This window comes from Micromonospora sp. WMMD812 (assembly GCF_027497215.1).
Classification (GTDB): domain Bacteria; phylum Actinomycetota; class Actinomycetes; order Mycobacteriales; family Micromonosporaceae; genus Micromonospora.
The window spans coordinates 2,009,314-2,066,984 of the sequence record NZ_CP114904.1 but is presented as its reverse complement, the minus strand read 5'-3'; the positions used below and the strand labels follow the sequence as shown (position 1 = coordinate 2,066,984).

The 57,671-nt window shown below is 74.2% G+C and carries 38 protein-coding genes (2 of these 38 only partly in view); 24 read left to right on the top strand and 14 right to left on the bottom strand.

Translation table 11 applies throughout. From position 1 onward, the window contains the following. Window positions 1–1,450, top strand: partial view of an FtsX-like permease family protein gene (locus tag O7603_RS09350; RefSeq protein ID WP_281575300.1) — the 3' portion only. Its footprint begins 329 nt before the window's first position; 1,450 of the gene's 1,779 nt are visible here — the last part of the coding sequence; the start codon falls outside the window, past its left edge; the stop codon is at window positions 1,448–1,450. A gap of 200 nt (window positions 1,451–1,650) precedes the next feature. Here O7603_RS09350 and O7603_RS09345 read toward each other — a convergent pair whose 3' ends face one another. The 5 genes from O7603_RS09345 to O7603_RS09325 all read right to left on the bottom strand — a co-directional run bounded on the left by O7603_RS09345 (window position 1,651) and on the right by O7603_RS09325 (window position 6,257). Further along, window positions 1,651–2,082 (bottom strand): RidA family protein, encoded by a 432-nt coding sequence (locus O7603_RS09345; protein WP_281575299.1) that lies wholly within the window; start codon window positions 2,080–2,082, stop codon window positions 1,651–1,653. Between the two features lie 266 nt (window positions 2,083–2,348). After that, window positions 2,349–3,191, bottom strand: coding sequence for a DUF4253 domain-containing protein (locus O7603_RS09340; RefSeq protein WP_281575298.1), 843 nt, complete (start codon window positions 3,189–3,191; stop codon window positions 2,349–2,351). 151 nt (window positions 3,192–3,342) lie between these two features. Continuing rightward, window positions 3,343–4,026, bottom strand: a complete 684-nt coding sequence (locus O7603_RS09335; RefSeq protein WP_281575297.1) for a GNAT family N-acetyltransferase — start codon at window positions 4,024–4,026, stop codon at window positions 3,343–3,345. A gap of 223 nt (window positions 4,027–4,249) precedes the next feature. Then, window positions 4,250–4,918, bottom strand: coding sequence for a GNAT family N-acetyltransferase (locus tag O7603_RS09330; protein ID WP_281575296.1), 669 nt, complete (start codon window positions 4,916–4,918; stop codon window positions 4,250–4,252). Between the two features lie 301 nt (window positions 4,919–5,219). Beyond that, window positions 5,220–6,257, bottom strand: coding sequence for a hypothetical protein (locus O7603_RS09325; protein ID WP_281575295.1), 1,038 nt, complete (start codon window positions 6,255–6,257; stop codon window positions 5,220–5,222). A gap of 544 nt (window positions 6,258–6,801) precedes the next feature. Here O7603_RS09325 and O7603_RS09320 point away from each other — a divergent pair. Together O7603_RS09320 and O7603_RS09315 are read left to right on the top strand one after the other, a co-directional pair. Further along, window positions 6,802–7,311: a hypothetical protein gene (locus O7603_RS09320; protein ID WP_281575294.1), complete on the top strand. Its 510-nt coding sequence runs from the start codon at window positions 6,802–6,804 to the stop codon at window positions 7,309–7,311. A gap of 121 nt (window positions 7,312–7,432) precedes the next feature. Next, window positions 7,433–7,891: a GNAT family N-acetyltransferase gene (locus O7603_RS09315; protein ID WP_281575293.1), complete on the top strand. Its 459-nt coding sequence runs from the start codon at window positions 7,433–7,435 to the stop codon at window positions 7,889–7,891. 10 nt (window positions 7,892–7,901) lie between these two features. On the opposite strand, the gene O7603_RS09310 is transcribed toward O7603_RS09315, so the two are convergent. Further along, on the bottom strand, window positions 7,902–8,582 hold the full coding sequence (locus tag O7603_RS09310) for a VOC family protein (protein WP_281575292.1): 681 nt from the start codon (window positions 8,580–8,582) through the stop codon (window positions 7,902–7,904). Between the two features lie 277 nt (window positions 8,583–8,859). On the opposite strand from O7603_RS09310, the gene O7603_RS09305 reads away from it, so the two are divergent. The 5 genes from O7603_RS09305 to O7603_RS09285 all read left to right on the top strand — a co-directional run bounded on the left by O7603_RS09305 (window position 8,860) and on the right by O7603_RS09285 (window position 14,958). Beyond that, on the top strand, window positions 8,860–12,234 hold the full coding sequence (locus tag O7603_RS09305; protein WP_281575291.1) for an ALF repeat-containing protein: 3,375 nt from the start codon (window positions 8,860–8,862) through the stop codon (window positions 12,232–12,234). A gap of 7 nt (window positions 12,235–12,241) precedes the next feature. Further along, entirely contained in the window at window positions 12,242–12,730 is a 489-nt protein-coding gene (locus tag O7603_RS09300; protein WP_281575290.1) for a hypothetical protein, read from the top strand. Between the two features lie 100 nt (window positions 12,731–12,830). Then, window positions 12,831–13,523: a helix-turn-helix domain-containing protein gene (locus tag O7603_RS09295; protein ID WP_281575289.1), complete on the top strand. Its 693-nt coding sequence runs from the start codon at window positions 12,831–12,833 to the stop codon at window positions 13,521–13,523. Window positions 13,524–13,569: 46 nt separating this feature from the next. Next, window positions 13,570–14,100, top strand: a complete 531-nt coding sequence (locus tag O7603_RS09290) for a GNAT family N-acetyltransferase (RefSeq protein WP_281575288.1) — start codon at window positions 13,570–13,572, stop codon at window positions 14,098–14,100. Window positions 14,101–14,205: 105 nt separating this feature from the next. Next, the gene (locus tag O7603_RS09285; protein WP_281575287.1) at window positions 14,206–14,958 is read left to right on the top strand and encodes a dienelactone hydrolase family protein; all 753 of its coding nucleotides are present in this window, start codon (window positions 14,206–14,208) and stop codon (window positions 14,956–14,958) included. A 68-nt stretch (window positions 14,959–15,026) separates the two neighbouring features. Here the strand turns inward: O7603_RS09285 and O7603_RS09280 are convergent, their stop codons facing one another. After that, window positions 15,027–15,428: a hypothetical protein gene (locus O7603_RS09280; protein WP_281575286.1), complete on the bottom strand. Its 402-nt coding sequence runs from the start codon at window positions 15,426–15,428 to the stop codon at window positions 15,027–15,029. A 125-nt stretch (window positions 15,429–15,553) separates the two neighbouring features. On the opposite strand from O7603_RS09280, the gene O7603_RS09275 reads away from it, so the two are divergent. Both O7603_RS09275 and O7603_RS09270 read left to right on the top strand, forming a co-directional pair. After that, window positions 15,554–17,083, top strand: coding sequence for an ATP-binding protein (locus tag O7603_RS09275; RefSeq protein ID WP_281575285.1), 1,530 nt, complete (start codon window positions 15,554–15,556; stop codon window positions 17,081–17,083). A gap of 50 nt (window positions 17,084–17,133) precedes the next feature. After that, window positions 17,134–18,954 carry an acyl-CoA dehydrogenase gene (locus O7603_RS09270; protein ID WP_281575284.1) on the top strand — a complete coding sequence of 607 codons (1,821 nt, stop codon included), beginning with the start codon at window positions 17,134–17,136 and terminating at the stop codon, window positions 18,952–18,954. A gap of 79 nt (window positions 18,955–19,033) precedes the next feature. Here O7603_RS09270 and O7603_RS09265 read toward each other — a convergent pair whose 3' ends face one another. From O7603_RS09265 to O7603_RS09240, 6 genes are all read right to left on the bottom strand, one after another. Then, window positions 19,034–19,750: a spermidine synthase gene (locus tag O7603_RS09265; RefSeq protein WP_281575283.1), complete on the bottom strand. Its 717-nt coding sequence runs from the start codon at window positions 19,748–19,750 to the stop codon at window positions 19,034–19,036. Window positions 19,751–19,951: 201 nt separating this feature from the next. Beyond that, window positions 19,952–20,599, bottom strand: a complete 648-nt coding sequence (locus O7603_RS09260) for a class I SAM-dependent methyltransferase (protein WP_281575282.1) — start codon at window positions 20,597–20,599, stop codon at window positions 19,952–19,954. A gap of 30 nt (window positions 20,600–20,629) precedes the next feature. Continuing rightward, window positions 20,630–21,244 (bottom strand): methyltransferase domain-containing protein, encoded by a 615-nt coding sequence (locus tag O7603_RS09255; RefSeq protein ID WP_281575281.1) that lies wholly within the window; start codon window positions 21,242–21,244, stop codon window positions 20,630–20,632. Between the two features lie 199 nt (window positions 21,245–21,443). After that, window positions 21,444–22,310, bottom strand: coding sequence for a carbohydrate ABC transporter permease (locus O7603_RS09250; protein WP_281575280.1), 867 nt, complete (start codon window positions 22,308–22,310; stop codon window positions 21,444–21,446). After that, complete coding sequence (locus O7603_RS09245) at window positions 22,310–23,269, bottom strand: sugar ABC transporter permease (protein WP_281575279.1); 960 nt, start codon at window positions 23,267–23,269, stop codon at window positions 22,310–22,312. The genes O7603_RS09250 and O7603_RS09245 overlap by 1 nt, the downstream gene beginning before the upstream one ends. Continuing rightward, window positions 23,266–24,660, bottom strand: coding sequence for an extracellular solute-binding protein (locus tag O7603_RS09240; protein ID WP_281575278.1), 1,395 nt, complete (start codon window positions 24,658–24,660; stop codon window positions 23,266–23,268). The genes O7603_RS09245 and O7603_RS09240 overlap by 4 nt, the downstream gene beginning before the upstream one ends. Window positions 24,661–24,777: 117 nt before the next feature. On the opposite strand from O7603_RS09240, the gene O7603_RS09235 reads away from it, so the two are divergent. Genes O7603_RS09235 through O7603_RS09225 form a run of 3 tightly spaced genes read left to right on the top strand, consistent with a single transcriptional unit; the run spans window position 24,778 to window position 27,994 of the window. Next, window positions 24,778–25,818: a zinc-binding dehydrogenase gene (locus O7603_RS09235; protein ID WP_281575277.1), complete on the top strand. Its 1,041-nt coding sequence runs from the start codon at window positions 24,778–24,780 to the stop codon at window positions 25,816–25,818. After that, window positions 25,815–26,633, top strand: a complete 819-nt coding sequence (locus O7603_RS09230) for a sugar phosphate isomerase/epimerase family protein (protein ID WP_281575276.1) — start codon at window positions 25,815–25,817, stop codon at window positions 26,631–26,633. The genes O7603_RS09235 and O7603_RS09230 overlap by 4 nt, the downstream gene beginning before the upstream one ends. Beyond that, a complete protein-coding gene (locus tag O7603_RS09225) occupies window positions 26,630–27,994 on the top strand; it encodes a hypothetical protein (RefSeq protein WP_281575275.1) in 1,365 nt (454 codons plus the stop codon). Before O7603_RS09230 ends, O7603_RS09225 begins: the two co-directional genes overlap by 4 nt. 229 nt (window positions 27,995–28,223) lie before the next feature. Here the strand turns inward: O7603_RS09225 and O7603_RS09220 are convergent, their stop codons facing one another. Then, window positions 28,224–28,613: a hypothetical protein gene (locus tag O7603_RS09220; RefSeq protein WP_281575274.1), complete on the bottom strand. Its 390-nt coding sequence runs from the start codon at window positions 28,611–28,613 to the stop codon at window positions 28,224–28,226. A 110-nt stretch (window positions 28,614–28,723) separates the two neighbouring features. Between O7603_RS09220 and O7603_RS09215 the strand changes: the two genes are divergently transcribed. The 11 genes from O7603_RS09215 to O7603_RS09165 all read left to right on the top strand — a co-directional run. Further along, window positions 28,724–29,122 (top strand): NUDIX domain-containing protein, encoded by a 399-nt coding sequence (locus O7603_RS09215; RefSeq protein ID WP_281575273.1) that lies wholly within the window; start codon window positions 28,724–28,726, stop codon window positions 29,120–29,122. Window positions 29,123–29,237: 115 nt separating this feature from the next. Further along, window positions 29,238–29,636 (top strand): DUF2267 domain-containing protein, encoded by a 399-nt coding sequence (locus O7603_RS09210; RefSeq protein ID WP_281575272.1) that lies wholly within the window; start codon window positions 29,238–29,240, stop codon window positions 29,634–29,636. Window positions 29,637–29,961: 325 nt separating this feature from the next. After that, window positions 29,962–33,438 carry an AMP-binding protein gene (locus O7603_RS09205; protein WP_281575271.1) on the top strand — a complete coding sequence of 1,159 codons (3,477 nt, stop codon included), beginning with the start codon at window positions 29,962–29,964 and terminating at the stop codon, window positions 33,436–33,438. Continuing rightward, complete coding sequence (locus O7603_RS09200) at window positions 33,435–36,632, top strand: thioesterase domain-containing protein (RefSeq protein ID WP_281575270.1); 3,198 nt, start codon at window positions 33,435–33,437, stop codon at window positions 36,630–36,632. Before O7603_RS09205 ends, O7603_RS09200 begins: the two co-directional genes overlap by 4 nt. After that, window positions 36,629–38,938, top strand: a complete 2,310-nt coding sequence (locus O7603_RS09195; protein WP_281575269.1) for a lantibiotic dehydratase — start codon at window positions 36,629–36,631, stop codon at window positions 38,936–38,938. The genes O7603_RS09200 and O7603_RS09195 overlap by 4 nt, the downstream gene beginning before the upstream one ends. Continuing rightward, on the top strand, window positions 38,935–42,450 hold the full coding sequence (locus tag O7603_RS09190; RefSeq protein WP_281575268.1) for an amino acid adenylation domain-containing protein: 3,516 nt from the start codon (window positions 38,935–38,937) through the stop codon (window positions 42,448–42,450). The genes O7603_RS09195 and O7603_RS09190 overlap by 4 nt, the downstream gene beginning before the upstream one ends. An 11-nt stretch (window positions 42,451–42,461) precedes the next feature. Then, the gene (locus O7603_RS09185; protein ID WP_281575267.1) at window positions 42,462–47,948 is read left to right on the top strand and encodes a type I polyketide synthase; all 5,487 of its coding nucleotides are present in this window, start codon (window positions 42,462–42,464) and stop codon (window positions 47,946–47,948) included. A 25-nt stretch (window positions 47,949–47,973) separates the two neighbouring features. Continuing rightward, a complete protein-coding gene (locus O7603_RS09180) occupies window positions 47,974–48,927 on the top strand; it encodes a TauD/TfdA family dioxygenase (RefSeq protein ID WP_281575266.1) in 954 nt (317 codons plus the stop codon). Further along, window positions 48,927–49,115, top strand: a complete 189-nt coding sequence (locus tag O7603_RS09175) for an MbtH family NRPS accessory protein (RefSeq protein ID WP_281575265.1) — start codon at window positions 48,927–48,929, stop codon at window positions 49,113–49,115. The genes O7603_RS09180 and O7603_RS09175 overlap by 1 nt, the downstream gene beginning before the upstream one ends. After that, window positions 49,112–52,231, top strand: a complete 3,120-nt coding sequence (locus O7603_RS09170; RefSeq protein WP_281575264.1) for an amino acid adenylation domain-containing protein — start codon at window positions 49,112–49,114, stop codon at window positions 52,229–52,231. The genes O7603_RS09175 and O7603_RS09170 overlap by 4 nt, the downstream gene beginning before the upstream one ends. After that, a protein-coding gene (locus O7603_RS09165) for a non-ribosomal peptide synthetase/MFS transporter (RefSeq protein ID WP_281575263.1) crosses the window boundary here: on the top strand, window positions 52,231–57,671 show its 5' portion. 160 nt of this gene lie beyond the right edge of the window; 5,441 of the gene's 5,601 nt are visible here — the first part of the coding sequence; it begins with the start codon at window positions 52,231–52,233; the stop codon falls past the right edge of the window. Before O7603_RS09170 ends, O7603_RS09165 begins: the two co-directional genes overlap by 1 nt.

Genomic DNA, 57,671 nt, shown 5'->3' with positions numbered 1-57,671 from the left:
GGTCGTCCAAGGCCGGGACAACTCGCCGGCGGCGCTCGACCGGCCCGCGGTGACCACCGGCACCTGGGTACGCCCCGGCGGCGTGGTCATCGAACCCACCTTCGCCAACGCCCTCGGCGTGCACACCGGCGACACCGTCGACATCAACGGCCATCCGCTGCGGGTGGTCGGCACTGCGGTCACCGCCGCCAGGGCCGTCTACCCGAACGCCGACTGGCGATACGACTCGGGCAGCCCGCTGGTCCAGTACGCCGGCCTGGTCTGGGTCCACAGTAGCCAGATCCCCGCGCTGGCCGGCGCGCGGCCGCTGTCCTACACCCTGAACCTGAGATTCGCCGACCCGCAGGTCGGCACCTCCTTCCGCCACATGGGCAGGGACGGGATCGAATACACCAGCTGGATAGAGATCGCCGACACGGACGGCAAGCTCGTCAAACAGGCGCGACGGGTCCTGATGGTCGGCAGCTGGCTGCTCACCGCTCTCGCGGTGGCCAGCGTCGCCAACATCGTCGCCGGCCGCGTTGTCGACCAGCGTCGCAGGGTGGGGCTCCTCAAGGCCGTCGGCGCTGGACCAGCCATGATCGCCGCCGTGCACCTCGCCGAATACCTCGTCATCGGGCTCGCCGGCGCCGGCGCCGGCCTGACCGCCGGCTGGCTCGCCGCGCCCGCGCTCACCAACCCCGGCGCCGGACTCCTCGGCTCCACCGGCACGCACCCGCCCGCGCTGCGCACCGTGGTCGCCGCCCTTGCCCTGGCGCTCGCCATCGCCGTCGCGGCGGCGCTGGCGCCCGTGGTGCGCGCCGCCACCACCGACACCGTCCACGCGCTGGCCGATGCGGCCACACCACCGCGCCGCCGGCGGTGGCGCGTCTGGCTGTCCCGCCGGCTACCCACCGCGCTGCTGCTCGGGGTACGCGTCAACGCCCGTCGGCCACGCCGCGCCCGACTGGTCATGGTGAACACCCTGATCACCACGATCGCGCTCGCCGCCTTGCTGATGGGCCTCGCGCAGGACCGGCAGGTCAAGCTCGGCGAATCGGAGCTGGCCAACCCCCGCAACACGCGAACCCTCCAGGCCATGCTCCTCGTCATCGTCGTGCTGTGCGTCCTCGCATTGATCAATGCCGTTGTGAGCACCTGGACCACGGTCCTCGACGCCCGGCACCCCCTCGCCGTCGCCCGCACACTCGGCGCCACACCCGCACAGGTCACCGTGGGCATGGCGGTAGCGCAGCTCCTTCCCGCGGCACCCGGCGTCGCCCTCGGGGTCCCGGCCGGAATCGCGCTGTGCCTGGTCGTCACTCCGGGCGACCCCCAGTACGCGCCCGGCTCCTGGATGCTGGCCATGGCACTCGGGGTCCTGCTCGCCGTCGCCGCACTCACCGCCATCCCCGCCCTGGCCGCCACCCGGCGGCCGGTCGCGGACGCCCTCCAGTCCACACCGACCTGACCGATAGCCAACGGCGTACCGCCGCCGCACGCCGCCCACGATCGGCAGGAACCGCCGACAAGGCCTGTCCTACCCGATCGAGTAAGGCCTGGCATCGGCTGGCCCGGGCCGATCCACGCGAGGTCCAACACCAGGGCGTCGATGATGACGCGGGCGTGGGCGGCGGTGCAGGGGCACTGATTGCCGGAGTGCCTACCGTCTCACTGCGGCACCACAGCGATAACGTCGATCTCGATCAGCATTCCGTCCAGCGCAAGGGCGGGCACCGGAATCAGAGTCCACGCCGGCTTGCGGTCACCCCATACGCGATCGAACTCCTGTCTCACCAACCCGAACTTCTCCTCGTTGTGGTCAACGACGAGGAGGTTGAACTTGGCCACGTCCGACATCGTGGCGCCGGCGGCCGCAAGCACAGTCTCCGTGTTTGCCAGCGCCTGCCTGAGTTGCGTCCCGAAGTCCTCCGCCAGAGCGCCGTCTTCGGTCTCGCCGCCTTGTCCTGCCGGGAGGATCATGCGCCAACCGGCCGGGAATATCGCAAGATGTGAGTAGGCATTCGGCCGAGGATCGTAGAGACCCGTCGGGTTGATGAACGTCAGGTCATCAATGTGTTCCCCGTGAACGTTGTGTGGCACGTCGTTCTTCCCCTCTGTGTCCCCTGTGAGGACGTCCGCCCCTTCGGATTATCACCGAAAGCGCTCAGAGTGTTACTCGCCGTTGTCGCGAGTCTAGTGCTCCAGCCATGTCTGGCGGGTCGGACTCTTCGCTGGTAATGGGATTCCTGGCCCAGTCTCGGCGACGGGCGTCGCTATCGTGGCCGTCCACGGAGAAGACCGACGGCTCGGAAACAAGATCATGTGTCCGTGGTGACCCTCCCGTCCGGCGCCGGCGATGGGGCGAATCAGTCCCACCAGAACGACCACCACGCCCGCTCGACGAGGCTCTCGGCGTAACGGGTGAGGGTGTTCGTGCTGGACTGCCACACGTTGTCGGGGCAGAACGCAAAGTGTTCTGCGGCGACGCGCAGCGCGTGGTCTGTATCGGTGGGCGGAGCGGCGACGCTGAGGTAGAGCACGGCTGGTCCGAGGCCGACGACTCTTCCACCGAAGCGTTCTTCCCAGCTGCGCAGCACCGCGCTGAACTGCGCGGTGTCGTTCTCGTAGTTCAGTGGCCCGCCCCACCCCAGATCGGCCAGGGCATCCGCACCGCGAACACTGGCGCTCAGCCCGAGGTGTGGTGCGGTCAGCCAGGCGGCGGCGACCAGGTGTTCCGCGAACTCGGCAGCCCGAGCAGCGGAGTCTTCCCGCAGCGTTCCGGCAGGCGCGAGCCCGGGCCACCGCTGGCCAAACGGCGCCGTCACGGCCATCCGCTCCGGCGCGCTGAGCATGTCGTCATCCTCATCAAGGGCCGTGTAGGCGGACCACCACCCTGCCAGCAGCTCATCGGCGTCATGATCGCCCGGCCGGGACTTGATGAGACCCGGGTCGAGCTCGCCGGTCGTCCATGGGCTGCCCGCCTCGTACCTACTCTCTCCGAGCAGCAGTGGCCACAGACCCGTCCGGGCGTGGCACGCCTGAAGCGATCCCCACAGACCGGGGTCTGGACGGGTATCGCTGATCCACAGGATTGGCTCATCGAGAACCCCAGCCGCAGTTTCGAGCACGGTTCGCCCTGGCGGAAGGGCGGGGCTGAGGAGGCCGCTGCCCGAGTCGTGTCGAAGGTGCGTCAGCGGATTGCGTGTCATGGCGCGCAGGGTACTGACCGGCCGGGACAATCGAAGACACCCAGCTCGTTCACCGGGGCTGCTGAGGCCGGCACGCCTTCGTCGGACGGTGGATCGCGCGCTCGATGGACGAGGACGAGAAGCGTGTGTCGGCCGAGGCTGTCTGCGCCGTTCAGGACGGGTACGTGTTGCCAGGCGTCGTTGCGATCAGTACATCGGCTACCGGCTGCCAGCCGAGCGTCCTGTACAGACGTTGACCGTCCTCGCTGGCGATGAGGATGCCGTGTTCGGCGCCTTCGTCGATCGCGGAGCGGGCTAGTGCACTCATAACCGCGCTGGCCAGGCCTCTGCGGCGATGAGCCGGCATGGTTTCGATCCGGTCGGCGACCGCATCCGTACCGGCCAGTCCCATCGTCCCGCGCGCACCGATGTCTCCTGACTCGTGCCGTACCGTGGCCGTGACCACGCTGTCGCCACGGTAGGAATCGACCTGGGTCAGCAGCCGGTACGGTGCCGCGGGCAGGTTCTGCTGATGCCCGCGAAGATCGGCTGTCATCAGCAGTTCCGAGTGCTTCAGCACGATCAGGCCGGCGGCCGTCAGCGCCGTGGCCGCCCCCACCGGATCGGTGGTGGGCACGGTCAGCCATGTGACGGCGTCCTCGCCAGCCACCAGCTCGGCCAGCCTGGCAAGCGACGCGGGGTCCTCGTCGGCATCGAACGCGACATATTCGATGTCGCGGCCGGGCTGCATGGACCGGACCCGCAACGCGCCGCCTACGTCGTCGGCGACGGGCAGCTCGCGAGCCACGCCCCAGCCGCGCTGCCAGCGGACGATGAGATCTCGCAGGTTGCTCACTCATTGAGTAGATCACTTGCAGGTGAGCGGCCTGCCACGCCCTGGGACGCGGTGAGCCCGAGATCGTGTGCGCGGAACTGCGGCCGACACGGCACAACGCGCGTGACAGGCGTCGCGTGGGTCGAACGCTCGGCCGCGGCCGATGAGCGGGTGTTCCGTGGCGAACCGCAGAGGTGGCCCGGGCCGTGGTCGGTGGACCTCGGCCCGGGTTCTGGGTCGGACCTCAGGTCAGGGCGATGTAGAGCCGTTGACCGGCGGGTCGGTAGCCGACCCGCTCGTACACCCGCCACGATTCCTCGCCGGAGGCCTCCAGCCAGGCGATCTCCGTGCCGGTGGTGAACAGCCGCCGGGTGATGTCGGCGGTGATCACGCTCGCCAGTCCCTGGCGGCGGTAGGGCGTGCGAACGGCGATGCCGGCGACCTCGCTTACCGCGCCGGTGGGCGGGACCGCCCCGCCACCTCCCACACAGGTGCCGTCGCCAGCGACGGCCATGACGGCCACGCCGCCGTCGCCCTGCAGGTTCCGAAGCCGAGCTACGTCAGCCTCGGAGGCCACCGGGTCGCCGCCGAACGCTTCGTTCTGCGCGCTGATCAGCGCGGCGCGCTGAAGATCGGTGCCCGGTTCCTGCAGATCGAGGTGGTCGAGCGTGGGTGGTGTCGTCAATGTGCTGGGCGTGCAGAGCAGGTAGGTGTGCCGGGCTTCCGCGAGAAAGCCGGCGGCGGTCAGGAGTGCCTCCAGGCCGGGGGCGCAACTGATGACGTACTCCAGGCGGGGTTTGCGATCAGCCGCGCGGAAGGCTGCGACCAGGGCGGCGACGTCGGCGGCGGTGATGGCAGCACCGGGACGCGGCGTCGCGTAGTTGATGTTGGGACTGGTCGTGGTGGGGTCCATCCCGAACACGAACGGCCCCACCGCTACGGGTGCGGGTCGGTTGGAGAGGTTGGCGACGACGGACTGCTGGATGCGGACATCCATGATCAACGTAGACCTCGATGCAGGAGAGAAGCTGCGGTGGGCGGAAGAAGCGTTGGACCGCTCAACCGTGATGGAGCAGCGCGACGATCCTCCGTCGCGTGCTCGACACTCAGGCGGCCGCTCGGCCTACCCGGATCACAGGCGTCATTCCCTCATGCAGAGTGCCCACGCCGATCGCGTGGTCGGCTGCAAGGTTGCCGCAGCCGTCTCGAGCTTGTCAACCCTTGATCACTGCCGCGTCCGCGTCGGCCGTCACGGCCGACGCTTCATCGCGCTGCTGTCCGGCGGTGGGTGGCGCGGACGGGCGACGGGCAGCGACGACCACTGCGGCGGCCGTCACCAGGGTGAGCACCGATACCCCGGTGAAGGCGATCAGGGTCTGCCGATCGAGACGGGTGACCGGCATGCCTCGCTTCGCCTGCCAGGTGAGCACGGCGAACACACCGGTGTAGCCGAGGCCGGCGACGCCGACGAGCCGGGCCCGGACTCGTTCGGCGCGGAGCCAGTCATGACGGGTCGCGAGCGCACCCAGGATCGCGGTGATGAGCAGCAGCACCTGGATGGCGTGCAGGCCGACGAAGTGCGGCACACGGAGGTCGCCGCCGGTCGTGCTCCAGTTGGTGAGGAACATTCCGTTGCCGTCGGGGTCGCCGATGCCGTGGCCGCCGTTCATGGACACCGGGTTGCCGTTGGCGTCGGTCAGCGTCCGCGGTGTGGCGCCCGCGGAGTTGCTGAGCCAGAGCGCCACGACCATGCTGGCGATGGCAAGCCCGAGTCCGGCGCGCAGGGCGCGGGTCATGGCACGGTCGCCGGTACGTTGGATCAGGACCAGGACCGCGATGATCAGAGTGATCAGCAGGAGCGGTGCGACGCCGATGGAGAACACCGTCCGCACGGTTTCGGCGACCGGCTCGGCGTCGTTGTTGAAATGGCTGAACGTGCCGTGCGCGGCAGCGTAGACGACGGCGCCGACGTCGAGCAGACCGGCGACGGCGAAGACGGTGCCGAGCCACCACCCGAGACGTCTGCCCTTGCTCAGCTTGCTGAGCAGCCACGCCAGCGTCAGGCCGTACACCCCCATGGCGAAGCCGAACTTCATCGGTTTCACCCAGACCGATTCACCCAGCAGCAGGCGATCGTCGACGATCAGACCGACGGCGGAGACCAACGTCAGGGTGAACATGAGCGTCGCGTTCGCCACCAGCGGACGGTGCCAGCCGCGCATCGCGCGCAAACCTGTGGCAAGAATGGTCATCGGGCACTCCATACGAGGATCAGCCGGTCGTAACCACCTGAGACGAGCCGGCCGTGGACGAAGCTGATGCGTTCACAAGCCTCGGCAACTGCGCGCCGCGTAACCATCCGATGTGCCCCCGGACGCGTTCGCCGGCTAGCCCCCGGTCGGGCCGGGGGTTAGCCCCCGGCCCGGGTGGGCGTGCCCATGTCGGCGATCACCCGAGTTCGCAGATCGTGAGCGAGCGGTGTCGGGTCGCCGCACCAGCGGCAGCCTCCCCACCGCTGCGTGGACCGGACTTCCTGGGCGGCGCCTCCGGCCGCGTCGAGGATTCGACGGCTGGCGGCGACGGCGAGGGGCGCCTGGTCGGAGCCCTGGCCGCCGTCGACGACAAGCAGGGCCCCGGGCCTTCGCCACTCGCGTGCTGGTGCAGCGTGCGGTCGCCCCGCATCATGTCGCCATGACTCTCGCTCCGGTCCTCACCCCGGTGGCACCGCGGCCGCGCCGCCTCTGGTTCTTCGTCGCGGCACTGGTCGCCGTTGGCGGCGGGTTGGCGGCGGCCGGCGTGCTGCTGTTCGTCCTCCGCTCTGGGGGTCACCTGGGACAGCGCTTCACACCGGGTCAGGTGGTCACGGTGCGCCTGTCGCCGGCGGACGAGAAGATGGTGTGGGTCAAGGAGACCGGCCAGAGCGTCCCGGACGTCAGATGTGACGCGTCACCGGTGGACGGCCAGGAGATTCTCGAGTCCAACGAGACCCGCCTGCTTTCCGAGGATGTCGAACTCGACGTCGGCGAGGAACGGTGGCGCGGTCTTCTCACCCTGTCCGCCGGGCCGGCCGGTAGCTACACCGTGACCTGCGGGACGGCCGAGAGCGGTCCGACACCGACCCTCTCGATCGGCGATCCGCCGCGGTTCTACGATGCGCGCGACACGGCTCTCGGCAGCCTGGCGGCGTTCGGTCTGGCCAGCATCGGTGTGATCACCGGCGGGGTGCTGGCGGTTGTGGTGGCTGTCCGACGTCGCTCGCACCGGGCCCGCCTACGTCGGCGGGGCGCCGATGCCGATCACGGCTGACATCCGAAGGAGCAGCCTCAACCGAGCGATGAGGGGCCGGGTCGGCTGAGAACTGCCGACGACGGGCCGGACGGCCGGCGGTGTTGTCGCGATCCGGCGGCGTGGAACGGGAGGTTCGGGGATGCGGGTGGCCGTACGGGAAGCGGCGGCGGTCGACGCGGCGGCGCTGGCGGGGCTGAGGTGGCGGCGGCTGACCGAGGAGGGCGGCTACCGAGGGACGGACCGGGCGGCCTTCGTGGAACTGTTCTCCACCTGGGTCGCGGACCACCGCCCGACCCATCTGCCCTTCCTCGCCGAGGTCGATGGTGAGGCCGTCGGCATGGCGTGGCTGATGGTCGCGGAGCGGGTGCCCACTCCCGTACGGCGAGGCCGTCTGTGCGGCGATGTCCAGTCGGTGTACGTGGTTCCGGAACTGCGGGACGGCGGAATCGGTGCGAGATTGCTGGAGGCCGTGCTGGCCGAGGCGCGCCGGCGGGAGTTGGAACACGTGACGGTCCACTCCAGTGAGCGGGCGGTGGCCTTCTACCAACGGGTCGGTTTTCGGCACGACGAGCGCTGGCTGCGCTGGGCACCCGACTGACGGCGGGTGGTCAGGGGTAACCGCGGCCGTCGGTGCCGATCCAGGTGGCGACGCAGGCCTCGTTGCCCTCGGGGTCGGCCAGCACCCACCACGACGGGGCCATCTCGTCGCTGACGACGCGGCCGCCGGCCGCGACGGCGGCGGCGACGCGCGCTTCGGCCTGGTCGTGTGGCAGCCAGACGTCGAGGTGGACCCGGTTGCGTTGCGGGCGGGGGGCGTCCATCTGCTGGAAGCAGACGACCGGCTTGCGGCGGTGCGGGTCGTTCAGCTCGTCGACGGGCCCGCCGTCGCGGTCGCCGTAGCCGAGCACCGCGCGCCAGAACGGGAGCACCCGGGCGACGTCGAGTGCGTCGATGGTGACGACGACGTTCTGCACCCGGTGTGGTTCGGCGGTCAGGTGGAGTCGCCGCGCGGCGGCGGAGATGAGCCGGGCCAGCTCGACGTCGCGGCTGCTGAGCCCGTCCGGTGCGGGGGCGGTGGTGAAGAGGCGGACGAAGACGCCGTCGGGCCGCAGGTCGACGTCGGGAGCGTGGTCGTCCAGGCCGGGAAGGTCGGCGATGGCCTGCGCGAATCGAGCGCCGGTGGCGAACGACCCGGTGCGGAAGTAGGCGCCGGCCCCGCCGTCGGCGACCCGCCAGTCCGCCACTCCCTCGCTGTGGTGGAACTGCCGTGCCGTGATCGGTTCTGTCATGGTCGCCTCCCGAGCGGATGGTGCCCGTTTGCGTGTCCCCGGCCCGGGTCGGCCGTCGCCAGCCGCCAGTATGCGTGGTCGGGCCACCGAACCGCACAACATTCAATCCGGTCTATGCGGTTTCGGCTGATCGGCCATCTATGCCTGACAATGTCCATCGGGGACATCGCGTTCGGTTCCGCGCGCCTAGCCTGACCGCACCGATCCGTTGACGGTCGGTGACGGCAGTGGGCGAACGGGGGAAGACGTGGGCAGGTCTCGACGAAGGCTGCGCGGGATGGCGGTACGGGCCGCCCTCGCCGCCACCACCAGTGTGATCGTCACCTCGACGATGTTGGGGATTCCGGCCAGCGCGGTGGAACCCCCGACGGCGGCCGACCGGGCCCGCTGCGTCGAGCTGATCCGCACCGGCGGCCCCGCGGTCGCCCGAGCGGCGGAGGTGGCTCTGACCGGCTCGGACGCGGACCTGCGGGAGTTCCTCGACACCGGCTACGCGGAGGCGTTGGCGCACGACAACCGGGTCCGGGTGGAGTACTACCAGGAGATCGGCGGCAGCAGCGTCCGCGCGGCGGCCGAGGCGGCGCTGGCCGGTTCCCCCGCCGACGTCGAGGAGTTCCTGGAGACCGGCTACCAGGCGCCGCTGGCGGTCGACCTGCGGGTGCGGGCGGCCCAGGTGATGAACGTGGGCGGCCCGCAGGTGAAGTCGGCGACGCAGAAGGCGCTGACCGGGACCCCGCAGGACCTGGAGCGCTTCTTCTTCATGGAGCTGGGCACCGCCCGGACGCTCGACGACCGGATCCGGATCGCGCAGATCATGACCGCCGGCGGCCCGGCCGTCCGTGCGGCGGCCCAGCAGGCGCTGAACGGGACCGACCGGGACCTGCGCGAGTTCCTGGTCAACGGGCAGCACGTGGCGCGGGCCCGGGACCAGGAGGTGAGCACGCTCTCCCAACTGGTCAGCCGGGCCAAGGAGGCCGGCGAGATGGCGGCCGAGGAGACCGAGGCCGCGAAGAACGCCTCCGCGCAGGCGGTGGAGGCGGCACGGCTGGCCAAGGCGGCCGCCGAGCGGGCCAAGGCGGAGACCGAGGCGGCCCGGGACTCGGCCAAGCGGGCGTCCAGCGCCGCGGCGCGGGCGGCGGACGCGGCGGCCCGGGCGGCGGACGCGGCGCGTACCGCGGTCGGCGCGGCGAAGGCGGCCAACAACGCGGCGCGGCTGGCGTCGAACGCGGCCGCGCGGGCCGCGTCGGCGGCGACGCTCGCCGGGCAGGCCGCCTCGCGGGCGTTCGGGGCGGCGGCCAACGCGGCCACCGACGCGAACCAGGCCGCGGCGGCGCGGTCAGCGGCGGCGGCGGCTCGCAAGGTGGCGGTCGACGCCCGCAAGGCGGCCGAGGCGTCGCTGGCCGCGGGCAACGCGGCGCAGGCGGCGAGCGGCGCGGCCGCAGCGGCGGCGAGCGCCGGTGTCAACGCGGCCGCCGCGGCCTCGGCGGCCGCCGACGCGGGCAACTACTCGAACGTGGCGGCGGCGGAGGCGGCGCGGGCCCGGGCGGCGGCCGCGGCGGCGCAGCGCAACGCGGCGGCGGCGACGCGCGCCGCGAGCGCGGCCGAGCGGTTCGCCGCACAGTCGGCGCAGGCCGCGCGGCAGGCGTACCAGGCGGCACTCGACTCGGCGGCACACGCGGAGGCGGCGGCCGCGGCGGCCGACGACGCCGCGGCCCACGCGGGCGAGGCGGCCCAGGCGGCGGCCCGCGCGACGGCCGCCGCGAACGGGGCGACGACGGCGGCGAACGCGGCGACCGCCGCCGCCGACCAGGCCGCGCAGGTCGAGGCGGCCGCCCGTGAGGCGGACGCCGAGCGCCTGGCCGCGCAGACCGCGCAGGGCGTGGCGGACGCGGAGGAGGCGCGCCTCGCCGAGGAGGCGAAGCTGGCGCAGGCCGCGGCGGACGCGGCCGAGGAAGCGCGGCTGGACGAGCAGACCCGGCAGTGGCTGGCCGAGGCGAGCGCCCCCGGTGCTCCCTCGACCGTCGTGCTCTCCAGCGGCCGCCGGGCGGCGGCGCGGCTGATGAAGACCGGTGGCGAGTGGACCCAGGCGGCGGCGGCCACCGCGCTCGCGGGTTCCGAGGCCGACCTGCGCAGCTTCCTCGCCACCGGGCTGGCGACGGCCGCGGAGGAGGACGACCGGGCCAAGGTGCGCAACATCGCGGCCACCACCGGCGTCGCGGCCCAGAAGACGGCGGCGGACGCGGCCCTGACCGGGTCCCACGAGGCCGTCACGGCCTTCCTGGAGACCCGGGCCTACCCGGGCAAGGCGACCGACGACCGGATCCGGATCGGCCAGATCATGAGCAGCGGCGGGCCGCAGGTGCGGGCCGCGGGGCAGGCGGCGCTGGACGGCACCGACGCCGATCGGCACGCGTTCCTGATGACCGGCCAGTACGCCGCGGCGGAGCAGGACGACCGGATCCGGGTCGCCCAGATCATGAACGCGGGCGGGCCCGAGGTGAAGTCCGCCGCCCAGGTCGCACTTACCGGCCCGCGGGCGTACCTGAAGGACTTCCTCACCGACGGGCAGTTCCGCGCGCAGAAGCGGGACGCGGAGGCGGCCACCCACGTCGCCCGGGTCCGCGGCCTGGTCGCCGAGGCGTCGCGGTACGCGGCCGACGCCCGCAAGGACGCCGCGGAGGCGCAACGGGTGGCGGCGATCGCCCGCCAGGCGGCCGCGGACGCGGCCCGCTACGCCGAGCAGGCGGCTGCCGCGGCCAGCCAGGCCGCCGCGTACGCCAACGAGGCCCGCACGTCGGCGGAGCAGGCGGCGGTGTCGGCGCAGCAGGCGGCACAGTCGGCGCAGGTGGCCCGCAACGCCGCGGCCGCCGCCCAGCGCGACGCGGAGGCCGCGGCGAAGTCCGCGGCCACGGCGACCGCCGCGGCGGCCCGGGCCAGCTCGTACGCGAGCGCCGCCCAGCGGGCCGCCGACCAGGCCCGTGCCTCGGCGCTGGCCGCGGGCAAGAGCGCCCAGGAAGCGGCGGCGGACGCGAAGATCGCCCTCGACGCCGCGATCCAGTTGCAGCGGCAGGAGCAGGCGCAGGGTGGTCCCGACGGGCCCCAGTGGCACGTGCCGGTGCCGGGGCAGGACCCGCCGCTGGATCCGCCGTTCCGGCTCGGCAACCAGCTGCTCGGCAACAACCTGCTCGCCCAGGCGGCCATGAAGCTGTGGGGCGGGACGTGCTACGCGGGCGACAAGCAGATGATCTGCTACAACGTGCGGACCCCGAACGGTCGGCCGATGACCATCGGTGACTACCTGCTCTACCCGCAGGGGCCGGACGATCTGATCGACGAGTTGGAGGACGAGGCGGCGGTCCGGGACGCTCTGCGCGCGAACGGCGTCGACGCCGGGACGTACGGCCCGGACCTGCTCGAGCACGAGGCACGCCACTCGGACCAGTGGCAGCACTTCAGCCCGCCGCACTTCCTGGCCCTCTACTTCTCCGGCACGGGCCTGTCGTACCTGCTCACCGGCACCGACGGTGACGCCAACCCGTGGGAGATCGGGGCCAACCCGTGGAAGGGCGGATACTGGGACTATGGCAACGAGCCGACCCAGCCGAGCTGGCTTGAACCGGTGGCCAAGTGCATGCTCGGCCTCTGCTGGTGAGCCGACGATGACGGCGCCCCGGCTCGTCCGGCTGGTGGCGGCTCTCGCGGCCGCCGCCACGCTCGGCACGCTGGCCGCCTGCACCCCGGCGGCCAAGCGGGTGGCAGCGTTGCGCAGTGTGGACGGTCATCCGACGCTACTCGTGGCCGCCTGCGACGGGTTCGAGGCCGACGGCGTGAGCGTCTCGACGGTGGGAGTCACCCCGCGGGTGCAGTGGGACGTGGACCGGGACACCGGCGCCGCGTCGACCGAGGTCCGGTTGTTGCAACTGCCGGCCGGGTGGACGGTCACCGAAGGGACGCTCACCGCCTTCGAGCCCGGCCGGGAGTACACCGTGTCCGCCGCCGACGGCGGCGAGACGTCCTTCCCGGTCCACTTCACCGTGGAGGAGTTGGCGGCGCTGGCTCCGGACCAGGTCCTGGTGGGTGAGGCCGCCGGTGAACGGAAGGCGGTCACCGAGTCCGAGTTCCGGCGCGAGGCGAAGGAGAGCTGCTGAACCGAGGCGGCGGGTGCCGGCGCGGCGCCCGCCGCCGACCAGCGGCGGTGATCGCGCCTCGATAAACGGCGAACGGGGTTCGCGGTTTTAGAGTGGTTCCGTGAGCGACGCATCCACGGGGCCCGGCGAGAGCGGTGCCGACCGGCAGCCGATCTGGGCCAGGCCGGAGCGCGGCAGCCGTGGACCGACCCCGGGACACAACCGGGACGACATCGTGGCGGCCGCCATCGCCCTGGCCGACGCCCAGGGCATCGGCGCGGTGTCGATGCGCGCGCTGGCCACCGCGCTGGGCACCAGCGCCGGATCGCTCTACCGGTACCTGTCGTCTCGCGACGACCTGCTGGACCTGATGACCGACCGGGCCGCGGGCGAACTGCGGCCCTATCCGGAGTCGGACGGCGACTGGCTGGACACCATGCTGCTGCTGGCCCGCCGGCAACTGGCGCTGTACCGGCGCCACCCGTGGCTGGTCGACGTGAACCACCGGGCGTCCGGCGTCGGCCCGCAGAGCCTGGCCTGGTTCGACAACTGCCTACGGGTCCTGGAGCCGATTCCTTGCGCGGCCACCGCCAAGTTCGAGGCGATCGCGATGATGACCGGGGTGGTCAGCCTCTTCGCCCGCAGCGAGGCCACCGCCCAGCCGGTCACCTTCGCCGGCCTCGACCTCACGGCGTACCCGCATCTGGTCGCCGCCTTCACCCGACCCACGGTGCCCGCTCCCGGCACGGACCTCTTCGAGCGGACCCTCCGGAGCCTGCTGACCGGGCTGCTCGCCGCCGAGCCCGCCGACTGAGGCCGTGGGCTCGGCGGCGTACGGGGTGCCCACTAGATTCGGCGGCGTGCGCACCATCGCCAGCCACCGTCTCGCGCTGCGCCCGTGGCGCGACGACGACGCCGATTTCCTCCTGGACCTCGAGTCGCGCTGGGAGGTCGTGCGCTTCCTGGGCGCCCATCCCACGACCATGCGCACCCGCGAGGACGCCCTCGCCTCGATCGCCCGGCGGCGCGCTGTGGACGACCCGGTGCACGGCATCTGGGCCATCACCACGGCTGCGGAGGACCGACTGGTCGGAAACCTTCTGCTCAAGCCGATACGCCGGTCGACCAGCCAGGCTGACACCGGGCGGGACGACGTCGAGATCGGCTGGCATCTGCATCCGGACGCCTGGGGTCACGGCTACGCCACCGAGGCGGCGGCGGCGGTCCTCGACGACGCGTTCCGCCGCGGTCTGGCGCGAGTCCTCGCCGTCACCGACCCCGAGAACCACGCCTCCCAGGCCGTCTGCCGGCGGCTCGGCATGACGCACCTGGGCCGCACGACGAGGTACTACGACACGCCGAACGAGCTGTTCGAGAAGCTGCCCGGATGAGGTGAGTGCGGGCCGGAGCGGAACGGCCGGGCCTGTCGCGTCGGGCAACGACCCGCGGCGTAGCGTTCGCGGGGACGGCAACGGTGGTCCGTGAGGAGGCTGCGGGTGCGCACCACGACGGTGGACGTCAAGACCGCGGACGGGGTCGCGGACGCGTACCTCGTGCGGCCCGACGGCGAGGGTCCGTTCCCGGCCGTCCTCGTCTTCATGGACGCGTTCGGACTGCGGCCCCGGCTGGCCGAGATGGCCGAGCGGATCGCCGCCCGGGGCTACCTGGTGCTGGCGCCCAACCTGTTCTACCGGGCCGGCCGGGCGCCGCTGTTCGACCTGTCCCGGCTGGGCGAACCGGACCAACGGGGCGCCATCTTCGGCCAGATCATGCCGCACATCGGAGCGCTGACGCCCGACGTGGTCAGTCGGGACACCGGGGCGTACCTGGATTTCCTCGCGGCGCGTGACGACGTCGCCGCCGGGCCGGCCGCCGCGGTGGGGTACTGCATGGGCGGGATGAACGCGCTGCGCGCCATCGAGGCGCACCCCGACCGGATCGCCGCGCTGGCCAGCTTCCACGCCGGCCGGGTGGTCACCGACGCACCCGACAGCCCGCACCGGGGCGTGGGCTCGGTCACCGGCGAGCTGTACTTCGGTCACGCCGACCAGGACGGGTCGATGACCGCCGCGCAGATCGCGGAGCTGGAGCGGACCCTGGACGCCGCCGCGGTGCGGTACCGGTCGGAGGTGTACCCGGGGGCGGCCCACGGCTTCACAATGGCCGACACCCCGCAGTACGACGCCCCGGCCACCGAACGGCACTGGGCCGCGATGTTCGAGCTGCTCGACCGCACGTTCGGCCGCTGACCCGGCGGCCCAGCGCGCGGCCCCGCGGCGCGCTGGGTCGGCGGCGCGTGGTTGCCGGCGGTGCCGGGTCAGGGGCGCAGCCGGTCCGGGTCGTCCAGGACGGCCTCGGCCAGGTCGTGCGGGAACAGCCGGCGCACGCTCTCGGGATAGCCGGCGCCGTCCTCCGGCACGCCCACCGCGTCACCCTCCACCCGGACCGGCACCGAGACACCGGCCGCGCCGCCGGCCCCCGCCGGGCCGGTGCAGTGAGCCCAGGCGTACGAGACGGCGCCGTCCCGCCCGAGCAGACGCACCCGGCAGGTGCCGGGGCCGTCGAGCAGCGGCCGGGGCAGCAGGCCGGCCAGCCGCTCCTCCTCGGCCCGCACGTCGGCCGCCGCCCGGTCCGGCAGCGGGTACGGCGGCGATGTGCAGCCGGCCAGCAGCCCGGCCGCGAATCCCAGCGCGAGCGCCGGCACACCTCGACGGTCCACGTGGCCGATCCTGCCACCGTCCGCCACGCACCCGCGCCGCCGGAGGCGGCGGCCGTCCGGTGGCGGGTGCCCCGGGCAGGTGCCAGACTTCAGCTGATCAGCGCCGTTCAAGAAACGGGGGTGCCATGCCGGACCCGGAGCACCGCCTGCGGCCGGTCGCCGACACCGTCGAGCTCTTCGGCTGCCGGCTCACCATCGTCGACCCCGACGCGCTCCTCGCGCTGGCGCGCACCGGGCCGGTCACGCTGCGGCTGGACGGCCCGTTCCCCGCACCGGTCGACCAGGTCCAGCTCACCCTGACCACGACCACCGCCGCCGGGACGCCGACCTGCCGGCTGGCCGCCACGATCCGCACCACCCCGGCCGGACGCGCCGACAACCCGCTGCGCTGGCTCGCGGTCGGCGCTGCCGGCCCCGCCGGCGTGCTGCTCGTGCGCCGACTCGCCGCGACCGGCGTACCGGTCGGGCCGCTGGCCGCCCGGGCCGGGCGGGTGGCGGCCGAGGCGTCCCGCCGGCTCGGCCTGGACCGTCCGGCTCCCGCGGTGGTGGCCGAGCGGCCGCCGGTCGGCGACCCGGCCGGCGTGGCGGTGCTGCGCGCGGCCGTCGAGCTGGGGCTCGACCCGGAGATCACCGACGAGCCGGCCGTCGGCGGCGGCCGGCTCGTCACCGTACGCGCCGAGACGCCCGCCGGGGCGGTCACCCCGGCGCACGTGCGGGCCCTGGTCACGGTGGTCCTCCAGGTCGTCCGCGAGATCGCCGGCGACGACCCGGAGCCCCGGGTGCTGCGCGGCGGGACGTACGTGCTCGCCCGCCCGACCGGCCCGACGCCGGCGCGCCCGGCGCCGCCCAGCGAGTCGGTCACCCTCGACCAGGTCGGCGGCCTCGACGAGGTGGTCGCCCGGTTCCGGGAGATCGCGATCTCGTTCCGCCATCCCCAGGTGATGGCACGCTGGGGGGCCCGCCGGCCGCAGGGCATCCTGCTGTACGGCCCGCCGGGCACCGGCAAGACCATGCTGGCCCGGGCCCTGGCCAACGAGATCGGCGCGGAGTTCCGGGAGATCCGCACCCCGGAGATCCTGGACAAGTGGCTCGGCGGTTCCGAGCGGAACATCAAGCAGATCTTCCGCGAGGCGCGCCGGTACCGCGGGCCGACCGTGCTGCTCTTCGACGAGTTCGACAGCATCATCAGCTACGCCGGAGCCGGCGGCGACGCCGCGAGCCAGGCGGTGAACGCGGTGGCCGGGATCTTCAAGCAGGAGATGAACACGCTGATCGAGGAGAACCCGAACGTCATCGTGGTGGCCACCACGAACTTCCCGCAGCGTGTGGACGCCTCGCTGATCCGCTCCGGCCGGTTCGACGTCAAGTTGTCGATCCCGCCGCCGGACGAGGCCGGTCGCGGCGAGATCATCACCAAGATGATCCGGGAACTCGTCGACCGCCACGAGTCCACCGCCTTCCGGATGTTCGCCGACGACGTCGACCCGGCCGGGCTGGCCGCCCTCAGCCCCGGGCTGACCGGCGCGGACCTCCGCGAGGTGCTGCGCCGGGTGCAACTCGCGAAGGCGATGCGCGAGGCGACCGGTGGTGCGCCGGTCGGCCCGATCAGCCAGGATGACCTGCGGGAGGCGATCGCCGGGCTACGCCGCGGCTGACCGCCCGCCGGCCGGGGCGCGCCGGCCGCGTGGCTGACGAGAGGAGACCCGTGCCGTCCACCCTGCTCTCCCGCCGTGACCTGCGGTTCCTGCTGTACGACTGGCTGGACATCGCCCGGTTGACCGAGCGGCCCCGCTACGCCGAGCACTCCCAGGAGACCTTCGACGCGGTGCTGGACCTCGCCGAACGGGTGGCCACCGCGCACTTCGCCCCGCACAACCGGGCCGCCGATCTCGCCGAGCCCACCGTCGACGGCGACCGGGTCCGGACGATCCCGGAGGTGAAGGCGGCGCTGGACGTGTTCGCCGGCACCGGGCTGCTGGCGTCCACCCTGGACGCCTCGGTCGGCGGGATGCAGCTGCCGCACGCCGTCGCCGCGGCCTGCTTCGCCTGGTTCCAGGCGGCGAACGTGGGCACCTCGGCGTACCCGTTCCTGACCCTCGGCAACGCCAACCTGCTGCTGGCACACGGCAGCCCGGAACAGGTCGACACCTGGGTACGCCCGATGGTGGAGGGCCGCTTCTTCGGCACCATGTGCCTCTCCGAGCCGCAGGCCGGCAGCTCGCTGGCGGACATCACCACCCGCGCCGAGCCGCAGGACGACGGCACCTACCGGCTGCACGGCACCAAGATGTGGATCTCCGGTGGGGACCACGAGCTGGCCGAGAACATCGTCCACCTGGTGCTGGCGAGGATCCCCGGCGGGCCGCCCGGGGTGAAGGGCATCTCGCTGTTCATCGTGCCGAAGGTGCTGGTCGGCGCGGACGGCGCGCTCGGCGGGCGCAACGACGTCGTGCTGGTCGGCCTCAACCACAAGATGGGCTACCGCGGCACCACCAACACCCTGCTCAGCTTCGGCGACGGCGGGCACCGCCCCGACGGTCGGCCCGGCGCCGTCGGTTACCTCGTCGGCGAGCCGCACCAGGGGTTGGCCCAGATGTTCCACATGATGAACGAGGCGCGCATCGGGGTCGGCGCCGGCGCCACCGCGCTCGGCTACACCGGCTACCTCAAGTCCCTGGCGTACGCCCGGCAGCGGCCACAGGGCCGCCCGCTCACCGCCAAGGACCCCACCGCGCCGCAGGTGCCGATCGTCGCGCATCCCGACGTCCGGCGGATGCTGCTGGCGCAGAAGAGCTACGTGGAGGGCGCGCTGGCGCTGGTGCTCTACTGCGGACGGCTGCTCGACGAGGAGCGGACGGCACCGGACCGGGTCGGCCGCGACCGGGCGCGCCTGCTGCTGGACGTGCTCACCCCGATCGCGAAGAGCTGGCCGTCGCAGTGGTGCCTGGCCGCCAACGACCTGGCGATCCAGGTGCACGGTGGCGCCGGCTACACCCGCGACCACGACGTCGAACAGCACTGGCGGGACAACCGGCTCAACCCGATCCACGAGGGCACCCACGGCATCCAGGCGTTGGACCTGCTCGGCCGCAAGGTCACCATGGGCGAGGGGGCGGGCCTGGCGGTGCTGGCCGACACGATCAGCGCCACGGTCCACCGGGCCCGGCAGGCCGGTGGGGAGACCGCGGAGCTGGCGGGGCCGCTCGGCGCGGCGGTCGACCGGATCTCCACGGTCACCCGCCGGCTGTGGGCCGGCGGCGACCCGGAGGTCGCGCTGGCCAACGCCAGCCTGTACCTGGAGGCCGTCGGCCACGTGGTCATCGCCTGGATGTGGCTGGAGCAGGTGCTCGCCGTGGACGCCGCGGCGGAAGCGGGCGACACCGGCGCGGACGCCGACCTGCATGCCGGCAAGCGGCAGGCGGCCCGCTACTTCTTCCGGTACGAGCTGCCCCGCACCGTCCCGCAGTTCGACCTGTTGGCCAGCCTCGACCGCACGACGCTGGAGATGCGCGACGACTGGTTCTGACCGCCGCCCGCGTCGCCGGGCGGCGTCCCGGTGCTCCGCGTATCACGCCTGACCTGGGGCGTTGTCCGGCCCCGGGCGTTCAGGGGGCCCGTTGCGCGACGTAGACGGTGTTCGCCGACTCCCCACCGGTCAGCGGGTTGGGAAACGGGACGACGTGCGCCCCGGAGGTGGCGAACACCGCGGCGAGGACCGCCTCGAATTCCGGGTCCGGCGGGTCGTCCGACCACAGGGCGAACACCCCGCCGGGGTGCAGGTGGTCGGCGAGCCGGCGCAGCCCTTCCGGTGTGTAGAAGGCGGCGTGGCTCGGGTGCAGCACGTGCCGGGGGGAGTGGTCCACGTCCAGCAGCACGGCGTGGAAGCGGCGGTCGGGCTGCTCCGGGTCGAACCCGGCACCGCCGGCGGCGGCGAAGAAGTCGGCGTGGACGAACCGGGTCCGCGGGTCGTCCGCCAGCCCGGCCGCGAACGGCAGCAGGCCGCGACGGTGCCAGTCGATCACGTCCTCGATCGCCTCGACCACCAGCAGCGAGCCGACCCGCTGGTCGTCGAGGGCGGTGCGGGCGGTGTAGCCGAGGCCGAGGCCGCCGACGACCACCTCGAGGCGTTCCCCGCCGAGCGGGGCCAGGCCCAGCCGGGCCAGCTCGATCTCCGCGACCGGGAAGAGGCTGGACATCAGGAACTCGTCGTCGAGCTTGACCTCGTACACCTCGACCTCAAGCGCGGGGTCGCGCCGCCGGCGCAGGCTGATGACGCCGATCGGGGTCTCCCGCCAGGCCAGTTCCTCGAAGCGCGCGCCCACGTCGGTGCCCTCTTTCCGCCGGTTACGTTCCGGGATGCTACCGGGGCTGCCGTCACAGCCCGGCCGGCGTGCTCGGCTACCGCGACGTGCGGCCAGCCCGGTTGCCGGCCGGCCTCGTGAGCCTGGTGCCCGCCGGCGCGACGCTCGACCCGCCGGCGGCGCGGGCCGTCGCCGCCCCTGGCTGAGCCGGCCCGCGCCGGACTACGGCCGGCTTGTGGTGTCGGCGGCTGGTTGGTGCCGGTGTCGGTCGGCCGGGCGGCGCAGCAGGGTGACGGCGAAGTCGGCGTCGTCCCGCCAGGGACGCAGGTCCCAGGTCGCGAAGCGGTGCTCCAGGCGCAGCCCGGCGGCGACCGCGTCGGCGTCGAACGCGGTCAGCGGGTAGCCCCGGTCGGTGCCGAAGCCGACTGCCAGCACGCCGTCCGGGCGCAGGTGCGCGGCGAGCCGGCGCAGCACCTCCGGCTCCGTGCCGACCGCGACGAAGGCCAGCACGTTGCCGGCCAGCACTGCCGCGTCGAACGGCTCCGCCTCGCCGGCCGCCGGCAGGTCCAGTTCCGCCAGGTCGGCGACCAGCCAGCGCGGGCCGGGATGGTCGGTGCGGGCCGCGTCCACCAGCGCCGGATCGGCGTCCACGCCGACCACCGTGTGACCCCGCGCGGCCAGGGCGGCACCCACCCGCCCGGTGCCCGACCCCGCATCGAGGATCCGCGAGGCGGGCGGGACCAGCGCGTCGACCAGGCGAGCCTCGCCGGCGAGGTCCACCCCCTCGGCCGCGAGCCGGCGGAACCGGTCGATGTACCACTGCGAGTGCTCGGGCCCGGTGTCGGTGGCCCAGCGGGTCGGATTGCCCATGCCCCCACCGTAGCCAGGGCGGCCGGATGGTCAGGGCAGTCGGGCCACCGTCACGAACTCGTTGTAGGTGAAGACGCGCCCGAGGGCGCGGGGGAACGGGAACGAGTATTGCCGCAGCACGGTCAGGCCGAGTTCGTGGCAGGCCGCGGCGGCTTCGGGGAAGCCCACGAAGCGCACGTGTGACGCGTCGCTGCGGTAGCCCCGCTCCTGCGGCGTGATGAACACCGCCGTGCCGCCGGACCGGACGAACGGCAGGTACGACGCGATCACCGCGTGGGCCTCGTCGGCCGGCAGGTGCTCGAGCAGGTGCGCGGCGAGCAGCGAGTCGAACGCGTCGGGCCGGGCGTGCGCGGACCGGAGGAACTCCTCGACCGTGTACGCCTCGAACCCGGCCGCCCGGCTGTGCGCCACCGACGTCGGGTTGTGGTCCACCCCGACGCCGTTGCCGTCGAGGTTCGCGAGGTTGCGACCGAGGCCGGAGCCGACGTCCAGCGTCCGGCCGAGGTGCAGCCGGCGCAGGTTCCACCGGTAGGGCGCCTGCACGTCGAGCATCCGCTTCCAGCGCGCGCCGCCGAGCCGTTGCAGCCGCCGGGTGTACTCCTCGCCCGCGGTCTCCGTGGGATTGTCCTGGCCTGCCCGACTCATCTGCCGGCTCCTTCGCCTGCTTCGGTGTGCGGAGGGTGTGCGTGTCGCCGGCCCGGCCCCGGGTGGGGCGGGCCGGTCGGTCCCCCGTGACCGCCGGAAAAGGCTGGTCCCGATCGTACGGCGTCCGGGGCGCGCCGCGTGGGACCCGGCCGGTCGGGGCCGGCCGCCCGGCCGGCCCCCGTCGTCACGGCTCCGGCGGTCAGCCCTTCTCCGCGCCGCTGGTCAGGCCCTCGGTGAGCAGCCGTTCGCCGGCGAAGAAGAGCAGCACGATGGGGAGGGTGAGGATGACCGAGCCGGCCATCAGGACCGTCTTGGGCACCTCGACCCCGTCGGCGAGCTGAGCCAGCCCGAGCGACACCGTCCAGCGGTTGGGCTTGTCGACGAGGAAGAGCAGGGCGAACAGGAACTCGTTCCAGGCGATCATGAAGTCGTAGAGGGCGACTGCCATGATCGACGGGGCGGCGAGCGGCAGGCTGACCCGGCGGATGATGCCGAGCCGGCCGGCGCCGTCGATGGCGGCGGACTCCTCCAGGCTGAGCGGGATGGTCTCGAAGTAGTTCTTGAGCATGTACACCGAGACCGGCAGGGTCTGCGAGATGTAGACCAGCACCAGCCCGATGAGCGAGCCGCGCAGCCCCGCCCGCGTGAAGACCACGAAGAGCGGGATCGCGATCACGATCGACGGGAAGAGGTAGACCGCCAGGAACAGGAAGTCCACCTGGCGCCGACCGAAGAAGCGCAGCCGGGAGACCGCGTACGCGCCGGGGATCGACACCACCAGGGTGAGCAGGGTCGCCGCGAGGGCGACCAGCCCACTGTTGCGGATGAAGGTGAGGAAGCCCTGGCCGCCGTCGTCGGTGGCCTTCAGGACCTCGGCGTACGTGGCCACGGTCAGCTCGCCGAGACCGACCACCAGCGCGCCGGGGTCGAGCAGCAGCCGTTCGATCGGGCGGACCGAGAGCACCAGCATGTAGTAGAAGGGGAAGACGGTGACCAGCAGGAACCCGGCGATCACCAGGCGGCGCAGCCAGCGCAGGCTCACCGTCTCGACGCGGTCGCGGTCCATCAGCCCACCCTCCGTGCGAAGAAGCGCAGATAGATCAGCACGAACACGACGAGCACCACGGCCAGGACGACCGCCTGCGCGGCCGCCGCGCCGATGTCGGTGCGCGCGGTGAGGAACTCGTAGACCCGGACGCTGACCACCTCGGTGCCGGCGGCGCCCCCGGTGAGCAGGTAGACGTCGTCGAACTTGTTGAACGTCATGATGAACCGCAGCACGCCGAGCAGCGCGATGACCGGCATCAGCTGGGGCAGCAGGATGTGCCGGAAGCGTTGGGTGGGGGTGGCCCCGTCGACCCGGGCGGCCTCCTCCAGCTCGCCGGGGACCGCCTGGAGCCGGGCGAGCAGGAACAGGAACGCGAACGGGAAGTACCGCCACGCCTCGAAGGCGATCACCGTGGCGAGCGCGGTGGACTCCTGGGAGAGGAACGGCACCGGCGCGTCCCAGCCGAGCAGCCGCTGCCCCCAGTGGTTGACGATGCCGAGCTGCGGGTCGAGCATCACCTGCCAGACGAAGGTCATCGCGACCACCGGCGCCACGTACGGCAGCAGCATCGACGCCCGGACCAGGGTGCGCCCCCGGAACGGGCTGCGGACGACCAGGGCCGCGACCAGGCCGAGCAGGATCGACCCGAGGGTGCTGCCGACGCTGTAGATCAACGTGGTGATCAGCGAGTCGGCGAAGCCGGGGGTGTGCAGCACCCGGTAGATGTTGTCCAGGGTGAACTCGCCGAAGAGCCCGGTGCGGCGCAGCGTGGCCAGCCGGACCCGCTGGAAGGCCAGCACCACCGTCCACACGATCGGGATGCCGATCACCGCGATCACGACCAGCAGCGTCGGCGCGACCAGCGCGAGCCCGGCCCGGGACTCGCGGCGGCGCAGCGTCAGCGGTCGGCGGCGGCGGGCCTCGACCGGCCGCTCCCGGGTGGGGGAGCGGCCGGTGCCCGGTGCGGTGGTGGTCAATTCACGCCTGCCTTGATCGCCTCCACGTCCTTCTTCGCCCGGCCGGCGGCCGCCGCGGCGTCGGACTTGCCGCCGACGACGTCGGCGAGCGCCTTGGGCACCGGCAGCTCGCCCAGGATCGCGCCGACCAGCTTCCCCTGGCCCTGGGTGAGACCCCAGCGCTGGAACGTGTCCGGGCTGGACCGCAGGGTGTCGAGCACCGGCTCCCCGTAGACCTCGGCGAGCGGCTTCTTCGTGTCCACCCCGGCCTGGCTGGTGTTCCAGGCGGTGAGGAACTTCTCCGGCTCGCCACTGGTGCCCTTGCGCACCGGGAACCGCCCCTCGGGGGACATGCCGAACCAGCGCGGGTAGGCGTCGCCGAGCATGTACTCCACGAAGCTCTTCGCCGGGTCGGCCGCGGCGCCGTCCAGCACCGCCCAGGAGCTGATCTCGCCGTACTGGGCCGGCTGGGCGCCGTTCGGGCCCTTGATGGCGGTGACGAACCCGCTGTTCTTGGCGAGGAAGGTCGGGTCGGTCTGGCACTGCGGGCAGGTGGGCTTGGCGTCGTTCCGCAGCCCGGCCAGCTCGTCGAGGATGAACGGCGACCAGATCAGCATGGCCGCCTTGCCGGCGAAGTAGGTCGCGCGGGTGGTGTCCACGTCCTGGGCGCCCTTGACCGAGTGGTCGCGCATCAGGTCGCCGTAGAAGCGGAACGCCTCGACGCACTCGGGGGAGTCCAGCTTCACCGCGCCGGAGTCGTCGGTGAGCTGGCAGTTGTTCGCCAGCGCCAGGTGCTCGAAGGTCTGCTGGGTGAAGACGTCGCCGGGCGCGGTGGCGGCGGTGATGCCGGCGACGCCGCCGGTGTTCAGGCGGGCCGCGGCCGTGGCGATCCTCTCGTACGTGTCGGGGGCGGGCAGGCCGGCGGCGTCGAAGAGGTCCTTGCGGTAGACGAGTAGCTGGCCCCACCCGTCGCTGGGCACGGAGAGCTGCCGGCCGTCCTCGCTGGTCAGCTCCAGTGCCCGGGCGGAGAAGGTCGGACGGCCGAGCTTGTCCACGATCTGACCGTTGGCGTCGGGGTGCAGCAGCTCGTTGCCGGCCAGGGTGCGGATGCCGGCCAGCGAGACCGAGCCGACGACGTCGGGCAGCTCGCCGGCGGCGGCGCTGGACGCGATGAGGGACGGGAACTGGTCCTCGTTGACGGTCACCAGCTCGACCTGGACGCCGGTCTTGGCGGTGAAGTCGGCGATGATCGCCTTGGTGGCGGTGACCCGGTCGGCGACGTCCTCCAGGCTCCACACGGTGATCCGGTTGCTGTCGTTCTCGGGCTCGTCGTCGCCGCAGGCCAGCAGGGTGGCCCCGGCAAGTGCCATGATCAGGGTGACGGCGAGCGTCCGCATCGGAGTGAATGACATCGGCGGCACTCCTCTCGAAGGGTACATGAGGGATTCAACCCCTTCGATTGATCAATTACAAGACATATGCCGATTTTTTGTTCTAGGATGGAACCCGGTGCTACCGGGATGTGACTCATGGTCAACTGGGTTGTCTCTCTCGCCGGGCCTGGACGGATCAGCCTGGAGCCCTGCCCCGCGGACCCGCTCGGCCCCGGCCAGGTGCGCGTCCGCACCTGCTACTCCGGCATCTCCGCCGGCACCGAGCTCACCCTCTACCGGGGCAGCAATCCGCGGCTGAGCAAGGACTGGGACGACGCCGCCCGGATGTTCGTGCCACGCCAGACCCCGGTGCCCTACCCGCTGGTCGGCTTCGGCTACGAGGAGGTCGGCGAGATCGTCGAGGCCGCGCCCGACGTGATCGGCCGGCATCCGGGGCAGGTCGTCTGGGGCATCTGGGGGCACCGCGCCGAGGCCGTCGTGCCGGCCGACGCCGTCCAGCCGCTGCCGCCCACGCTCGATCCGCTCGCCGCGGTCTTCGCGCGGCCCGGCGCCATCGCGCTGACCGCGGTGCTCGCCGGCGACCTGCACCTCGGCGACTGGGTCGGTGTCTTCGGGCAGGGCGTGATCGGGTTGCTCGCCACCCGGCTCGCGGTGCTCTCCGGGGCCCGGGTGGTGGCCGTGGACCGGGTCGCCAGCCGGCTCGACCACGCCACCCGCTACGGCGCCCGGACGGCCGTCGACGCGGGCCGCGAGTCGGCCGCCGCCGTGCTGCACGGCGCCACCGGTGGCCGGGGCGCCGACGTCTGCCTCGAGCTGTCCGGGGCGTACCCGGCGCTGCACGAGGCGATCCGGGCCACCACCCACGCCGGCCGCGTCGTGGCCGCCGGCTTCTACCAGGGGCAGGCCGAGGCCCTCGGCCTCGGCGAGGAGTTCCACCACAACCGGATCCAGCTGGTGGCGGCCCAGGTCTCCGGGCCGACTCCGGCGCCCGGCATGGCCGGCCGGTGGACCGGGGCCCGGGTCGCGCAGACCTTCATGGATCTGGTGGCCGAGGGCAGTGTGGACCCACTGCCGCTGGTGAGTCACGTCGTCGACGCCAGTGCGGTGGCCGATGCGCTGGCGTTGCTCGACCGCGGTGACGGTGACGTCCTCCAAGTCGTGCTGAGGTTTCGATGACCATTCCGATCGCCTGTCAGGAGCAGCTCCTGCCGGGCACCGACCTGATCCAGAAGTACGCGCTCGCCACCGCGCTCGGCTACGACGCGATCGAGCTGCGGGGGCGTGGCGATCTCGCGTTCGCCCGCCGACTGCCCGAGCTGCGCCGGGCCCGTGCCGCCGGCGTGGTGATGCCCACCGTCTGCGTCGAGATGGACCACTTCATCGGCGACTTCGACCCGGCGCGGTCGGCCGACGCGGTCCGCAACCTGCGCTCCCAGCTCTCGGTCATCGCCGAGTTGGGCGGGGTCGGCGCGATGACTCCCGCGTCGTGGGGGATGTTCTCCCGGCGGCTGCCGCCGTTCGAGCCGCCCCGCCCGCCGGCCGGCGACCGGGCGGTCCTCGTCGACGCCCTCGGCGCCCTCGGCGACCATGCCCGGTCCGAGGGGGTCACCCTGTTCCTGGAGCCGCTCAACCGGTACGAGGACCACATGGTCAACCGGCTCGACGACGCCGTCGCGCTCTGCGCCGCCGTCGGGTTGCCCTCGGTGCGGGTGGTCGCCGACACCTTCCACATGAACATCGAGGAGGACGACGTGCACCGCGCGCTGCGCTGGGCCGCGCCGTACCTGGGGCACGTCCAGGTCAGCGACTCCAACCGCTACCAGCCCGGCGCCGGCCACCTCGACTGGCCGGCGCTGGTCCGCACACTCCTGGAGATCGACTATCGGGGTTGGTTGGCCCTGGAGTGCCGGCTGCGCGGCGACCCCGTCCGGGCGCTCCAGCAGGCCGCCACGGTGCTGCGGCACGCCCAACCCCGCCAGGCGGCGGCATGAGTGCCGTTGTCAGTGGGGCGACGGACGGGCCGGGGGGCGGCGAAGAGGAGCTGCACCGGCTCGCCGTGGCCACGCTGGACGCCAACTGGGAGCACGACCACACGGTGCCGTCGCGCACCCTCTACCCGCACCAGTGGAGCTGGGACTCGGCGTTCATCGCGGTCGGGCTGGCGCACGTCCGGCCCGCGCGCGCCTGGCGGGAGCTGGCGAGCCTGTTCCGGGCCCAGTGGGCCGACGGCCGGGTCCCGCACATCGTGTTCAATCCGCGGCTGCCGGTGGGCGCGTACTTCCCCGGCCCGGAGTTCTGGGGCTCGGCCCGGGCCGACGGCGCGCCGGCCGCGCCGACCTCGGGACTGATCCAGCCGCCGGTGCACGCGCTCGCCGCCTGGCTGGCGTACGGGGCGGCGCCCTCCGAGGCCGCCCTCGCCGCGTTGCGTCGGCTCTACCCCCGGCTGGTGGCGCAGCAGCGCTACCTCGCCACCCGTCGGGACGTGGGCGGCGACGGGCTGGCCTGCGTCGTGCACCCGTGGGAGTCCGGTCTGGACAACAGCCCGGCCTGGGACGCCCCGATGGACGCGGTGCCCGGTGACCCGGCGGTGATGCGGGCGTACCGTCGGCACGACACCGCCCACGTCCACGCCGCGCACCGCCCGACGGACCTGGACTACGCGCGCTACGTCGCGATCGTCGCCTCCTACCGGGAGCACGGCTACCGGGACGACGGGCTCGCGCGGTGGCATCCGTTCCTGGTGGAGTGCCCGCTGTTCAACGCCGCCGCCGGGGCCGCCGAGCACGCGCTGGCCCGGATCGCGCCGCTGGTCGGTGGGGATCCCGGCCCGCACCGGGAGCGGGCGGCCCGGATCACCGAGGCGCTGGTCCTCCGGCTGTACGACCCAGGCACCGGCACGTTCCAGCCGCGGGACCTGCGGACCGGCCGCCTGGTGCCCGCCCGGACGGTGCTCGGCCTCGCGCCGCTGATCCTGCCCGACCTGCCGGCGGCGCAGGTGGACGCGGTCGTCGCCGAGGCCTGTTCGGCGCGGTTCGGGCTGGCCCGCCGGATGGACCGTCCGCTGCCCAGCTACGACCGGACCGCGCCGGACTTCGAACCGCTGCGCTACTGGCGCGGTCCGAGCTGGATGAACGTGAACTGGCTGGTGCGGTACGGGCTGCTCACCCACGACCGGGCCGACCTCGCCGCCGGGCTGCGCCGCTCGATGGTCGGTCTGGTCGCCACCGCCGGCTGCCACGAGTACTTCCACCCGGACACCGGCGCCGGGCTCGGCTCACCCTCGTTCGGCTGGACCGCCTCGCTCCTGCTCGACCTGCTGGCCGAGGAGCGCGAGCCGGCCGGCACGGGCTGAAGGCCGCACCGCCCGGCGTGGGACGCGGGCCAGCCGGCCCGGGCTGACCCCCCGAGTCCGGCCGGCGACACCGGGCGGGCGGCAGCCCCCAGTGCTTCCGCCCGCCCGGCGGTTATCGTGGGCCGAACGCGCGGCCCGGCTGATCATTTTCGGCCTCTCATCGGTCGTCCGTCGCGTCGTCCTGACGCCGTGTCGCACAGTGGACACCGGACCGGTCGGCGGCGCCGCCTTAGTCGAGTCGCCGCCAGTCCGGCCAGGCGGGCCGCTGCGCCGAGGTCAGCGCGTCGAGCATCACGTGCTCGACCTGCTCCGGTGTCAGCTCCGCGTGCTCGTCCCCGCCCGGTGGGTAGGCGGCCCAGCTGCGGTCCTCGGTGTCGGCCATCACGACGCCGACGGGATACCGGCGGTCGGTGACGGCGGCGACGACGCCCCACGGCCGGCGGACGTGCACCTGCTGGTCCTGGTACGGGTCGAGGTCCCGCAACCACCGTTGGACGGTTTCCCGATCGGTCACCGGAACCCGTTCGCCGCTCACCCGGAAGAAGCTCCACCCGGTCAACCGCTCCGCCACGTCCCCCGGTGGCTCGTGCCGACCGAACCGGTCGCGCAGCCATCCCATGTCGACTCCCCTCGATCCGCCGGCCTCGCGAAAGGGGGATGCCCCGGACCGGACGGTCGGGAAACCGGCCCGGGGTCTAGAGTGGTCGGCCGCAGCCGAACGGGGGTGTGATGGCCGAGATCGACAAGGTGGCGTGGATCCTGCTGGCCGACGGGCGGATCCTGAGCACCCGTTCGCGGGGTAGGGACGTGTGGTACCTGCCCGGCGGCAAGCGGGAGCCGGGAGAGGCGGACCGGGACACTCTGCGCCGGGAGATCGCTGAGGAGTTGAGCGTCGAGGTGGACGCGGAGAGCGCCGTGCACGTCGGCACGTTCAGCGCGCCGGCGCACGGGCACGCCGCGGGCGTGACGGTGCGGATGACCTGCTACCGCGCCGGGTATCGGGGCACGCTGCGGCCGGCGGCGGAGATCGCCGAGGCGGCCTGGCTGGGCTACGCCGACCGGCACCGCGTCTCCGCCGTGGACCAGATCATCTTCGATTACCTGCGCGCGGCGGACCTGCTGCGCTGATTCGGCCCCGGCCGGCCGCCCGGGCGCCGATCCCGGCCGCAATCCGGTGGCCGGGCGTCGTTTGCCGTCACCCGCCGAGGGTAAGCGCGGGGCCGGTGACGACAGGAGGGGCGGCGTGCGGTTTCCCCGCTTCATCGACGCGGTGTCCCGGCGGTCCGGGCTGGCGCCGGAGCAGTCCGCCACCGTCGCCCGTGCCGTGCTGCAGACGATGGCCGAACGGGTCACTGGTGAGGCGGACGATCTCGCCGGTCAGCTCCCGGATGAGCTGGACGGATATCTGGCGGGGCCCGATGGAGGGCGTGGCGGCCCGGCCGCCGGCCCCGCGGAGTTCCTGCGCCGGGTGGGGGAGCGGGCGGGGGTTGACGAGGTGACCGCGCGGGCCGGGACGGCCGCGGTCTTCGCGACCCTGCGCGAGGCGGTCACCGTGGGCGAGTTCCAGCAGATGGTGGCGCGGCTGCCGCGCGGCTTCGACGGAGGCATCGAGCCGAGGCCGGCGTCGCCGTACGATGGCTGACGCGACGAGCCCACCCATCCTGTCCAAGGTCCGACATGCGCCTACGTTGTGGGAAATTTGCCGGTGGTGGGCCTTCATAGCCGTAGGATTACTCGCGGGTTATCGCCTATTCGGTAATTCCTCTACGCGCTAGGGGGATGATCGGACCAATTCTGACGTCCGTTGTCCGAGGCGACGATCGGCTCTTCGGCCGGACTCTTATTGATGATCTTTGGACCCAGGCATCGAGCCATATGCTGCTCTCAATGTGACGTCCTGGGGGGGATCATGAATACCGCTGTCGAATGCTGCGCTTCCATCGTGGGTGGAGCGCCCGCCTCCTGACATGGCGAACGAGACGCTGATCCATCGCTTCGGCGATGTCGCCGCCGCCTGTCCGGACCACGCCGCCGTCCTCGGCGAGACCCAGCAGCTCAGCTACGCCGAGCTGGCCGGCCTCGCCGGCGGGTACGCGAACGCCCTCGCGGCGGCCGGGGTCCGACCGGGCGACCGGGTCGCGCTGCTGACCGCGCACGGGGCCCGCACCATCGCCGCCATCCTCGGCGCGCTCGCCGCCGGGTGCGCGTACGTGCCGCTGGATCCGACCTTTCCGCGGCGGCGCCTGCGGCACATGCTCGGCGCCGCCGAGGTGCGCGCCGTCCTGTGTGGAGCCGAACACGAGGACCTGGCCCGGCAGCTCGGCGCCGACCGGCCGGGCCTGCGCACCGTCCCGGTGGACGAGGTGCGCCCCGCCCCGCTGCGCCCCGTGTCCACCGATCCCGACGCGCTGGCGTACGTGCTGTTCACCTCCGGCTCCACCGGCGTGCCGAAGGCGGTCGGCCAGACCCAGCGCAACCTGCTGCACGTGGTGCGCAACCAGATCGACATCCTCGACCTGGGCCCGGCCGACCGGCTCAGCCTGCTCGCCTCGTTCAGCTTCGACGCGGCCATCCCCGACCTCTTCCCGGCGCTGCTGACCGGCGCCGCCGTCATCCCGGTCGACCTGCGCCGGCACGGGCTGGCGCACGCCGTCGAGCAGCTCGCCCGGCACGCCGTGACCGTCTACCACTCCACCCCGACGGTCTACCGGTTCCTCCTGGACACCCCCGGCGTCGACCGGCTCGAGCGGGTGCGGGTGGTGCTGCTCGGCGGCGAGCAGGCCACCCATGCCGACGCGGCCCGCGGCCGGGACCGGTTCGCCCCCGGATGCGTCCTGGTCAACGGCTACGGCGCGACCGAGATGACGTTCGCCGCCCGGCACGCGCTGCCGCTGGCCGACGCCGACCCGTCCGCCACCGGGCCGCTGCCGATCGGCACCGCGCTGCCCGGCTACCAGCTGCGGCTGGCCGAGACCGGCGAGATCGTGGTGCGCAGCCGGCACCTCGCCCCCGGTTACCTCGACCGCGACAGCGACCGGTTCTCCGTCGACCCGGACGGCGTGCCGGCCTACCGGACCGGCGACCTCGGTGAGCGGCTGCCCACCGGCGAGCTGCGCTGCCTCGGCCGGCTCGACCGCCAGGTCAAGGTGCGCGGCTTCCGGGTCGAGCTGACTGAGATCGAGTCGCTGCTCGCCGCCGAGCCGGGCGTCGCCGCGGTCCGGGCCATCGCCCGCGACGGCGAGCTGCTGGCGTACGTCCGCCCGGCCGGCGGGCCGCTCGACCCGGCCGGCCTGCGCGCCGCGCTCGCCCGGCAGTTGCCCGAGTACGCGCTGCCCCGCGCCGTCGTGTCGGTCGACGAGTTCCCGCTCACCGTCACCGGCAAGGTCGACGAGCGGGCGCTGCCCGACCCGGCCCACGAGGTCCCGCCCGGCGCGGCGCCGGCCACAGCGACCGAGCGCGCCGTGCACGACGTCTGGTGCGCGGTGCTGGGCCGGGACGCGGTGGGCCGCACCGACAGCTTCTTCGACGTGGGCGGCCAGTCCCTGCTCCTCGGTCAGGTCCAGCAGCGCCTCGCCGAACGGTTCGGGGTGCGGCTGCCGATGCTGCGACTCTTCGAGCACCCCACGGTGGCTGCGCAGGCCCGGCTGCTCGACGACCCGGCCGCCACCGACCGGGCCCCGGCGCCGGCGCTCACCACGCCACCCGCGCCGTCCGTCGCCGCCCGGGAGTACACCGGCGACGAGATCGCCGTGGTCGGTCTGGCCGGCCGCTTCCCCGGCGCACCGGATCTGGCGACGTTCTGGTGGAACCTGTGCGCCGGGGTGGACGCCGTGCACGACCACACCGACGCGGAACTGGCCGCGCTCGGCATCGGGCCGGGGCTGCGCGCCGACCCCCGGCACGTCCGGGCCGCCGGCCGCCTCGACGGGATCGCCGACTTCGACGCGGAGTTCTTCGCCTTCGGCGCGGCGGAGGCGGCCCGGACCGACCCGCAGCACCGGCTGTTCCTGGAGACCGCCTGGGAGGCCCTGGAGGACGCCGGCCACGACCCGACCCGCTTCCCCGGGCTGGTGGGGGTCTACTCGGCCACCTCCGCGAACCGCTACTTCCTGTTCCACCTCATGGACAACCCGGCCGTGGTCGGCGACGTGGACCCGGACGACTGGGAGGCCCGGCTGATCGGCCGGCAGTTCACCGACCACCTGCCCGGCCAGGTGGCGTACCGGCTGGGGCTGACCGGCCCGGCGGTCGCCGTGCAGAGCGCCTGCTCCAGCTCGCTGGTCGCGGTCTGCGTCGCCGCGCAGAGCCTGGCCGACTACCAGTGCGACATCGCCCTCGCCGGCGGGGTCAACGTGACCTGGCCCCGCTACCGGCACACCCCGGGCGGGCTGGCGTCCCCGGACGGCCGCTGCCGCGCCTTCGACGAGGCGGCCAACGGCGCCGGCTTCGGCTCCGGTGTCGGGGTAGTGGCCCTGCGCCGGCTCGCCGACGCGCAGGCCGACGGCGACCGCGTCTACGCGATCCTGCCCGGCTGGGCGGTCACCAACGACGGCCCGGACCGCGCCGGCTTCGCGGTGCCCGGCCCGGCCGGCCAGGCGGCCGCGGTGGCGGGTGCGCTCGCCGCCGCCGAGGTGGCCCCGGGCGAGGTCCGGTTCGTCGAGGCGCACGGCAGCGGCACCCCGCTCGGCGACGCCATCGAGGTGGCCGCGCTGCACGAGGTGTACGCGGGCGGTCCGGCGGAGACCTGCGCCCTCGGCTCGGTCAAGACCAACATCGGGCACCTGGACGCGGGTGCCGGGATCGCCAGCCTGATCAAGACGGTGCTCGCCGTGCAGCACGGGGTGATCCCGCCCAACCTGCACTACACCCGGCCGCACCCGGAGATCGACCTTGCCGGCGGCCCGTTCTACGTCCCCACCAAGGCGCGGGACTGGCCGGACGCGGCGCGCCGGGTCGCCGGGGTCAGCTCCTTCGGGCTCGGCGGCACCAACGCGCACGTCGTGGTCGAACAGCCGCCGCCGGTCGACCCGATCGACGGGCCGCGCTCCGCGGCGCACCTGCTGCCGGTCTCCGCACGCACCCCGGCGGCGCTGCGGGAGGCGCTGGCCCGGCTGCGGCAGCACCTCGCCGGCGCCGCCCCGGCACTGGACGAGGTCGCCGCCACGCTCGCGCTCGGCCGGCGGGCGTTCGACTGCCGGGCCGCGGTGGTCGCCACCGACCTGGCCGACGCGATCGCCGCCCTCGACGACCTGTTGGAGACCGGCGCCCGGGTGGCCGGCGACCCGGCGGAGCTGCGCGAGCTGGCCGCCGCGTGGGTGACCGGCCGGGACATGGACTGGACGGCGCTGCACCCCGAGGGCGGCGTACGGCGCACCGGGCTGCCCACCTACCCGTTCCAGCGACAGCGCTACTGGATCGACCCCCCGCAGAAAGGCGCACGGTGACCTGGTTCGTCTCCGCCGGAGGCCGCGATCCGGCCCCGGTCCAGCTCTTCTGCCTGCCGTACGCCGGCGCCGGCGCCAGCGCGTTCCGCCACTGGCAGGACGGCACCGGCGCGGGCGTCGAGGTGCTGCCGGTGCAACTGCCCGGTCGGGAGAACCGGATCACCGAGGACGCCCGGTTCCGGGTGGCCGACGTCGCGCGGGCCGTCGCCGAGCGGGCCACCGGCCCGTACGCCCTCTACGGCCACTCCATGGGTGGCCGGGTCGGCTTCGAGGTGGTCCGTGAGCTGCGCCGGGAGGGGTACCCGCTGCCGCTGCGGCTGTACGTCGGCGGAGCCCGCGCCCCGCACGTCACCGCGCCCAGCCTCTTCGACGGGCTCTCCACGGTGGACGACGACGAGCTGCTGCGCCGGCTCGGCGAGGGTGGCGGGCTGCCCGCCGAGATCCTCGACCACCCCGAGCTGGTGGAGCTGCTGCTGCCGCTGCTGCGCGCCGACTTCGGCCGGGTGGACAGCTACCGCTACGCACCCGGCGAGCCGCTGCCGGTGCCGATCGTGGTGTTCACCGGCCGGCACGACCGGGCCGTGACCCGCGAGCACAGCGCGGCCTGGCGGCAGCACACCACCGCCGGTTTCACCCTCCACGAGATCGACGGCGGGCACTTCTTCCTGCACGACGCCCTGGCGCAGTTGCTCGCGACGATCCGCGCCGACCTGGCCGCCGCGCTAGCCGGCGAGGCCGAGCTGGCCCGCGCCAGGAAGGCCGCCCCGCCGCCGGTCGCCTCCCGCACCGCCGCGACAGACCGCACCGACGGCGCGGCTGGCCCGAACAGCGCGGCGCCCGGCGCCGCCGCGGCGGGACGCACCGCCGGCACTCCGGCCGGCGCGCACCGGGTGCCGCTGGGCGACACCGGCTGGTCGGTCTGGCGCGACGCCATCCTGCGGACCACCGGCTTCCCGGCCGACGGGCTGACCGCGCTCGCCGCGCCGCAGGCCGCCGCGGCCGCCGACGAGCTGCTCGCCACCGGGACCGGGGAGGAGCAGTTCGACAAGGAGTTCGCCGAGGCGGTCGCCGTGACCGGCCGCCGGCTGACCGAGCTGGCCGGCGACCCGCTGCTGCGCGAGGCGGTCACCTGGCAGAACCGCAACGCCCTGCTCGCGCTCGACGGGCTGCGCAAGGGCGGCCCGGACGCGCCGCGCAACGTGCGCCGGCGCGACCGGGAACGGGCGCTGCTCAAGTACTGGCAGCGCTACTGCGGCAAGAACGAGACGGTCGGGTTCTTCGGGCCCAGCTGCTGGGCCACCATCGACCCGACCCGGCCCGGCGCCGCCGAGGTCCGCCCCGGGCCGGCGCTGACCCGCCGCCGCTGGGTGTGGTTCGAGTCGTGGGCGCTGGCCGCGTACGCCAATCGGATCGGCGCGGACCTCGCGGTGCGCGCCTGGTGGGCCCCGCGGCTCGCCCCGCAGCTGCGCCTCGCCGACCGGGCGGTGCTGCGGCCGGGCCGGCCGCCGGTTCCGCTCTCCCCGGTGGAGGCGGCACTGCTCGCCGCCACCGACGGCCGCCGTGCCGCCCGGGACCTGGTCGCCGACCCGCAGGTCGGCCTGCGCCGGCCGGAGGACGGCTACGCCCTGCTCGACCGGCTGGTCGAACGGGAGCTGATCACCTGGGACGCCGCGCTGCCGGTGAGCCCCGACGCCGAACAGGTCCTGAACGCGCGGATCGAGTCGATCGGCGACCCCACCGCGCGGGACGCCGCGCAGACGGGCTTCGATCGGCTCCGCGCCGCCCGGGACGCGGTCGCGGCGGCGGCCGGCGACCCCGACCGGCTGCTGGTCGCCCTCGACGCGCTCGACGAGACGTTCACCGCACTGACCGGCCAGCCTCCCCGCCGCCGCGAGGGCCAGATGTACGCCGGACGGACGCTCTGCTACGAGGACACCAGCCGCGACCTCGACGTAGTCTTCGGCGCGCCGCTGCTCGACGGGATCGCCGCGCCGCTCGGTGTGCTGCTCCGGGCCGCCCGGTGGCTGGCCGGCGCGCTCGAGGAGGCGTACGGGGCGGTGTTCCGTGACCTCTACGACGAGCTGCGCGCGGAGGCCGGCGACGGCCCGGTGGCCCTGTCCGACCTGTGGTTCCTCGCGCAGGGGTTGTTCTGGGGCGGGGGCGAGCGGCCGGTGGACGCGGTCGCCACCGAGTTCGCCGGCCGGTGGGCCGGGCTGTTCGGGCTGGACGCCCTGCCCGCCGGGACGACCGAGGTCCGGTTGCGCGTGGACGACCTCGCCGCCCGGGTCGCCGAGGTCTTCCCGGCCGTCCGGCCGCGGTGGACCAACTCCCGGCTGCACAGCCCGGATCTGCAGATCTGCGCGGCGGACGCGGACGCCCTGGCGCGCGGCGACTACACGGTGGTCCTCGGCGAACTGCACGCCGCCTGGCCGTCCTTCGACTGCCAGGTGTTCACCCCGTCGCACCCGGACGTGGAGCGGCTGCGCGCGGCGTTGGCCGAGGATCTCGGCGAACGGCGGATCCGGCTGCTCTTCCCCACGGACTGGCCGCGGCGCACCAGCCGCGTCGCCGAGGCGCTGATCGGCCCGACGGACCGCCAACTGGCCTTCCTGCCGGCCCCGGGCGCCGACCCGGAGCGGGTGCTGCCCACGGTCGCGCTGACGGTGGACCAGGAGGCGGGCCGGCTGCTGGTCACCGCGCCGGACGGGCAGCGGTGGCCGCTGACCGAGATCTTCGCGGGTCTGCTCGCCGCGCACGCCGTCGACGGGTTCAAGCTGGTGGCGGCGGCGCCGTACACCCCGCGGATCACGCTCGACCGGCTGGTGGTGGCCCGGCAGACGTGGCGCACCACGGTCGGGGAGTGCGGCCTGGGCGCGGTGACCGGCGAGCGGGACCGGTTCCTCGCCGTCCGTCGCTGGCGGCAGCGCCTCGGCCTGCCCGAGTGGGTCTACGTGAAGCTCGGCACCGAGACCAAGCCCTGCTTCGTCGACCTGAGCAGCCCGGCCTTCGCCAACATGTTCTGCGCCATGGTCCGGGCCGCCCGGGTCGACGGCGGTGACGGTGTCTCGCTGGTGGTCAGCGAGATGCTGCCGACACCCGACGACGCGTGGGTGCCCGACGCCCGGGGGCGGCGCTACTTCAGTGAGCTGCGGCTGCACATCGTGGACGCGGACGAGCCGGAGGTGGCCCGGTGAGCCACCGGATCCCGCTCGGCGACACCGGCTGGTGGCTGTGGCGCGACGCCGTACTGCGTACCGCCGGGTTTCCGGCGGCCGGGCTCGACGCGTTCGCCGCGCCGGACGCCGCGGCCGCCGCGGACGCGCTGCTCGCCGGCGACGGCACCGCGGACCTGTTCGACAAGGCGTTCCAGGCGGCGCTTCTCGACACCTCGGTCCGGGCCGGCGAGATCGCCCGGGACCCGCTGCTGCGCGAGGCGGTCACCTGGCAGAACCCGGGCATGCTGATCGCCCTGGACGGGCTGCTGCGGACCGACCCGGCGGCGCGCAACTGGCGCCGACGCAAGCGCGAGTCGGGCCTGCTGCGGTACTGGCAGCGCTACTGCGGCAAGGCGGAGACGATCGGCTTCTTCGGGCCGGTGTGCTGGGTGCGTCTCGACCCGGACGACCCGGCGACCCGACTGCGGCCCGGTCCGGAGCTGGTGTCCCGGCGGGACGTCCACTTCGAGGCGTGGGCGCTGATCGCGTACGCCGACCGGCTCGCGGAGGACCTGGCGGTGCGCCGGTGGTGGGCCCCCGCGCTGCCCCCGCACCTGAGCGTCGCGGGCCGGCAGCTGCGCCGGCCGCTGCACCCGCCGCTGGAGCTCACCGCCGCCGAGGCGCGGCTGTTGTCGTACTGCGACGGGCGGACCCCGGCGGCGACGGTGGTGGAGCGCGCCCGCGCCGACGGTGGTTCCGGGCCGCGCACCGACGCCGACGGTTACCTGCTGCTCGACCGGTTGGTGGAGCGCGGGCTGCTGAGCTGGGACGCGGCCCTGCCGGTCAGCCCGCGGGCCGAGCGGACGCTGCGCGACCGGCTGGCCGCGATCGGCGATCCCGTGGTCCGCGACGAGGTGACCGCGGGCTTCGACCGGCTGTGCGCGGCCCGCGACGCGGTCGCCGCCGCGGCCGGCGACCCCGGCCGGCTGGGTGGCGCGCTCGCCGCGCTGAACGACGAGTTCACCGCCCTCACCGGCCGCCCGGCGACGCGGCAGAGCGGGCAGATGTACGCCGGCCGCACGGTGCTCTACGAGGAGACCGTGCGGGACCTGGAGGTCATCGTGGGCGCGGCGGTGCTGGACGCGCTCGCCGAGCCGCTGGCGATCGTGCTGCAGGCCGCCCGGTGGCTCACCGCCGAGATCGGCGCGGCGCTGCGGCGGCTCCTCGACGAGCTGCACGCCGAGCTGCGCGGCGACGGGCCGGTCCGGCTCGCCGACGTCTGGTCGCTGGCGCAGGGGCTGCTGCTCACCCCGGACGGCCCGTTCGCCGCGGCCAGCGGGCAGTTCACCGCCCGCTGGGCGGAGCTGTTCGGCCTCGACACCACGGCGGCGGGCCAGGCGGAGCTGCGGCTGCGCAGTGCCGAGCTGGCCGAGCGGGCGGCCGAGCTGTTCGCGGCGTCCGGGCCCGGGTGGCCGTCGGCGCGGATCCACAGTCCGGACGTGCAGATCAGCGCGCCCGACGTGGCCGCGATCAACCGGGGCGAGTTCCTGCTGGTGCTCGGAGAGCTGCACCCGGCGTACACACCGTTCGAGAGCGTGGTCTTCGCGCCGTTCCACCCCGACCCGGCGGCGGTGCGCGCCGGGCTGGACGCCGACCTCGGCCCGGCCCGGGTCCGGGTGCTCTACCCGGAGGGCTTCCCGCGGGTCACCACCCGCACGACGTACGCGTTCACCGGCCCGGCCGACCGGCAGATCGGCATCGACACCGCACGCGGCGCCGACGTCGACGTGCTCGTCCCGGCCACCGAGGTACGGGTTGAGCCGGTGGACGGCGAGTTGACCGCGCTGCTGCCGGACGGCGGCCGGTGGCCGCTGGTGGAGATCTTCGCGAACCTGGTCGGCTCGTTGCTGCTGGACAGCTTCAAACTCGTCGCGCCGGCCCCGCACACGCCCCGGATCACCATCGACCGGCTGGTGGTGGCCCGGCGGACCTGGCGGACCACGGTCGGCGAGAGCGGCCTGTCGGGCCTCGCCGGTGACGCCGAGCGTTTCCTCGCCGTCCGCCGCTGGCGGCAGCGGCTCGATCTGCCGGAGCGGGTCTTCGTCAAGGTCGGCACCGAGGTCAAGCCCTGCTACGTCGACCTCACCGCCCCGCTGCACGCCCAGTCGCTGTGCCAGATGGTCGACGCCGCCGCGAAGAGCGGCCCGGACGTGTCGGTGGTGGTCAGCGAGCTGCTGCCGGGGCCGGCGGACACCTGGGTGACCGACGCGCGGGGCCGCGGGCACGTCAGCGAACTGCGCCTGCAGATCACCGATCCGATGAGCTACCGGGGAGAGAACGGGTGACCGACATCCTGTCCATCAGCGCGGTGCGGGGGGAGCGGCTGCCCTGGCCGGACGCGACGCTGGCCGAGCTGGTCGTCGCGCAGGCCGCGCGTACGCCGGACGCGGTCGCGGTGCGCCAGTGGGACGACCGGCTCACCTACCGGCAGCTGCTGGACCGGGCCGCCGGGGTGGCGGCCGCGCTGCGCGGGCACGGCGTCGGCCGGCAGAGCCGGGTGGGGGTGTGCGGACACCGGCGGCCGGAGCTGGTCGCCACCGTGCTCGGAGTGCTGCTCGCCGGCGGCTGCTACGTGCCGCTGGAGCCGGGCGGTCCGCGCCGGCGGCTGCGCGAGATCGCCGCGGACGCGGGCGTGTCCGTCGTGGTGGGTGACGCGGCCGAGGCGGAGTTCGCCGACGTGCCGGGAGTGGTCGCGCTGGGCCTGCCCGGTCCGGCGCCGCTCGCGCCCTGCCCGGCCCGGCCGGGCGACCCGGCGTACGTGCTGTTCACCTCCGGCTCCACCGGCCGGCCCAAGGGGGTGCTCACCACCCACCGCAACGCCGTCGAGTTCGTCCACGGGGTGGTCGCGCTCAGCGGCGCGGACGCTGGCGTGCGCAGCCTCGGCATCGCCTCGCTCGGCTTCGACGCGGCCACCATGGACCTCTTCGTCCCGCTGCTGCTGGGCGGCGCGGTGCAGCTGCTCGGCGCGGACGACCGGGCCGACCCGGTGCGGCTGACCCGGTTCGTCGCCGCGCACGCGGTGAACTGGGGTTTCATCACGCCCACCGTGCTGGGCATGCTGGACCCGGCCGAGCTGCCCGCCTGGCGGGTGGTGCTCTGCGGCGGCGAGGCGGTGCCGGCCGAGCTGGCCGCCCGCTGGGCGCCCGGGCGCGCCTTCCTCAACGGGTACGGGCCGACCGAGACCACGGTGCTGGCGGTCAGCGGTCCACTGTCCGCCGCCGAGACCGACCCGGTGCCGATCGGCGTCCCGCTGCCCAACCACCGGGCGTACGTGGTGGACGCCGCGCTGCGTCCGGTGCCGCCGGGGGCGACCGGTGAGCTGCTGATCGGCGGCCCCGGCCTGGCCGACGGCTACCTCAACCGGCCCGCGCTGACCGCCGAACGGTTCGTCCCGGACGCGTTCTCGGGCCTGCCCGGCGAGCGGTTGTACCGCACCGGCGACCTGGTCCGGCAGGACCCGGACGGGCGGATCGTCTACCTCGGCCGGGCCGACCGCCAGGTCAAGGTCCGGGGCCAGCGCATCGAGCTGGGCGAGGTGGAGGCGGTGCTGGCGGAGCTGCCCGGGGTGGACCGGGTCGCCGTCGAGGCGGTGCCCGGCCCGGCCGGCAGCGAGCTGGTCGCCTTCCTCACCCCGGCCGACGCGCCCGACGACGAGCGGCTGCGGGCGTACGCCGGACCCCGGTTGACCACCGCGATGCTGCCGGCCCGGGTGCTGCGCCTGGCCGCGCTGCCGGTCAGCCCGATCACCGGCAAGCTGGACCGCCCGGCGTTGCGCGCGCTGGACGCGGCGGCCCGGCCCGCACCGGACGTGCCGGCGGGTCCGGTCGTGGACGAGCCGGTCGACCGGGCCGTGGCGCGGATCTGGGCCCGGCTGCTCGGCGGGCGGCCCGGCCCGGAGACCGACTTCCTCGCCGCCGGCGGCAACTCGATCGCGGCGATGCGGCTGGTCGCCGCGCTCCGGGCCGAGCTGGGTCGGCACGTCGACACCCGGGACGTCTTCACCGGCCGCACCTTCAGCGAGCTGGTCGACCGGGTGGCCGCCGCCGCGCCGGCGGACCGGGACGGCCTCACCACCGGCAACCCGCCCACCCTCTCCCCGCCGCAGCGCCGGCTCTGGTTCGTCGACCAGCTCGCCCCGTCCAGCGCGCCGTACAACATCGCGGTCGCGCACCGGCTGCACGGCCCGCTGGACACCGTCGCGCTGGGCGCGGCGCTGCGGGCGGTCGCCGAGCGGCACGACGTGCTGCGCTGGCGGATCCCGCAGACCGGCGGTGTCCCGTACGCGGTCCGGGAGGAGCCGACCGACGTGGCCGTGCCGGTGGTCGACCTGACCGGCGTGGGCGACGCCGAGGGCGAGCTGGCCGGCATGCTCGCCGCCGGCGCCGGGCACGCCTTCGACCTGGCCACCGGGCCGCCCTGGCAGGTGACCGTCTACCGGCTCGGCCCCGACGAGCACGTGCTGGCGATCACCTTGCACCACGCGGTCTTCGACGGCTGGTCCGAGGCGGTCCTGTACGACGACCTCGCGGCCGCGTACGCCGACGCGGTGGCCGGGGAGACGCCGCGCCTGCCCGCGCTGTCCGCCACGTACGCGGACTACGCGGTGTGGCGGGCGGAGCGGGACCGCCGGCGGGGCGAGGCGGACCTGGCCTGGTGGGCCGGGCACCTGTCGGGTGCGCCGACCGTGCTGGACCTGCCCCGGGACCGGCCGCGCCCGGCCGTGCAGACCTACGCCGGCGCCGAGGCGTCGGTGCGGTTGCCCGAAGCGACCGACCGTGCGGTACGGGACCTGGCCGAGCGGCGCGGGACGACGGTCGCCGCGGTGCTGCTGGCCGGCTTCGGCGAACTGTTGGCCCGGCTCACCGGCGCGGACGACCACGTGCTGGGCGCGATCGTCGCGGACCGGCGACTCGCCGCCTTCGACGACGTGGTCGGCTTCTTCATCGACACCGTGCCGGTCCGGGTCCGCACCGCCGGGGCGAGCTTCGCCGAGCTGGTCGACCGGTGCGCGGCCGAGCTGCACGACGTGACCACCCACCCCGGCGCGCCGCTGGAGCGGATCGTCGAGGCGCTCGGCGTCGGCCGGGACACCTCCCGCGCGCCGCTGGTGCAGGTGTTGTTCAACGTGCTCAACTTCGTCCCGCCCCGATTGACCCTGACCGGGCTGGTCGGCGAGCCGGTGCCGGTGCCGAAACCCGGGTCGCCGTTCGACATCACCGTCTACGTGGTGGAGCGGGCCGGCCGCGTCGGCGTCGAGGTGGTGCACAACCCGGACCTCTTCGACGGCGTGCGGATCGAGGCGCTCCTGGACGACCTGGCCACCCTGGTCGGCGCGCTGGCCGCCGAGCCGTCCGTGCCGGCGCGCGCCGTCGCCGTCGAGCTGCCCCGGCCGACGGTCCGGGTGGCCCAGCTCGGCGCGATGACGGTCGCCGCCGGCGAGCCACCGCGGTCTCCGCTGCCGGCCGGCCCGGACGGGCTCACTGACACCGAGGAGCTGATCGCCGGCATCTGGCGGGAGGTGCTGGAGCGCGACCGGGTCGGGGTCACCGACAACTTCTTCGACATCGGCGGGCACTCGCTCGCCCTGGCCGCGGTGCACGCCCGGCTGACCGCCGCCACCGGCCGCTCGATCACGATGCTCGACCTCTTCCGCCACCCCACGATCCGGGCGCTCGCCGCCAGCCTCGACGGCGCCGCCGACCGGCCGGAGCTGGCCCGCGCCGCGCTGCGGGCCGCCGCCCGACGTAGCCGTACCCGTCGTAACCCACCCCGCCGCCCCGGCGGCACCGCGCACTGAAGGACACCGTGATGGACGAATCGACCGCAACCGATCTGTCCGGCGACGGCGACGGCATCGAGCCGATCGCGATCGTCGGGCTGGCCGCCCGCCTGCCCGGCGCGGCCGACGTGAACGAGTTCTGGCGCAACCTGGTCGACGGGGTGGAGTCGGTCACCGAGCTCACCCGGGAGGAGCAGCTGGCCCGGGGCGCCACCACGGAGGAGGTGGACGACCCGGGCTGGGTCAACCGCGCCCCGCTGGTCGACGGGTACGACGAGTTCGACGCCGGGCTGTTCGGGATGACCGCCCGCGAGGCGGAGATGACCGACCCGCAGCACCGGCTGTTCCTGGAGACCTGCCACGCGGCGCTGGAGGACGCCGGCTACGACCCGTTCCGCTACGACGGTGCCGTGGGCGTCTACGCGGGCACCGGCGGCAACACCTACCTGCACCGCCACGTGCTGCGCAACAAGCGGGTCGGCGGCAGCCCGCACGCGGCGGTCTCCATCGCCACCGGCAACTCGCCGAACTACGTGGCCACGAACGTGTCGTACCGGCTGGACCTGCGGGGGCCGAGCCTCACCGTGCACACCGCCTGCTCGACCTCGCTGGTCGCCTTCCACCTGGCGTGCGAGGCGCTGCGCAACGGCGAGTGCGACATGGCCCTCGCTGGCGGGGTGAACGTCGAGCTGCCGCACGTCGGCTACCTCGGCATGGACGGCTTCACCTCGCCCGACGGGCGGTGCCGCCCGTTCGACGCGGGCGCGAACGGCACCGTCTGGGGCAGCGGCGTCGGGGTCACGCTGCTCAAGCGCCTCTCCGACGCGATCGCCGACGGCGACGCGATCCGCGCGGTGGTGCTCGGCAACGCCATCAACAACGACGGCGCCGGCAAGGTCGGCTTCACCGCGCCGAGCATCGACGGCCAGATCGAGGCGATCGCTCAGGCGGTCGCGATGGCCGGTGTCGACCCGCGCACCATCAGCTACGTCGAGGCGCACGGCACCGGCACCGCGATGGGCGATCCGATCGAGGTGGCCGCGCTCGCCGCGGTGTACACGAAGGACACCGACGATCGCGGCTGGTGCGGCATCGGCTCGGTGAAGTCGAACATCGGGCACCTCAGCCAGCCCTCCGGCATCGTCAGCGTGATCAAGACGGTGCTGGCCATGGAGCACGGCCTGATCCCGCCGACGATCAACTACGAGACGCCGAACCCGGCCGTGGAGTTCGCCGAGACGCCGTTCTACGTGGCGAACACGCTCACGAAGTGGGACGCCGACGGCGGGCCGCGCCGGGCCGGCGTCAGCTCCTTCGGCATCGGCGGCACCAACGCCCACGTGGTGCTGGAGCAGGCGCCGGCGGCGTACCGGGCGCCGCGTCGGGTGCGCCCGGCCCAACTGCTGCACGTCTCGGCCCAGACCGCCACCGCGCTCGACACCGCGGTGCAGCGGCTCGCCGCGCGCCTCACCGAGGCCGCGGACGCCGGGCCGGAGCACCTCGCCGACGTGGCGCACACCCTGCGCGTCGGCCGGCGGGAGTACCCGCACCGCGCCGCCGTGGTCGCCACCGACCTGCAGACGGCGGCCGCGGCTCTCCTTGATCCACGGCGCGGACATCGCGGACTGACCGACGGTCCAGCCACCCGAGTGTGTTTCCTGTTCTCCGGGCAGGGTGCCCAGTACGCCGGGATGGGGGCGCAGCTCTACGCCGAGGAGCCGGCGTTCGCGGCCACCGTGGACGAGTGCGCCGCGCTGCTCCGACCCGAGCTGGGGCTGGACATCCGCGACCTCGTCCTCGGCCGGGATCCGGACGCGGGGGAGCGGCTCACCGAGACCCGCTACACCCAGCCCGCGCTCTTCGTCGTCGAGTACGCCCTGGCCCGGCTCTGGCAGGACGCCGGGGCCCGGCCGGCGGCGATGATCGGCCACTCGATCGGTGAGTACGTGGCGGCCACCGTGGCCGGTGTGCTGAGCCTGCCCGACGCGCTGCGGGTGGTCGCCGCCCGCGGCCGGCTGATGCAGTCGCTGCCGGCCGGCTCGATGCTCGCGGTCTCGCTGGACGAGTCGGTGATCGCGGAGCGGCTCCCCGAGGGCCTGTCGATCGCGACGGTCAACGGCCCGGGCACCTGCGTGGTGGCCGGGGAGAGCGCGGCCGTCGCGGCCTTCGCCGAGCTGCTCAAGGGCAAGAGCAAGGCGTTGCGCACCTCGCACGCCTTCCACTCGCCGATGATGGAGCCGATCCTGGGCGAGTTCACCGCGCTGATGGCGTCGGTGACCCTGCGGCCGCCGACGATGCCGTTCCTGTCCAACGTCACCGGCACCTGGATCACCGACGCGCAGGCCACCGACCCGGCCTACTGGGCCGCGCACCTGCGCCAGCCGGTGCGGTTCGGCGACTGCGTGGCCACCCTGCTCGGCGAGGGCACCTGGCAGCTGGTCGAGTGCGGGCCCGGGAAGCAGCTGGCCAACCTGGCCCGGATGCAGGTCGCCAAGGCCTCCTCCGAGCAGCGCCGGCTCACCCCGCTGGGCAGCCTGCCCGGGCCGGGCGAGTCCACCGGCGACCTGGCCACCCTGCTCGGCACCGCCGCGGCGCTCTGGTGCGCCGGCACGCCCGTACGGCTCGGCGCCGACCCGCAGGCGCGGCGGGTGCCGCTGCCCACCTACCCGTTCGAGCGGCGCCGCTACTGGGTGGACCCGGACCCGGAGCAGGAGCGGTCGGCGGCGCCGGCGCGGACCGGGCCCCGGCCGCTGCCGGAGTGGTTCGCCGTGCCGGTCTGGCGGCAGGCCGCCCCGGAGCCGCGCACCGAGCCGCTGGGCCGCTGCCTGGTCCTCGCCGACGGCCCGCGCGGCGACGCGCTGGCCGCCGGGCTGCGCGCCGCCGGGGCCGACCCGGTCGAGGTACGCCCCGGCGACGGCTTCGCCGCGACCGACACCGGCTACCGGCTGCGCCCCGGCGTCCGGGAGGACTACGACGCGCTGGTCGCCGCGCTCGCCGCAGACGGGGTGCCGACCCGGCTCGTGCACGCGTTCACCCTGGACGGGGCGCCGACCGGCACCGACATCGCGGCCACCTGGTCCGCCCAGGACCGCGGCTTCTTCAGCGCGCTGCACCTGGTGCAGGCCCTCGCCGGCGCCGGCCTCACGGCGGAGGACGGCGGCCTCAGCCTCGAACTGGTCACCGCCGGCGTGGGCGACGTCCGCGGCGACGACCTGGTCCGGCCGGAGCACGCCACCCTCGCCGGGCTGGTCCGGGTGCTCCCCGCCGAGCTGCCCGGCCTGACGGTCCGGCTGGTCGACGCCGACCCGTCCGACGACGGCGGGCGGGCGCTGCTGGCCGAGCTGCGCCGCCCGCGGGACGCGCAGCAGGCCGAGGTGGCGCTGCGCGGCGGGCGTCGCTGGGTGGGCGACTACGAGCAGGTCACCGTCGACGCCGAGGGCGAGCCCGGCGCGCTGCGCGACGGCGGCCGGTACCTCATCACCGGTGGGCTCGGCGGCATCGGCATCACCCTGGCCGAGGACTTCGCCCGCCGGGCGCGGGCCCGACTGGTCCTGCTGGCCCGCACCGGCCTGCCGCCGCGCGAGCAGTGGGACGACCACCTCGCCGTGCACGGCAGCGACGACCGGGCCGGTCGGGCGATCACGGCGATCCGCCGGATGGAGGCCGCCGGCGCCGAGGTGCTGGTGCTCGCCGCCGACGTCACCGACCCTGCCGACCTGCGCCGGGTGCGGGCGGCGGCCGAGCAGGCGTACGGCGGGATCGACGGCATCGTGCACGCGGCCGGCCTGCCCGGCGGCGGCATGGCCGAGATCAAGGAGCGGGCCGAGGCCGAGCGGGTGCTTGCGCCGAAGCTCGCCGGCACGCTCGCGCTGGCGCAGGTCTTCGGCGACCTGCCGCTGGACTTCGTGGTGCTCTGCTCGTCTGTCACCGCCGTGATCGGCGGCTTCGGCCAGGTCGACTACTGCGCGGCGAACGCCTTCCTCGACGCGTACGCCCGCTCGGGGCGGGACTGGCGGGCCCCGGTCCTGTCGCAGAACTGGGGCGGCTGGGCCGAGGTCGGCATGGCCGTGGAGACGGCCGCGCCGGCCGGCTTCCGGGCCGCCGGGCGGGACACCGTGACCAGCGCGGTCGACCACCCGGTGCTCACTACTCGGGTCACCGGGCCGGACGGCACCGTGCTGCACGGCCTGGTCTCCGCGACCACCCACTGGGTGCTCGACGAGCACCGCATCGGCGGGGTGCCGGTGGTCCCGGGCACGGCGCACCTGGAGTCGGTTCGCGCCGCGGTGGCCGCGGCGGTGCCCGCCCCCGGCGGTGAGGCGGTCGTGGAGCTGCGTGACGTGGTCTTCCTGGAGCCGTTCGCGGTGCCGGACGGCACGGTCGCGCAGTACCGGGTCGAGCTGACCCCGGCCGAGGACGGGGTCGACTTCGCCGTGCGCAGCCTGGCCGGCGGCCAGGAGCGTACCCACGTGCGGGGCGCCGCCGGCTGGACCGTGGAGGCCGCGCCGCCGGCCCGGCAGGTGGCCAGCCCGGGTCGGCGGGTCGACGACGACGCGTCGTTCGGCCGGGGCCGCACCAGCATGCTGTCCTTCGGGCCGCGCTGGAACGCGTTGCGCGAGCACCACCTCGGCGCCGCCGAGGAGCTGGCCCGGATCGAGGCCCCCGCCGAGGCGGTCGCCGACCTGGCCTCGTGGGGCCTGCACCCGGCGCTGCTCGACGTGGCGACCGCGTTCGGCCGCGGTCAGGGCTCCGGCACCTACCTGCCGCTGTCGTACGGCCGGATCGTCGTCCGCAGGCCGCTGCCGGCGCGTTTCGCCAGCCACCTGCGGCACCGGGACAGCGCCACCGACGAGGTCCTCGCCGCGGACCTGAGCCTGCTCGACGACGACGGCCGGGAGCTGGTCGCGATCAGCGACTTCGTCCTGCGCCGGGTCGACCAGGGCGCCGTCGCCGGCGGGCTGGCCGCGCCGGCCGGGTCCGCGCCGGCGGCCGAGGCCACGCCGGCCGGGCCGGGCGAGGACATCCGGCCGGTCGACGGGGCGGAGGCGTTCCGGCGCAGCCTCACCGCCGGCCTCGGCGCCCAGGTGGTCATCGCCACCCGGACGGTGGCGGACATCCGCGACCGCGCCGGCCGGGTGACCACGGAGAGCCTGGAGAGCGAGCCGGAGGAGGGCGGGGCCGCGCCGGCCGCGACGGGGGCCGGCTCGGCGGCGCCGCGCACCGAGCTGGAGGTCGCCATCGCCGAGGTGTGGCGGGACGCCCTCGGGGTCGCCGAGGTCGGCGTCGACGACGACTTCTTCTCCCTCGGCGGCAACTCTCTGGTGGCGGTGCAGCTGATCGCGGCGATGCGCAAGGCCACCGGTGTCCGGCTGCCGATGCGCAGTCTCTTCGAGACGCCCACCGTGGCCGGCCTGGCCGCCCGGATCGAGGAACTGCGGGCCACCGCCCCCGCCAGCGACGAGCCGGCCGCCGAGGCGGCGACCATCCCCGCCATCCCGCGGCTGCCGCGCGCCTGACCACGAGAAACAGGAGTAGAGAGCAATGAGCGACACGATCGCCGCACTGCCGCTGGTCGTCGAGAACGACGGGCGGAAGCTCACCGACGTCATCACGGACCGGCGGGCGGAGCTGCGCGCCAGCCTGGCCGAGCGCGGCGGGCTGCTGTTCCGCGGCTTCGACGTGGGCGGGGTGGACGGCTTCGACCAGGTGGTGCGGGCCCTGTCCGGCGAACCGCTGACCTACACGGAGCGGTCCTCGCCCCGGCACGCCATCAAGGGCCGGGTCTACACCTCGACCGACTACCCGCCGGACGAGGAGATCTTCCTGCACAACGAGAACTCGTACCAGGCCCGCTGGCCGTTGACGCTGTTCTTCTACTGCATCACGCCGCCGCAGACGCTTGGCGCGACGCCGCTGGCCGACGTGCGCCGGGTCTTTCAGGAGATCGATCCGGCGGTGCGGGAGGAGTTCGTCCGGCGCCGGTGGATGCTGGTGCGCAACTTCCACGACGACTTCGGCACCCCGTGGCAGCACGTGTTCAACACCGACGACCGGGCCGAGGTCGAGGCGTACGCGGCGGCGAACCGGATCGCGCTGGAGTGGCGTGGCAAGGACGGGCTGCGGACCCGGGCGGTGCGCGACGTGGTGCACCACCGGCCCGGCTCGGACGCGCCGCGCTGGTTCAACCACGCCACGTTCTTCCACGTGAGCACCCTCCCGAAGGACTACCAGGAGGGGCTGCTGGCCATGTTCGGCGCCGACGGGCTCCCGTCGAACACCTACTACGGCGACGGTGGCGAGATCCCGGCCGACGTGATGGACCACCTGCGTGCCGCGTACCGGGCCGCGACCGTCCGCTTCGACTACCAGCGCGACGACGTGCTGGTGGTGGACAACATGACCGCCGCGCACGGGCGGGAGCCGTTCACCGGCGCCCGGAAGATCGCCGTCGCGATGGCCGAACCGCACGACCCCGAGAGCAACGGAGCGAAGTGATGGCCGAATCCCGATTCCTGGTCGTGCACAACGACGAGGAGCAGTACTCGATCTGGTCGGCCGACCGGGACCTCCCGGCGGGCTGGCACGACGCCGGGTTCGCCGGCACCCGGGAGGAGTGCCTGGCGCACGTCGACACGGTGTGGACGGACATGCGTCCCCGGTCGGTGCGGGAGGGTGTCTCATGACGCGGGAGTGGACCTTCCCGGCGTCGTTCGCCCAGGAGCGGGTCTGGATCGCCAACCAGCTCGACGCGGAGTCGCCGGTCTACAACGTCTCCAACCCGTGGCGCTTTCCCGGCGGGCTGACCCGGGAGCAGGCCGTCGAGGTCGTCCAGAAGGTGGTGGCCCGGCACGAGTCGCTGCGCACCTACCTGCGGGTCGACGACGGCGCGCTGGTGCAGGTGGTACGCGAGGCCGAGCCGGTCGACGTGCCCGAACTCGACCTGCGCGGGTTCACCGGCGGCGAGCAGGTGCGGCGGTTCGACGAGGCGCTGACGGCGCTGGCCCGTGCGCCGATCCCGTTGGACGCGCCGCCGCTGTGGCGGGCCCGGCTGGCCCGGCTCGCCGACGACCAGTACAGCCTGATGTTCGTGGTGCACCACGCGGTGTTCGACAGCCGCTCGGCGGTGCTGCTCGCCGCCGAGCTGGCCGCGTTCAGCCGGGCGGTGCTCACCGGCGCGCCCGCCGAGGTGCCCGAGCTGCCCGTCCAGTACGCCGACTTCGCGGTGTGGCAGCGCGAGCAGCTCGCCGGCGCGGAGCTGGACCGGCAGCTCGCCTTCTGGCGGGACCACCTGGCCGGGGCGCCCGCGGTGACCGGCCTGCCGCTGGACCGGCCGCGGCCGGCCCAGCTCGGCTTCGCCGGCGACGAGGTGCACTTCGACCTGCCCGAGGGCCTGCTGGACCGGGTCGGTGAGGTGGCCACCACGGCGGCGGCGACGCCGTACATGGTGCTGCTGGCCGCGTTCGCGGCGCTGCTGTCGCGGATCTCCGGCGACGAGGACGTGGTGGTCGGCGTGTCCACCGCCGGTCGTGACAACGCCGAGCTGGCCCCGCTGATCGGCATGTTCGTCAACCCGGTCGCGCTGCGCTGCGACCTGGCCGGCGACCCCAGCTTCGCCGATCTGCTCGGCCGGGTGCGCAACGGCCTGGTCGACGCGATGGAGCACGGGCAGACCCCGTTCCAGCGGATCGTCGAGGCGGTCGCGCCGAACCGGGACCCGGCCGTGCAGCCGGTCTTCCAGACCGCGCTGAACTTCATCCCGGACTCCGGCCTGGACCCGGTGGCGCTCGGCACCACCAAGGACGACCTGGCCTTCGACATCACCACCACGACCAGCCGGCTGGTGTACCGCACGGCGCTGTTCGACCGGACGACCGCCGAGACGCTCGCGGCCCGGTACGTGCGGCTGCTCGACGCCGCCGTCACCACGCCCGGGCGGCGGGTCTCCGCGCTGCCGCTGCTCGACGACGCCGAGCGGGAGCGGGTGCTGCACGCCTGGAACGACACCGCGCACGAGCGGCCGGCCACCACGGTGGTGGACGAGGTGCAGCGGCGGGCGGCGGCTGCCCCGGAGGCGACCGCGCTGGTCCACGACGGCGTCGTGCTCTCGTACGGCGAGCTGAACGCCCGGGCCAACCGGCTCGCCCGGCTGCTGGTCGCCGGTGGCGCCGGCGCGGAGACACGGGTGGCGCTCGCGCTGCCCCGCTCGGCGGAACTGGTGGTGGCGATCCTCGCGGTGCTCAAGTCCGGCGCCGCGTACGTCCCGGTGGACAACGGCTACCCGGCCGGCCGGATCGCCTACCTGATCGAGGACGCCGAGCCGGCGTTCGTGCTGGCCACCGCGGAGACCGCCGCGCTGGTCCCGGCCGGCGCGCTCGTGCTCGACGCCGGCACCGGCGCGGACCTGGCCGCCACCGACCTGACCGACGCCGACCGGCTCGCCCCGCTGCGCCCGGAGCACCCGGCGTACGTGCTCTACACCTCCGGCTCGACCGGCCGGCCGAAGGGCGTGGTGGTCGAGCACCGGGCGGTCGCGGCGTACCTCGCCTGGGCCCGGCACACCTACCCGGGCCTGGCCGGCACGGCGCTGCTGCACTCGCCGGTCTCCTTCGACCTCACCGTCACCGGCCTGCTCGGCACGTTGACCGCCGGCGGCACGGTCCGGCTGGCCGCGTTCGACGACGACGGCGCCCGGGCCGGCGGACGGCCCAGCTTCCTCAAGATCACCCCGAGTCACCTGCCGCTGCTGGGCCCCGAGCTGTCGCCCACCACCGACCTGGTGATCGGCGGCGAGGCGCTCACCGGCGAGCAGCTGGCCGGCTGGCGGGCCGGGCACGACGACGTCGCGGTGATCAACGAGTACGGCCCGACCGAGGCGACCGTCGGCTGCGTGGCCGCCCGGATCGCGCCGGGGGAGCAGGTACCCGCCGGCCCCGTGCCGATCGGCCACCCCACCTGGAACACCCGCGCCTACCTGCTCGACGCGGCCCTCAACCCGGTGCCGCCCGGTGTCGCCGGTGAACTGTACGTGGCCGGCGACCAGCTGGCCCGGGGCTACCTGCGCCGGCCCGGCCTCACCGCCGAGCGCTTCCTGCCGTGCCCGTACGGGGCGCCGGGGGAGCGGATGTACCGCACCGGGGACCTGGCCCGCCGCCGGGCCGACGGCACACTGGAGTACCTGGGCCGGCGCGACAGCCAGGTGAAGGTCCGGGGCATGCGGATCGAACTCGGCGAGATCGAGTCGGTGCTGCTGGCCCGCCCGGACGTGCGGGAGGCGGCGGTGACGGTCCGCACCGACTCCGGCGAGGCGGAGCTGGTCGCGTACCTGGTCGGCGCCGCCGACCCGGCCGCGCTCGCCGCCGACCTCGCCGGCGAGCTGCCCGCGCACCTGGTGCCGGCCGCCTTCGTCCGGCTGGACGCGCTGCCGCTCACGCCGAACGGCAAGCTCGACAGCGCGGCGTTGCCCGCGCCGGCGGCCACCGCCGCGGCCGGCGGGTTCGTCGCCCCGCGCACCGAGGCCGAGGTGCTGGTCGCCGAGGTCTACGCCGAGATCCTGCAGGTGGACAAGGTCGGCGCGCTCGACGACTTCTTCGCCCTCGGCGGCAACTCCCTGCGCGGTATGCGGGCGATGGCCCGGATCCGCGCCGAGGTGGAGGTGGACCTGCCGATGCGGGCGCTGTTCACCAGCCCGGTGGTGGCCGACCTGGCCGCCCAGATCGAGCAGCGGATCGCCGCCGAACTCGACGAGCTCTCCGAAACCGAGGTCGCCGCGCTGCTCGCGGCGGAGAAGGACAGTCCCTGATGACCGACCTGAAGGACCCGGCCCGGGACGCCGCCCGGCAGGCCCTCATCGCACAACGGCTGCGGCGGCGGCAGTCCGCCCCGCCGGCGGCGCGGGTCACCCCGCGTCCGTCCGGCGCCGAGGTGCCGCTGTCGTACGCCCAGGAGCGGGTCTGGTTCATGGACCAGCTCGCCCCGGGCGAGGCCGCCTACCACATCGCCGTGCCCCTGCGGGTGCGCGGCCCGCTGGACGTCGCGGCGCTGCGCGCGGCGTTGGACGGGCTGACCCGCCGGCACGAGTCGCTGCGCACCCGGTTCCCGGCGGACGCCGACGGCCGCCCCACCGTGGTGATCGAGGACTCGGTCGAGGTGCCGCTGAGCATCGTGGACGCCCCGGACCCCGACGCCGCGCAGCGGCTCGTGGACGCGGCCGCCGCCGAGCCGTTCGACCTGGCGCACGGCCCGCTGCTGCGCGCCCTGCTGGTCCGTCTGGGGCCCGAGGAACACGTGCTGTTCCTGGGCAAGCACCACATCGTCGGCGACGGCTGGTCGGTCGACGTGCTGCTGCGCGACCTGATCACCCTCTACCGGGGCGGCGAGCCACCCGCCCTGCCGGTCCAGTACGGCGACTTCGCCGTCTGGGAGGCGCAGGAGCTGGCCGGCCCGGTCGCGCAGGGGCACGTGGAGTGGTGGAAGCAGCGGCTGGCCGGGATCACCCCGCTGGAGCTGCCGCTGGACCTGCCCCGCCCGGCCACCCAGACCTACCGGGGCGACTTCGTCGAGTTCACCCTCGACAAGGCGACCACCGAGGGTCTGAACGCGCTCACCCGCGCCTACGGCGGCACGCTGTTCATGACGCTGCTCGCGGCGTACCAGGTGTTCCTCGCCCGGCACGCCGGCCAGGACGACTTCGCGGTCGGCGCGTCGGTCGCCGGCCGCTCCGCGCCCGAGCTGGAGAACGTGGTCGGCATGTTCATCAACATGCTGCCGCTGCGCGCCGAACTGGCCGGCGACCCGACCTTCGTCGAGTTGCTGGAGCGCACCCGGCGCGGCGTGCTGGACGGGCTGGAGCACGGGGAGGTGCCGTTCGCCCGGGTGGTGCACGAGCTGGGTCTGCCCCGGGACGTCAGCCGCTCGCCGGTGTTCCAGGCCATGTTCGTGCTGCAGAACTACGAGATGGGCCGGTACGCCGACGTTCCCGACGCCAGCGACGTGACGTTCGACTGGACGCCGATGGAGCTGCGGGCCACCCGGTTCGACTTCGAGCTGCACGCGGTCGAGACCGTCGACGGGCTCTGGGGGAAGCTGGTCTTCAACACCGACCTGTTCACCCGCGAGACGGTCGAGCGGATGGCCGGCCGGCTCACCACGCTGCTGCGCGCCGTGGTGGCCGCGCCGGACACCCCGGTCTCCGCCCTCGACCTGCTCGCCCCCGGCGAGCGGGAGCTGCTGGCGGCCTGGAACGACACCGCGGCGGACTTCCCGCGTACGCAGACGCTGCACGGGCCGATCGAGGAGCGGGCGGCGCGCACCCCCGACGCGGTGGCGCTGCGCTTCGACGGCCGCTCGGTCACGTACGCGGAGCTGATCACCGCCGCGAACCGGATCGCGCACCGGCTGCGCGCCGCCGGAGTGGGCCCGGAGACCCTGGTGGGGGTCTGTGCGGAGCGGTCGGTCGAGCTGGTCGCCGGCCTGCTCGGCGTGGTGAAGGCCGGCGGCGCCTACCTGCCGCTGGACCCGGAGTACCCGGCGGACCGGCTGGCGTTCATGGTCACCGACGCGGCCGCGCCGGTGGTGCTGGTGCAGGAGCACCTGCGCGACGTGCTGCCGGAGACCGGCGCCACCGTGCTGGCCCTGGACGACGAGCGGGTCTGGGCCGACCAGCCGACCGCCGACCCCCCGGCGACGGCCGGCCCCGAGCACCTGGCGTACGTCATCTACACCTCCGGTTCGACCGGTCGGCCCAAGGGCGTCCCGAACACCCACCGGGGCATCGTGAACCGGCTCGACTGGATGCAGAAGGCCTACCGGCTCGGCCCGGACGACGCGGTGCTGCAGAAGACCCCGGCCAGCTTCGACGTGTCGGTGTGGGAGTTCTTCTGGCCGCTGCGCGAGGGCGCCCGGCTGGTTCTCGCGAAGCCCGGCGGGCACAAGGACGCCGGCTACCTGCGCGACCTGCTGGTCGGCGAGGGGGTCACCACGACCCACTTCGTCCCGTCGATGCTGACCGTCTTCCTCGCCGAGGACGGCGTGGAGGCGGCGACCGCGCTGCGCCGGGTGATCTGCTCCGGCGAGGAGCTGCCCTTGGCCACCGCGGCCGACTTCACCGCCCGGCTGCCCTGGTGCGGGCTGCACAACCTCTACGGCCCGACCGAGGCCGCCATCGACGTCAGCTCCTGGCGCTGCGACCCGGCGCTGCTGGCCGGGCTGACCAGCGTGCCGATCGGCGCGCCGATCGCCAACCTGCGGCTGCACGTGCTCGACGCCGCCGGCAACGAGTGCCCGGTCGGTGTGGCCGGTGAGCTGCACATCGGCGGGGTCGGGTTGGCCCGCGGCTACCACCGCCGCCCGGCGCTCACCGCGGAGCGGTTCGTGCCGGACCCGTTCTCCGGCGAGCCGGGCGCCCGGCTGTACCGCACCGGCGACCTGGCCCGCTGGCGGACCGCGCCCGGGGCGGCGACCGTTGCCGCCGCCGACCAGGCCGCGGCCGACGCGCCGCCCCGCGCCGGCCGCCCGGGCGGCCTCGACGGCTCCGCCGTCGACCGGCCGGCCGGCGTCATCGAGTTCCTCGGCCGGATCGACCACCAGGTCAAGCTGCGGGGGCTGCGGATCGAGCTGGGCGAGATCGAGAGCGCGCTGCGCGAGCGGCCCGGGGTGACCGAGGCCGCGGTGATCGTCCGCGAGGACACCCCCGGTGACAAGCGGCTGACCGCGTACGTGGTGGGGGAGGCCGAGCACGCCGAGCTGAAGGCGGCGCTGAAGGAGACGCTGCCCGAGTACATGGTGCCCGCCGCGTTCGTCACGCTCGACGCGCTGCCGCTGAGCCCGAACGGCAAGCTGGACCGTAAGGCCCTGCCCGCGCCGGTGGTCACCCGCGAGGCGTCGGTGGCGCTGGTCGAGCCGCGCGACGACACCGAGCGGCTGCTCGCCGGGATCTGGTCGGAGGTGCTCGGCGTGCCGACGCTCGGCATCGACGACGACTTCTTCGACCTCGGCGGGCACTCCATGCTCGCCACCCAGGTGGTGGCGAAGATCCGCAAGGCGGAGCACGGCGGGCGCGCGGTGGGCGTGATGGACCTGTTCCAGCAACGGACCATGCGCGACCTGGCCGCCTTCATGTCCGGAACCGCCGGCGAGGAGGGGCCACGTCGGCTGCTCTACGAGCTGACCAAGCCGATCCCGGCGGCGCAGCGGGTGCTGACGTACGTCTGCGTGCCGTACGGCGGTGGCAGCGCGATCGTCTACCAACCGCTCGCCGACGCGCTGCCGGCCGGGCACGCGCTCTGGTCGCTGGCCATTCCCGGCCACGACGTCGGGCTCAACGAGGACGGCCTGCCCTTCGACGAGCTGACCAGCCGGGTGGCCGAGGAGATCCTGGAGCGTGTCGAGGGTCCACTCGTGCTCTACGGACACTGCGGGGTGGGCAGCGCGATCGTGACCGAGGTGGCCCGCAAGGTCGAGGCCGCCGGGCGTGAGCTGGAGGCGCTCTACATCGGAGCGATGTTCCCGTTCGCCCGTCCCAAGGGGCTGTTCGCCGCGGTACGCGCCCGGCTGGAGAAGCTGCGCAGCAACAAGCACTACGCCAGCTGGCTCAAGTCGATGGGCGTGGACACCGACGAGCTGGACCCGGAGCAGGCGGACCGGATCATCAGCAACATGCGCGCCGACTCCCGCGCCTCCGAGGAGTACTTCACCGGCCTGCTCGACCGGCGGGCCACCAAGCTGCGCGCGCCGATCATCTCGGTGGTCGGCTCGGAGGACCCGGTCACCGACTACCACACCGAGCGGTACACCGAGTGGCAGTTCCTCAGCGACAGCCTGGCGCTCGTGGTGCTCGACCAGGCCGGGCACTTCTTCCTCAAGTACCGCGCCGACGAGCTGGCCGAGATCGTCACCCGGACGCACCGGGCGGTGGCCGCCGGCGACGTCGCCGACCTGACCCGGCAGGCGCGCGGTGAGGACGCCGGCTGGGCGGTGTACGACACCCTGCGGGTCGGCGACGACGGCGACGTGCCGAGGCGGGACGTGGTCCGGCCCAGCATGGCCCGGTTCGTGGCGGTCACCGTCGGACAGCTCGTCTCCACCACCGGTTCGGCGCTGACCGCGTTCGCGCTGCCGATCTGGCTGTTCACCCAGACCGGCTCGGTGGCCGACCTGGGTCTGCTCTGGGCGCTCGCGCTGATCTGCGGCGTACTCATGCTGCCGGTCGCCGGGGCGATCACCGACCGGGTCAGCCGCCGCAAGATCATGATGATCGCCAGCAGCAGCGCCGGGTCCATCCAGGTGGTGCTCGCCGCGCTGCTCTGGACGGACAACCTGGCGCTCTGGCACATCTACGGTCTCGTGGCGCTGAGCCAGGTGGCCGGGTCGTTCCAGCGGATCGCGTTCCAGTCGGCCGTGCCGCAGCTGGTGCCCAAGCGCTACCTCGGGCACGCGATGGGCATCACCCAGCTGTCCAACGGCTTCGCGATGCTGCTCATGCCGGTCTTCGCGGCCGGTCTGCTCGCCGCGATCGAGCTGAAGGGCATCCTGCTGCTCGACGTGGCGAGCTACCTGGTGGCGGTGCTCACGCTGGCCGTGGTCCGCTTCCCGGACACGCTCGGCTGGCGGCCGCGGGAGCGGCTGTTGGTGGCGATCGCCAACGGGTTGCGCTACTCCTGGCAGCACCGGGGGTTCCGGTTGATGCTCGGCTACTTCGCGCTGGGCAACATCTTCTTGGCCCCCGCCCTGGTGCTCGTCACCCCGCTGGTGCTCTCGTTCGGCACCGCGACCCAGGTGGCCCAGGTGGCCCTCGCCGAGGCGCTCGGGGCGGTGGCCGGCGGTGTGCTGATGTCGCTCTGGGGCGGTCCCCGGCACCGCCGGATGATCGGGGTGCTGGTCGGCAACCTCGGCACCGCGGTCGGCTGCGTCCTCATCGGCCTGGACGCCTCGGTCGCGATGATCTGCGTCGGGGCGTTCTGGCTGGCCATGGCGATGACCACGGCGCAGTCCATCTACGCCACCATCGTCCAGGTCAAGGTGCCGCAGCGGTTCCACGGCCGGGTGTTCAGCCTCAACCAGACCATCTCCTGGTCGACCCTGCCGATCGGGTTCGCGCTGCTGGCGCCGGCGGCGACCAGCCTCTTCGAGCCGATGCTCGCCCCGGGCGGCGCGCTGGCCGGGTCGGTGGGGGCGGTGATCGGCACCGGACCGGGCCGTGGCATCGGGTTCGCGTACGTCTGCTTCGGCGCGGCGCTGGTGCT

Coding starts and splice junctions, on each gene's coding strand:
- O7603_RS09235 (WP_281575277.1), top strand. CDS start 24,778: ATGGTCAACTGGGTTGTCTCTCTCGCCGGGCCTGGACGGATCAGCCTG.
- O7603_RS09215 (WP_281575273.1), top strand. CDS start 28,724: ATGGCCGAGATCGACAAGGTGGCGTGGATCCTGCTGGCCGACGGGCGG.
- O7603_RS09170 (WP_281575264.1), top strand. CDS start 49,112: ATGACGCGGGAGTGGACCTTCCCGGCGTCGTTCGCCCAGGAGCGGGTC.
- O7603_RS09315 (WP_281575293.1), top strand. CDS start 7,433: ATGCGGGTGGCCGTACGGGAAGCGGCGGCGGTCGACGCGGCGGCGCTG.
- O7603_RS09260 (WP_281575282.1), bottom strand. CDS start 20,599: ATGGGCAATCCGACCCGCTGGGCCACCGACACCGGGCCCGAGCACTCG.
- O7603_RS09240 (WP_281575278.1), bottom strand. CDS start 24,660: ATGTCATTCACTCCGATGCGGACGCTCGCCGTCACCCTGATCATGGCA.
- O7603_RS09340 (WP_281575298.1), bottom strand. CDS start 3,191: ATGACACGCAATCCGCTGACGCACCTTCGACACGACTCGGGCAGCGGC.
- O7603_RS09255 (WP_281575281.1), bottom strand. CDS start 21,244: ATGAGTCGGGCAGGCCAGGACAATCCCACGGAGACCGCGGGCGAGGAG.
- O7603_RS09250 (WP_281575280.1), bottom strand. CDS start 22,310: ATGGACCGCGACCGCGTCGAGACGGTGAGCCTGCGCTGGCTGCGCCGC.
- O7603_RS09305 (WP_281575291.1), top strand. CDS start 8,860: ATGGCGGTACGGGCCGCCCTCGCCGCCACCACCAGTGTGATCGTCACC.
- O7603_RS09325 (WP_281575295.1), bottom strand. CDS start 6,257: ATGACCATTCTTGCCACAGGTTTGCGCGCGATGCGCGGCTGGCACCGT.
- O7603_RS09225 (WP_281575275.1), top strand. CDS start 26,630: ATGAGTGCCGTTGTCAGTGGGGCGACGGACGGGCCGGGGGGCGGCGAA.
- O7603_RS09300 (WP_281575290.1), top strand. CDS start 12,242: ATGACGGCGCCCCGGCTCGTCCGGCTGGTGGCGGCTCTCGCGGCCGCC.
- O7603_RS09220 (WP_281575274.1), bottom strand. CDS start 28,613: ATGGGATGGCTGCGCGACCGGTTCGGTCGGCACGAGCCACCGGGGGAC.
- O7603_RS09310 (WP_281575292.1), bottom strand. CDS start 8,582: ATGACAGAACCGATCACGGCACGGCAGTTCCACCACAGCGAGGGAGTG.
- O7603_RS09230 (WP_281575276.1), top strand. CDS start 25,815: ATGACCATTCCGATCGCCTGTCAGGAGCAGCTCCTGCCGGGCACCGAC.
- O7603_RS09330 (WP_281575296.1), bottom strand. CDS start 4,918: ATGGACCCCACCACGACCAGTCCCAACATCAACTACGCGACGCCGCGT.
- O7603_RS09205 (WP_281575271.1), top strand. CDS start 29,962: ATGGCGAACGAGACGCTGATCCATCGCTTCGGCGATGTCGCCGCCGCC.
- O7603_RS09175 (WP_281575265.1), top strand. CDS start 48,927: ATGGCCGAATCCCGATTCCTGGTCGTGCACAACGACGAGGAGCAGTAC.
- O7603_RS09180 (WP_281575266.1), top strand. CDS start 47,974: ATGAGCGACACGATCGCCGCACTGCCGCTGGTCGTCGAGAACGACGGG.
- O7603_RS09275 (WP_281575285.1), top strand. CDS start 15,554: ATGCCGGACCCGGAGCACCGCCTGCGGCCGGTCGCCGACACCGTCGAG.
- O7603_RS09185 (WP_281575267.1), top strand. CDS start 42,462: ATGGACGAATCGACCGCAACCGATCTGTCCGGCGACGGCGACGGCATC.